Origin of the sequence: Chlorobium phaeovibrioides, from assembly GCF_003968655.1 — a bacterium.
GTDB classification, from domain to species: Bacteria; Bacteroidota; Chlorobiia; order Chlorobiales; family Chlorobiaceae; genus Chlorobium; species Chlorobium phaeovibrioides.
The window spans coordinates 1-57,671 of sequence record NZ_RXYK01000010.1; the positions used below are offsets into that span (position 1 = coordinate 1).

The following is a 57,671-nucleotide window of genomic DNA, read 5'->3' on the forward strand; positions in this document are numbered from 1 at the left end:
GGTACGGTGAGCAGTGGGTTTACCGAGATTGATGGTGTCGATACTGCGACAAATGCTGTTGCATTCGGAACTACCGGCACAGCGGAAATCGCCGATCTCGACCTTGCGAGTGACGGCATTGCCAACCTGACCATAACATTCGCCAACAGCACGATCAGGGATGGTGCTGCTGAACAGCTGCTCGTTGGGGGCTCGACAATAACGCTGAATACTACAGCTTCTGCGTCAAACCTGACGACAGCCATTTCCAGTATTACCTGGTCGGTGGCCGTAACGCAGACCGGGACGGCAGCTAACGATACTACGAGCGTTGTCTTCACGAATTCGGCTTCCGGCGGTGAGGCGACCACGGCCCAGGCCGAGGCGCTGCTGGATGCGATCAAATACAACAACACCTCCGACACGCCGACTGCTGGAGCCCGTACATTTCAGGTGACGGTTTCAGATGGTACGGCCACCTCGAGCGTTGCGACCAAGTCCATAACGGTCGTTCCCGAGAACGATACGCCGGTCATCGACCTGAACGGCGCTTCGACCGGTGTCGATGATTCGGTGGGTTACACGGAGATCAATGGCGCCGATACGACGGCCAACGACATCAAGCTCGGTGTTTCGGGTACGGCCGTCGTGACCGACCTGGACGGTGACTCGCTGGCCAACCTGACGGTGAGCTTCCTGAACAGCGACATCAAGGACGGCTCAAGCGAGGAGTTCGTGCTGGGTGGCCTGCATATAGGCCTCGTCAGCAACTATACGACCAACTACTTGCTTGGTGGGGTCTCCAAGTACACCATCACAACTACTGTCGGGGCCACGGAAACGACCGTGGTTTTCACCGATGCAGAGAGTGCTACACTGACGAAAGCAGAGGCAGAGGCACTGCTTGACCTTGTCCAGTACAACAACACGTCGGACGCTCCGACAGATGGTGGCCGCAATTTCAACATAACGGTCTCCGACGGCACGGACGTCTCCAGCGTTGCTACGAAGACCATCACGGTGGTTCACGAAAACGACACTCCGGTGGTAAGCCTCAGTGCTGCCACTGCGACCTATACCGAGATCAATGGCGCCGATACGACTTCGAATGATGTTTCGCTCGGAACAGCCGGCCAGACCGAAATCAGCGATCTGGACAGCGCGAACCTGAGCAGTTTGACGGTATCGTTTGCCAACAGCACGATTGAGGACGCTGCTGCCGAGCAGTTCCTGGTTGGTGGTTCGACGATTGCGCTCAACACTACTGGCACCACCACATTGGCCTCCACGGTTGGCGGGGTGTCCTATACCGTCTCGATTACAAGCGATGGCGCGAATACATCATTTGTCTTTACCAAAGACGGCACCAACACGGTGGTGACGAAGGCAGAGGCAGAGGCACTGCTGGACGCCATCAAGTACAACAACACGCTGGACAGCCCGACTGCAGGTGTGCGTGTCTTCAATGTGACGGTCTCTGACGGCACCGAGTCATCCACCGCCGTGACGAAAACGATCACGGTTGTTCCGACAAACGACACGCCGTCGGTAAGCCTGTATACTGCATCGGGGACATTTACCGAAACTGATGGAGCAGATGTTGCCGGCAATGATGTCGCCTTTGGTACGACGAACCAAACCGAAATCAGCGATCTGGATCTGGCCATCGACGGTATTGCCAACCTTACGGTAACATTCGCCAATACCACAATCAAGGATGGCGCAAGCGAGCAGTTTACGGTTGGCGGTTCGGTGATTGAGCTCAATGCGTCAGATACGCTGTCAAGTACCATTGATAGTGTCAGCTACGATGTTACGGTGACAAGGGGGGCGGCGACTACGACGGTCGTCTTTACCCAGGATGACGGTGGCGAGGTGACGACAGCCAATGCAGAGGCGCTGCTGGATGCGCTGAAGTACAATAATGCCTCTGACAGCCCGACGGAGGGCGACCGTCTGTTCAATGTGACGGTTTCAGACGGTTCGGCCGTCTCAGCCGTTTCAACCCAGACGGTCAGCGTCTCGGCGGTGAACGATACGCCTACCATTACCGTCAACTCAAGCACCAGCCCGGCATTTATTGAGGTGGAGGGTGCTGATACTGCAGCCAAAAAGGTCACGATCAGCCCTGGTGTGACGATTGCCGATCTTGATGATGCCATCATTTCTGCGTCAGTCAGGATCACCAATCCGTTCGACGGAGACATCCTCGGCTTTACCGATACGAGCTCAGGGAAGATAACCGGGACTTACAGCAGCACCACGGGGACTCTTTCGCTTGTTGCGGCGGCAGGCCAGACTCCCTCGACGGCTGATTTCCATGCGGCTTTGCAGTCGGTTTATTTCAACAACTCATCCGATACCCCGAATACGACGGCGAGGACGGTCGAGTGTACCATTACGGACGGTGACGCCTTCTCCCTGGTAGCAACTGAGACGGTGACGGTTACATCTACTAACGACATCCCTGTCGTTACCACTTCGGCCATCAATATCTGGTCAGGTACCACTACCCAGACCTCCACGCTTTCCTATTCCGATCTCGATCCGAGTGCTTCACAGACCTGGACGGTTGTCAGCGGGCCCGGTGCGGCGTTTGCAACTACGCCTGATGCGACGAACGGCAAGATCACCTTCACGGTGGCCAATGTGGTTGATGGTGGGAATATTACGGTCAAGGTGACCGACACTGGTTCGGAAGGTGCTGCAACCAGTGTCAACAAGCTGGTAGCGGTCAATGTTTACGATTATGCGCTGTTCGATACCGACGGCACAACCCAGCTTGCGGCCTATGCAACGTTTGCTGATGCTACTGCTGCAGGTACGGCAGGACAGGTCGTTAAAATAGCTACCGACAACACGGTTTCCACCTTCGTGCTTCCGGACAGTTCGGTTAGCCTGGATGTCGACGCTTCACTCGAGACTGCTGCAGTCAGCATTACCGGCAATGATGGCGATAATACCCTCACCGGCACTTCTCTGAACGATACACTGTCGGGCGGTGATGGTGACGACAGCCTGGTTGCCGGCAGTGGCAACGACACCCTGAGCGGTGGTGCCGGTGCCGATACGCTTGATGCCGGCCTCGGCAATGATGTGCTTGCCGGTGGGACTGGTGCGGACAGCCTGCTTGGTGGCGATGGAGATGATGTGTTCGCATACAGCGCATTCTCGGATGCAACTTCCAGCGCAATTGATGAGGTGACGGGTGACTCCATCAGCGGCGGAGATGGGTCCGATACAATTATGGTCAAGACGAGTGGCTCGTATGATTTCACCGACATAGCTTCAGCATCAGGCATCGAAAAACTCGTTATTGATGCGGGAACTGCCACGCCGACAGTCATCATCGACAACAAGCTTGTCGGTGCCGGTGAGGTGCTCAATGTCTCTTCTGCCAGCGCCGACGGTACGGAAAACATCATTCTCCACGCCACGAGCCTTACACAGGGGACAATCAACATCACGGGTTACGAGTTCGGGGACCATTCCGAGTTCAATGGCGGTACGGGCATTGATACAATCACATACTACGGCTCCGTTTCTGATTACTCGTTCTCTGGATCTCCGGACACCTATGTTAAAATCGTTTCCGACACCTATGGAGTAGATCATACGCTTCGTGGCATCGAAGTCATCAATTTTGTCACCGAGGCCGCTCCCTCGACGGTCACCATGTCGGCTCGTCTTATCGGTGCAGGCGGATACGCAGCGCTTAGTGATGCCATTGCGGTTGCATCGACGGGTGATCTCATCATGATGGCTGCTCCCGTTGCGGTCAACTACGCTGAATCGAAGGTCATTGCCGACAAGGACCTCTGGCTGAATGTGCCGATCACGACCCTTAAGGATACCGGGACAAACCTCAGCAGCGTTTCCACCATCAACGCCATAGGTACCTCGAATACCGCGGTGCTGGACATGACGGCATCCGGTTATACGGGTGACCAGTACGGCTACCCCAACTACACCACCATCGAAGTATCCGATAGCGGTACTGCTTACATGGACGCTTCGGTATTGGGCGGCCGGGCCTTTACGCTGACGGGCGATTTCCGGGTTACGGGCACCTACCTTGAAGTTCTCAATCTTGATCCGGCGACGGCCAGAAGCATTGATGTTCTCACCATTCAGGACAGTTCGGCTAATCTGGCCGCGCTCACGCCCACACAGATTGCCACACTGAAGAGTACCTATGGGGTTGACGCGTTTGTCGGTAATGGTGATATCTCACTGACCGCTGATCAGATTGCGGCATTCTCGACCAGTTCCAGCGTGACCCTGCTCAATCCAAACGGCGACGTCACCCAGATCGGGTCGAATTCGACTGCGTATGGTGATACTCTGGACGCGTTCAGTTCAACCGAGACGGGCTATGCGCTTGCAACGAATGTGGAGAAGAGCGTTACTCTCGCTGATGCTAATACTTCCAATTCGACTACCTACATCATCAGTGGCCAGATCATTGACGGCCTTGCAGGAAATGACAGGATTTCAGGTACCTCGGTTGCGACTTCGTCCGATGCCCTCGTTACCGATTATCTGATAGGCGGAGAGGGTCATGACTACCTGATCGGTGGCGGTACCGATCTCTTGCAGGGTGATGCAGGCGATGATATCTACATCGTTACCGGGGCAAACGATTTCGTCCTTGAGGATCCGGGCGAAGGCACTGACGAAGTTCGTACTTCACTCGGTACCTACAAGCTTACCGATGATGTCGACATACTCCGCTATACCGGAACGACGGTGGACGCCGGCTTTACGGGAACCGGCAACGACATCGGAAACCGCATTTATGGCGGGGCATATAACGATACCCTGACCGGTGGCGCAGGCGACGATGTGCTCTGGGGTGGAGCAGGAGCCGATACCCTCAGTGGTGGCGACGGCAACGATACAATCATCATCGGCACTGACAGGATAGCTGTTGCTTACTATAACGGTGCATATACGACAACCGCTTCGGCGAATACTGATCCGGTCGATGATTACGCCGGCGACAGTGTCGACGGTGGCGCAGGTATCGATACCCTGCAGTTCCAGGGGACGGCAAATAACCAGAACCTGATCATCAGCAGCACGACCACTGGTATCGAAGTCTTCAAGGTCGTCAATATTCCGGGATACACTTCCTATGCGCTTGATCTTGATGCGAGCGCACTGAGCGACGACAGTGATAATTTCGCTGTTACCCTTTCGCTTGATACTTCGGTAGTCAGTAGCGGCTGGGTCAGCGGTGTCTCCACTATTGCCGACAGCAGTGGCGATCTCGTGATTGACGGCGCTGAAGTCATCGGCAACGCTGCGGCCAATACCCTGAAAGGTTCCGCATACTCGGATGTCATTCTTGGCGGCGAGGGTGCCGACGGACTGTATGGACAGGGCGGCAACGACTACATCTTCGGTGAGGGCGGCAACGACCAGATCTTCGGCGGAGCTGGAGATGATGTGATCGTCGGTGGCACCGGAGACGACCGTGCGTTCGGCGACCTCGGCAGCGACATCTTCATCGGAGGGGCCGGGAATGATTATTTCTCGGGAAGCAAGGCGTCCGAGTATGTCGATAGTTCTGATGTTGATAACGGCGTCGACATGGCGGTGGTTGCGGCTGATGCCAAAATCTACCTCTCGGGTGACGCGCGTTTCGAGGCCACGGCTTCAGTCACGGTCACCAGCACTGCAGACGGTACCGACACCTATGAAGATGTCGAGGTTGTCAGCAAAGGCGGTGCCGTTACTGTCAGTTCCCGTGCGGTCATGGTTTCAGGTGGCACTGCTGTCGATTTGGCAATGGATTTCCGACTGATTGCCAGCACGGGAGAGCTGCTCAGCACATACAGCTCGTTCGATGCTGCTCTTGCTGCAGCTACTAACACCGGCCTGACCATTGCTGTTGCAGACGGCGCTACTGTGAAACTTGACGGCTCGGGCGAAGGTCTCGTCAGCGGCCTCACCATCATCGGCTCCGGAACGGACGATGCGGCGACCTTCACCGGTGCACTCACCATCGCCGAGGCCAACGTCACGCTCCAGGGCGTGCGGTTCGAGACGGCCGGCGCCGTGGCTGCGGTGACGGTCAGCGCAACCGGCGCAACAATCGCGGATGTGAGTTTCACCGGTACGGATGCGGCCGCCAGCTCGGTTGGTGTGGCTGTCGGTGCCGCAATTGGCGTCTCAATCACGGGCAGTGATTTCACCAACCTTGACACTGCCATTGCGCTTGCCGACGCCTATGGAGCGACTGCGGTGATTACCGGCAATACCATTGCATCGTCTACGGTTGGCATCGATATCAATGGTCTCGCTGCCGCGGCAGATGTCACGGTCACGAATAACAGTTTCGACAGCAACGATACCGCCCTCCTTCTCGATAAGGAGGGCGCCGATTACAATGCCGCTGCGTCACTGGCGGTAGAGTACAACCGTTTCGATGTTCCTGTCGATCATGTTGGTGTGGACGCCGACGGGGTGTCCTTCAGCGGTGCTCTCCAGACAGAACTTCTGGCCACCCTCCCCTTGAATACCTATGTTCTGGCTCAAACGGATACTGCTGGTCATACTGCTGGTCATACTGACGGCGAAGCCATCACCAATGACGGCAACGCTGCCATGGAGAGTGCCAGCAACTATGTTGTGGATGGCACTACAGCCACTGATGATACGGTTGTGTTCCAGCAGGACGATTACGGCCTGACTCTGGACATGACCAGCGGGTCCACCCTTGCCCTTGACCTTGACAGTGACGGCACCTTTACTACCTATGTTGTCGGAGAACTTGGTGAGGGGACCGTATACATTTCAACGGCAATCGAGAACATCACCGGTACAGCACAGGGGGACTCCATTACTGGAAGCGCAGATGCGAATGTACTCTCCGGTCTTGAAGGGATGGATGTCCTGAGCGGCGGAGCGGGCAACGATACCATCTACGGTGGCGCCGATGACGATCTCATCTATGGCGGTGACGGAAACGACATTCTCTATTCCGGTTCCGCCACCCTTAAGGACAGCGTACAGGGTGTTGGTGACGATGTTCTCTATGGCGGTGCAGGTGACGATACCTACAATGTCGGCGAGGTCGCCGACCAGAACTATTTTGTAGGCGGTGATGGGGAGGATACTGCGGTCTTCACCAGGACCATCGGTTCCTACTACATCAACCGCGCAGACCTGCGCTTCCTGACGGATGTCAACCTGACTTCGGGGACGGAAGATGCCATCTGGGGGGTACTCAACAACGACGAGAGTTCTCTTAGTGCTACTGGCAGTGAAACGGCGGTTGATGTCGATTTCGCTTCCGACCAGCCGATCTTCCAGGTTGAATATGTCGTCAACGGGGTGACGATCCAGACGGATTATGTGCAGGCCGAAAACCTTAAATTTACTGATGTTACCCTGATATGGGGGACGCTGGAGGAGCTTGAATCCGATCTGGCGATCTCCGGCCTTGCCGTTGCGGTCGATCCGGATGCGGACTTCCGTACCGAACTCTTCGTTACCTCCAGCGATCCTGATGTCGCATTCGTCTATAACGGCGGTGGTTCGCCCGATGAACTGAACACGCCGAACTATGTGCTTGGCAGCCTGAACGCCGATACGATCATCGGTGGTGATGGTGCCGATGTCGTCTTCGGCCTCTCCGGCAACGACGAGATCACGGGCGGTCTGGGTGTCGATACGCTTGATGGCGGCATCGGTGAGGACAACTACTACATCACACCGCAAATCTACAATGCGGAAACAGGGTATTGGATTGGTGACGAGTTCCAGGCTGGCGACATCATCGCCGATACGGGTGACGGTGATGCCGGCATAGACCAGCTCGACGAAGTCCATATCATCGATGGAGGTTATGTCCACTTCGACTATGGAACCCTCACAGGAGTCGACGAGGTCCTTTACGACAGCTACATCGCCACCGACAACGGGGTGACCTCCTCGGACAGCAACCAGGTGTATGTCACAAGCGAGCAGTTCGACGGTGTCGACTACTTCCGCTCGGGCTCGGCTGTGTACGATTACCTGGAGATCGAGTTCTCCCAAAACGACACCACCCTTACGGCTACGAATGTCGTCGGTGTTGAAGCGGTGGTTCTCGATACCTTGACCGACGGTTCAGCAGAAAACAGGATTGATGCGGCTGGCATCACCACTGATGCCATTGTCTATGTCCGCGGCGGCCAGTCCGATACCGATTCGGACTCCATCAGGGTCGACAATCTGGTTGCCGATATCCGTGCCGACGGTTACACTACCGTTACGGGACACTCTACAACCGGCATCTATTATGGTGACCTTGACATCAACCTGCGCTCCGGTGCTGGAGAGGTCAGGATCTGGACGGGTGCGGATGACACCACCGTCACAACCCGTACCGGCAGTTTAGCCTATGTCGATGCTGACAAGCTTACCCTTGGCGACCTCTATCTGGACGGAGTCGGCAATGTGACGGTCGTCAATGCCGGAAGCATAACGGTTGACGCTTCGAAGGATCTGGCGTTTGACGACCCTGACACCCTCAACCCGCTTACCGGTACGTTGAGTGTAACGACCAAAAATTACGCGGATATTGATATCCTGACCGGTACGAACACCACGACCGTAACCAGTTATTATGGCCATGTCGATGTCGATGCTACCGAGCTTCTCGATGACAAGGTTGCCGGCCAGTACAACCTTATCCTGAAGGGTTCGTCTTCGGTCACCGTGACCGAACTGCAGGGCGATGTGAATGCCTCGCTGAGTTCCGGGGCGATGGACATCACCACGGCAACCACCCTTGAGGCTGGCCATGACGGCAATGTCGATATCATCACGGGTACCCATGATACCAAAATCACGGGAACGACCGACGGCCTTTCGGTCACTGTCAATGCCGACCTGCTCTCAAGTGATGCAGTGCACTCCGATGTCCTGACCCTCGACGGGCAGGCCGACTTCGATGTCGATCATATCGCTTCGGGAGTTACCGTCGATGCTGACGGTGATGGATCGGGCGCAGCCCTGCAGGGCACGCTCGTCATCGACACCGATGCCGCTGCCAAGGATGTCCTGGTTCTTACCGGTGTGGCGGCTACGACGATCAACACGCAGTCGTCTCTCGGCGGGACTGTTACTGTCGAAGCCGACAAGCTGGCTGACGACATCACGCTTGCGCTCAACGGAGCTGCGGCAATTACGGTGAACGATCTGGTCGGTGATATCGATGCCGACGGCAACGGTACCACCACAGGCATGACCGCCGGTGACCTGATCGTCAAGACCGCCGACAACAGCGGCGGCTCGCTTGCCATTCATACCGGCGACACCTCGCTGTACCTCAATACGGCTGCCGACACGGATACAAAGGATGCGGTCACGGTCGACGCAGACATGATGGCCCGCGACACCGACATGTACATCGGCGGTGCTTCGAATGTCACCATTACAGGCCTTATTACCGATCTCTACGCCTCGAGCGCCGCGACGGACTATGCGACCCTGAGCGGGTCCCTCACCGTGACGACCGGTGCGTTGACCAATGGCGGCGGAACCGGCGGGGCAGTCCAGTTCGTGCTCGGTTCGGGTGTAACGACCGTCTTTGCCAATGAGTCCGGAACCGATGCTACGACGACGGACCTCGTTATCGATGCTACGGCGCTCACCGCCAACACTCTGACGCTGCGGGGTACCGCCGAGATTGAAGTCGATCATGTGAGCACCAATGTCGATGCAGGCGGCGATGCCGGGAGCTCACTGTCGCCGTTGAGCGGAATGCTGGATATCGATGCGGAGGCAGGATCGCATACATTCACGGTTACGACCGGTACCGGGCGTACCGCAGTCACGGCGGCAACCGGCAACACAATCACCATCGCTGCGGCGCTGCTTGATGATATCAATGCAGTGGTGTCCGGCGTAAAGGCCGATGCGGAGCTGGTCCTCGACGGTACCGGTACGGTGACGGTCGACGATCTCAACGGTGACCTGAATGCCGAAGATTTCAGCGGGGCTACGGGCACTTCCCTGACGGTCAATGTCTCCGACCTGTCTGGAACCGGAGACGGTGCGGACAGCCTTGCCGCCCTTGAAATCGTGACAGGCTCAACCGATACCAACATTACCGGTAACGACCTTTACGACGATGTCGATACGCTTGATATCCGGGTTGATGGTTCCGCTCTGGCCGGTCAAACCGGTGAACGCCTGAAACTCAGCGGTACGGCCGAGTATGTTGTTGAGAACAATACGGACAATCAGAAGCTGACCCTCGATGTATACGATCTTCTCGACAACAATGAAGTGACCCTCCAGGGTGTCGGTGACTTCGAACTCACAGGCACCAGCGCCGATGTGGATGCCAGCGATCTTACTGGCGACATTACCGTCCGGACGAAAAACACTGATCCTGATGCTGCCGACGACATCATTGTCACATCCGGATCGGGCATCACGACCGTGGACGCTGTGGAATCTGTCGACAAGATCACCCTGAACGCGGCACTGATTCATGACGACCATCTGGATGCGGAACGCACCATAGAGACAGAAAAAACCGAAGTCAATGTTCTTGGCGCAGGTACCGTCGTTGTCACTAACCTCAAGGCTGACCTTGATGCTTCAAGCTTTACGGGTACTCTGGATGTGACCCGTACTGCTGTCGGTGTTGATGCGTCGGACAACCCCTACATCGATGATGTCGACATCACGGTCGGCGTCAAGGGCGCTTCAATTGACGCGGGTGAAATCCGCAACAATACGACCTATGTCGATGCGCACCTGATGGCTGACACCGGCCTGCTTACGCTGGAAGGTGCAGACGCCACCTCGTTCCTTGTTGACCTTGTCAACGAAGGCGCAAAAATCGATGCCAGGGGCCTCGACGGTGCGCTTGATGTCTACACCCTCGACGGTGTTGGCAAGACTTCGGTTGTCGAGGTCCTGACCGGTACGGCTGAGACTACGATTACTTCGAATGCCGGCGAGGTCGATGTCGATGCGACTGCACTGGACGATGAGACCCTCTATCTCATCGGCAGTTCGGAATACGAGGTCACCCATCTGGGGTACAATCTCTTTGCAGAGAACTCCACGGGCGCCATTGCTGTGACGACGGATGCCATCAGCGGGTATTCTTTCACTTCACCCTTCCTGACGATCACGACCGGCACGGGCAACATGACGGTCAACGGCGATGACAGCGATGACAGCGATACTGGTATTCTGGACATCACCGTCAAAGCCGACAAGATTGCCGACGCGAGCACGACTGAAGTCGATCTCTATCTGACGGGAGATGCCGAATACCTCATCACCAGCAATACCACAACGGTTGACGGTTCATACAGCGAGGTCACCATCGATGCGAGTGATCTCGGCGATACCGGCGGCCTTACGCTTTCGGGTGAGGGCAACTTCCGTCTGGTCAATACGACCCAGGATGTGCTTGCGCCGACCCTCGAGGGCAAGCTGACGGTCGAGACTGAAGGCCCGGTTGATGGCACGGCAGTCGCCAATATCATCACCGTAACGGCAGGATCGGGTCAGCTTGGTGTCAAGGCCACTGATTCGATTGACAAGATCACGGTCGAGGCGGCGAACCTGGTTGATGATACGAACACATATTCTCCCGCTACATACAATCCCGGGACATGGGAGCTGACGGCTGAGGGGGCCGGTACGGTTGTTGTCAATGGCCTGGCTGCCGACCTTGATGCTCACACTCTGGGCGGTGAGCTGACCGTCAGTCTGGGCGATGTGACCCCGGCAGATGTTGATATCTGGCTGAATAATGGCGACTCAACCATCAATACCGACAGCTCGGGCGTCACCCTCAATGCCTCCCAGCTTGGTACGGACGATGTCGTTACCCTTACCGAGGCTGGTGCAGTCTACCTGTTCAATGCCGATGCTGGCATGAAGGTCGATGCCAAAACGGTTGTTTCCGGTCAGGAAACAAGCTACAGCGGCCTCCTGACCGTTGCTACGGCGGCACTCTCTACCGGGGAGAAGGTCTTTGTCGATACCGGTTCCAATGATACCAAGATCATCGGCAGCGGAGGTGGGGTCGATGTGGATGCAACGGTTCTGGCCGATAACAACGATCTCATCATCCAGGGTTCGTCCGTGGTGACGGTGACCGGTCTGCAGGCCGATGTCAAGGCCGGCGCTACGAGCGGCAGCATCAGCACCGGAGCCATCGACATCACGACCGTTTCAAACGCCAATCTCAGCGTGGAGAGCGGTACGGGAGATATCGCAATCACGAGCGCAAGCGGCGTGGTGACTGTTGATGCAGCCTCCATGAGCCGCAGCGTGAAAGACGCAGATGCGGACATCACCGTGGACGGAAGTGCCAAATTCACCCTCAGCAGCGTCGGGACGAATGTGCTTGTCGATGCTGCGCAGCTCAGCACCGCAAATCATAGCACCGACGACGGCAAACTGACTGTCACTACCAAAGACGGGGCGACCGGAGTTGTCATCACCACCGGCAATGCCCAGACGACGGTCAATACCGGAAGCTCTACTGCCGGCAGGGTTGAGGTTCAGGCGGACACAATGGATAACGATATTGTTCTTGACCTGAACGGTTCGTCGCAGGTGAATGTGTTCGATGTCATCGGAGACATTGACGCTTCCGGTCTGAGCAATACGCTCTATGTCAAGACAGCTGACAACGAGGACGCTGTCGGAAGCAGCAGCCTTGAGGATGTGAAAGTAACCCTCGGCAACGCGAGCGCGGGCATCGTTGGCGTTGGCAGTGACGACCGCATCGATGTTGTTGCAAATGCCATGACCACCGACGGCAGGGTATTGAGCCTGGCCGGTGCGTCGGATGTCTATGTGACAGGCCTGTTAGAGAATCTGGATGCCAACGGAAGCAGCGTCAACGGCTACAGCATGGCAGCCCTGACGGGAGATCTGTTCGTCACGACCGGAGAATTGACGAGCGACAGTCAGTTGACGATGTACACTGGTAGCGGCAACACCTTCATCAATGCAGACAAGGTCGATACCGACACCAATGACCTGGAGGACCTGACTGTAGATGCCGGCGCCATGAGTTCTGGTGTCGCTGAAGCGACGCTGACCCTGACCGGCGATGCCGATATCTATGTCTACGGCGCAAGCCGCGATATCCTGGCCACGACATACAGCGGAGACTCTTCGGTCGATACCCAGCTGACGGGTTCCCTGTGGGTACGTGCGAATAGTTCGAGCAACTTCGATATCGTGACGGGTACGCACAAAACGACCGTCACCATGGACTCCGCTTCCTCGACGGTGCATGTCGATGCCATGGCCCTTGTCGAGGACGCTACACTGTCAAGTTCCTATGAGGAACTGAACATCACGGGTTCGGCCACGAGCTCAACGGCCTATGTGACCAACCTCGTTGCCGATGTCAAGGCTGACCTGTTCTACGGCACGCTTGATGTGATTACAGCGGAAAATGCTTCGATTGCAGTGATTGCCGGTAACCGTAACAACTTTATCAGCGCCAACGGAGCTGATGCAGCCGTGATGGTCAATGCCGGGGCCATTGATGCCAACTACAACCTCTATGCCCGCGGGGCGGGAGACTTCTCTGTTACGAGTGTCGGAAACAGCGTCGTCATCGATGCCGACGGCTCAAGTACCTATGCCGATAAGCTGACCGGATCCCTGGATGTGACCACTGCCAGTGGTGCGACCAATGTTGCAGTATACACGGGTACTTATACGACAACGGTCGAGGGTAACCTGGGCAGCATTGCGGTCAATGCAAAGGAACTGCTTGATCGGGCAAGCACCTATGAGATGTTCCTCGAGGGCAGTTCCGCCATGACGGTTACCAACCTGATAGCTGACGTGAACGCCACTGCATCGTCAGGAACGGTGAGTATTACAACCGGTGACGCCGTTGACAACGGCATCAGCATCCTGACCGGTTCCGGGGCGATGAGCGTTACCGACAGTGCCGCCAGTGATACGGTGAGCATTGATGCAACAAAGCTGAATGATAATACCCTGCTTACCCTGTCCGGTGATGCCAAGTTTACGGTGTCTTCCCTCAAGGGCGATGCGGTGGTCAATAGCGGTACCGGCCTCTTTACGGCAACGCTGGCTGACGCCCTGGATGTCACCATCGATACTGACCGTACCACGACAGTGAATGCGGCAGCTCTTGCTGCCGGTCATACGCTGGAGCTGACCGGTTCGGGCAATGTGACCCTCAGCGGCCTGATTGCGAACCTTGATGCCAATGGCGTCAGCGACTGGAACAGCGGATCGGAGCTGACCGGCACCCTGGACATTACCACCTCGGTAAGGCCGACCGACGGAGCGGTGACCAGCGGCGGCGTGACCGGCGACGGTACGGATCCGGCACTGACCATCTGGACCGGCAGCAACTCGACGACGGTAACGGGCTATGATGCTACCGCCAACGAGTCCTCCATTCTTGACATTGTCGTTGATGCGACAAAACTTGCCGATACAAACACCAGCACGGTTCTTTATCTCGGCGGTGATGCGGAGTACAAACTGGTCAACTCTGATACGACCTACTCGACGAGCCATAAGGAAGTGCAGGTCAACCTCGCCAATGCTGCTGGTTCCGGCAAGGTCATCCTTACCGGCACCGGTGCCTACAACCTGATTGAGACCTCGACCGATATTGATGCGGGTTTTGCCGAGGGACCGCTGACAGTCACCACCAGAGTTGCGAGCGTTGACGACATCATCGTCACGGCCGGCACCAACATCCTCACCGTTGATGCGGTGAACGCCGGCGATACGGTGGCAATCGTGGCTGCGAACCTCACCGACGACATGGATGACAATGATCGCACTGGAGAGGTTAGCACGGATCTGGATAGTGACAGCGTTGATACATTCGAGCTGACCACAAAGGGTGCGGGTGATATTACCGTCAGCGACCTGTCTGCCGATCTTGATGCGTCGCTTCTTTCCGGTGACCTCTATGTTTCGCTGAAGACGTTCTCGAGCTTTGATACTGTTGACGATGTCGACATCAAGCTCAACTCCGGTGATGCAACCATCAACACCCGAAGGCTCCAGTCGCGTGATGTTACCCTTGATGCGGATGCTATGGCTGAGGGTGATACCATCACCCTTGCAGGTGGCGGCAATATTGTTGCATACAAAGTTGATGCAGGCGTCACGGTCGATGCGAAAACCGGCGTCGTGGTCGGTGTGACGCAGGTTAACTCTACGGGTATCCTTGAAATCTATACCGATGTTCTGTCAACCGGTGAACAGGTCCAGGTGCTGACGGGTGAAGGTCCCACGACCATCGTGAGCACAGGTTCTGCGGCAGATTCGAAGATCACCGTCGATGCTGATTTCCTCAAGCAGGCAACGACTGGCGATTACCTGGAAAAAGACCTTATCCTGAACGGTTCGACTGCATTCTGGGTGACGGCCCTCGGCGCCAGTGTGTACGCGACTGCAGCTTCGGCTTTGGTCAACATTACGATGGAGGAGACCGATTCGGTTGCCGATACCCTCTGGGTGACGACCGGTACGGCCAACACCGTCATTACGGGCCTCGATGCCCTCGACACCATCCAGGTCGATGCCGCGGCGTCGGGTTCGGGCGACATCATCACCGTCGACGGATCCTCGGATGTCATCATATCCAATGTTTCTTCTTCAATGGATATCGATGCCAACGGCGATGCAAGCGATGCCGGCAGCACCGCGCTCACTGGTGAGTTGACTGTGTCGCTTACCTCAACCGCTGATTCCGTCGATATCTGGACCGGCACGAAGAACACCACCGTCCATACCGACACTTTGAATGCGGGCCATGGTGTATCTATTGTCGCTGCCGCTCTCGAAGACAACCAGCAGTTGACTCTGGACGGTGCCGCCAATGTGGTGGTGACGGGCCTGGACGGCAACATCACAGCAACCAGCCTGACCGGCAGCCTGACGGTGACGACAGCCGGTGCGGCAGATGGCCAGATCTCTATCGCTTTGGGTTCCGGGACGACCACGGTGACTGCCGATGCCCTCGATACGGTGACGATCGATGCGACCCAGCAGGACGGCAATGCTGCAGCCAGCACCGACGGAGCAGACATTATTACACTCAACGGCAACGGGGCCTTTGTGGTCAACAACCTGAAAGCCGACATCGATGCTGCGGCTGACGGGGATGCAACTGCGGGAGAAGTGTCGTTGACGGTCGATCTCCTCACTCCGGAGGACAACGCCATCACAATCGATACCGACAGGACAACGCTCGTCAAGGCCGGGGCTCTGGATGGAACCAATGATGTCCTGACCCTGAAGGGTGATGGCGACATCACTGTGGGTATCTACAACGAGTCGACCGGCGCTACGACTGAAGGACTTGGAGTGATTACACTCAATGCTGCGGAGACCACTGGATCCATCGAAGTCTACACTTCAGCGATTGCCGGTGCAACTTCGGGGACTACTCAGCACCTGACGGCAACAACCGGTTCAGGTGACTTCCTCATCTACGGTGATGACAGTACGAATGTAACATATGTGAGTGGTACAGTTGAAACCCGCGACATTCAGATTGATTCGTCTCTGATGACATCGGAAGACCGTCTGACTCTCGGCGGAGATGCCGAGTTCTACCTGACGGGTGTCGCCGCAATCGTCCAGGCATCTGAGGACGGCATCTGGACAGGGCACACCGACGACGGGTCTGTTGATGTGGCCAACATGCCGCTTGATTCGGCATCTATTTCTCCCGATACAGCTGATGGACTTGGGCTGAATGGTATCGATGCCAACCTCACATCACTTGCAACAGGCGACATCTACATCACAGGTACCGATGCCGCCAATACATTCCTGCTTGGTGGTGGCGATGACACCATCTATGGCTACGGTGGAGATGACTACCTCCGCGGTGGCGATGGTGATGATATCATTTACGCCGGTATGGGTGACGACTCCATCTATGGCGGTGACGGCGATGACTTCCTCGTCGGCGGTTCCGGAAGGGACGGCAGCGACTTCATCAGCGGTGGCGACGGTGTCGATACGGCCTGCTTCTATTATTCAACCTATGACACAGCCGCAGCTCGCTATGTTCTCTATCTGGACAGTGACGGCAACATGCTGTCGAGCAATCTGGATATCATCGGTCAGGACGGGTTGGATACCAGTAATGATGCATCAGAAATAGCAGAGACATTCTACTACTCGTTCGACCGTACGACCAGCGGCACCCTGAATCAGGTTGAGGTCATCGTCAACCTCGAGTCTGCGACTGAGACCATCACCGACAGGGTGCTGAGCGACGTCGAAAACCTGCGGTTCTGCAACATTTCAACCGGAAGCAGCGCGGACCTCGATCCGGACGACTTTGTAGGTAAGGTCATCAACGTCAACACCGGTGAGAAGTTCTCTACCATTCAGGCAGCAATCGATGATTCCGACACCCTCGATAATGATGTGATCCTCGCCAAGAGCGCTGTTTACAACGAGGAGGCATTCGTCAGCAAGAACCTGACATTCTTCCTGCAGGATGGTGCCAGCGGTGTGACATTGACCCTTGCCAACGATTATCTCGATCATACCGAGTATGAACTGGCCATAAAGGTCATGAGTGAAGAGGATATCACAATCAACGGCAACGGTGGCGACAACACAATCACCATTCTTGATTACAGTGATCTGGCCAGCTGGACGCAATCAGATGAAGGAACCAACAGTGTGCTGCACATGATCGATACCAGTGAGGATGGATCCGCTGATACCGAGGCCTTCGAGCTGATTGGCGGGTGGTCAACCGCCGTCACCTCGGTTCGTGGCGATGGGGAGGAGATCTTCGGTTACCTTAGCGAATTCGATAACGCCAGCTATACCATCAACGGTCTTGACGGCGATGATGTCATCCGCATCAGTGAAACCTCCACCAAGATTCACTATCTCTATGGCGGATCGGGAGACGACTTCCTCTCTGCCGGCCAGGGTACCGAGTGGCTTGACGGTGGATCGGGCAATGATATCCTTGTTTCGCTCGGCGGTGATGACCGCATGCTCGGAGGCAGCGGTGATGACCTGATTGTGCTGGCGACCTACAACGATGGTGTTACAGGCAGCGTACTTGATCCAAGTGGCGATGGCCGAACCCTTATCCTCCTTGGTGGCGGCGATGACCAGATTGTTGCGGCCGTTCTGGACCCCGATTACGGTATCGACATCGATGCATGGGTTCTTGACTTTGCCCGTGGCGATGATCGGATCAACCTTGAGAACCTGGTCGACAGCAAGGGTGGAACAGTCGATCTCTATGACATCATCAAAGATATCTCTGGATCTGAAATCGGCCTTGATAACTATACGGCCACATACGACGACGGGGATGCAGTGCATACCGATGATGTGAATGTCAATGTGGAGGGTTCCATCTATCTGCTCGGCATCAATACTGCGCGCCTTACTTCTACAGATTTCGTCTACGATAGTGACGCTGCGTGGCTTGATCAGTTCCATGACCTCATCGGTCTGCAGGCGGTTTCGTAGTCCAGTGCTGCGGAGGCAGGCGCATCGGCCGCCTGCCTTTCTTAAATCCGGGTTAGCAGCTCCCGGAAGTGACTCAAGAATCGGTATGACCTGCGTGTTGCGGGTTTCGCCACTCAATCAATCCATAAGCCTTTACGATCCGAGGGATCCGGGATGGCAGTATGGGGCTCGGGTTTTTATGATGCGTATTGATAAGCTTGTGGATACATGCGGCTGAAGCAGTGGGCCCGCCGGGCAGGCAAGCGCATAGCCCGGACCGTGAGTTCATGGCCATCCAATCTTGGCGTCGGCATCGGCCTCTATGTTTCCCATCTCTTTTATGAAAAGTGGGCGGCCTCGCATCTGGAGTTGCCGCAGGCGGAAGAGCCGGACGACGGGCTTACGCTGGATGTGAACGCCGCCCTTGGCGCCGCCATCCCCGATTCTCTTGACGAAACCTCCTCCGAACGGGAGGTGTTCACTGTCGCCGACCCGCTTCCTGAAAAACCCCCTGCCGATCCAGAAGAAGTTGTCGCACCTCCCGATTCCGATGGCAGCTCCGGGATTATGGAGTTTGACGGCGGTGAGGACATCCTCAGCTATCTGGTTCCTTCTTCCGATACCGGCTATGCGCTCGTCGCCGACTACCAGGTCTATACCCTTGAGTACATCGAGCCGCAGGAGCCGATGTACTCTGTTCAGGAAGAGGACGATGACGACGACAAAGGGCTCTTCTGGCTGGATCCGGCAGCGGTGCTTGCCGTTGGCCTGGGTTTCTTTGCCGGGACGCAGTCCTTGTATGATTTCGATGAACTCCTTGCTGCTGACAACACGGCGCCTGTTGCCGCCGATGATGACGATGCTGTCGATGAGGGGGATACGCTGACAGTAGGCGCTTCGGCTGGCGTGCTCTCCAACGACACCGACGGTGATGGCGATGTCCTGAGCGTGACGGCGCTGCGGACGGGTACGGAGTCGGGGTACGGCTCCATCGGTACGGTAGGGGAGGCGCTTACGGGCACCTACGGCACGCTGACGCTCGAGAGCGACGGCAGCTACACCTACTTGGCCGACCAGGCGGCGGCCGACGCACTGGGAGAGGGCGAGACGGCAACGGACAGCTTCACCTACCTGATCTCCGACGGCCATGGCGGCACAGACTTAGCCCAGCTGGATATCACAGTGAGCGGTGTCAACGACGCTCCGACTTCGAGCGACGACAGTGTCGTGTCGAACGAAGGAACGACGATTGTGCTTTCTCTCGACGATTTCGGCACATACACCGATGTCGACGGCGATTCCGTCGCGGGGGTGAAGATCAGCTCGCTGCCCTCCGCCGGCAGCCTCGAGTACAGCGCAGACGGTTCGACATGGACGGCGGTCAGTGCCGGTCAGGAGATCAGCACGGAGTCGATCGACGGCGGACGGCTGCGTTTCGTGCCGGAGGCCGGGGCATCGGGCGATGATTATGCCTCGATCGGCTTCGAGGTTTATGACGGTGCGGCCTACAGTGAGGGTGGTTATGTCCTCAGTGTGGACATCAACACCCTGCCGGATTCCACCGACGACGAAGTGACGACGGACGAGGACGTTGCTTATGCCTTTACCCTTGAGGATTTCGGGACATTTTCAGATACCGACGGCGACATACTGGCCGCGGTGAAGATCTCGACGCTCCCGACCGGAGGAACGCTCGAGTACAGCAGCGACGGGGTTGCCTGGGAGACGGTCCCGCTCGATCAGGAGATCAGCGCCTCGGATATCGACGCCGGGCGGCTGCGCTACACGCCGCCGGCCGATATGAACGGTACCCCGTACACCACGATCGGGTTCCAGGTGTCGGACGGAAGCTCATACAGCAGTTCGGAGTATACGCTCACAGTGAATGTCACATCGGTCAACGATGTGCCGACTTCGACTGATGACAGCGTAACGACTGAAGAGGATGTGGCTGTGCTGTTGGCTGTATCCGACTTCGGCAGCTTTACAGATGTAGACGGTGACTTGCTTGCTGGCGTTCGGATCACGACGCTTCCTGTGGCTGGCTCGCTCGAATACAGCAGTGATGGAACGACATGGACAGCCGTAAGCGATTCACAGGAGATCAGCACGTCGGATATCGAAGCAGGACGCCTGCGTTACACGCCGGTTGCTGATGCGTATGGGGTCCCATACGCATCGCTCGGCTTCGAGGTATATGATGGTGTAGCCTATAGTAGCTCGGAGTACACCTTGACACTGAATGTCTCATCGGTCAATGACGCTCCGAGTGCTGCAGACGACACCGTGACGATGGATGAGGATACCTTCGTGGTGCTGCTTGCCGACGATTTCGGCACCTTCAACGATGTCGACGGCGACTCGTTTGCCGGTGTTCGGATCACGGCGCTCGAGAGCGCCGGCGACCTCGAGTACTACGACGGTTCCCAGTGGGTCGATGTTGTTGCTGACCAGCTTATCAGCGCCTCGGACATCGATGCCTGGAATCTCCGCTACACGCCTGCCGACGATGCATACGGGACCCCCTACGCCACGATCGGCTTCGAGGTGTACGACGGCACCGACTACAGTGCCTCAGAGTACACGCTAAGCGTAAACGTTTCGGCGGTGAACGACATGCCGGCGGTTGATCTCAAGCCCTCAGACGCTACGGGCATTGACAACACCGCCACGTTCGTCGAGGTCGCCGGAACGGATGATGGTTCGGCGGTTGTCGCATTTGCTGCTGATGGGCTCAATCTTTCGGATATTGACAGTACGGATCTCGCCACCCTTAAGGTCTCGATTGACCCCTCGACGGTGGAGTCCGGAGACCGGCTGGTGCTCGGAAGCACAGTGATTGATCTGTCGGATACCTCGGACAATGTCGGTGAGGTGAGTTACGATGGCACAGCGTTCAGTTACAGCGTGACCGATGCGGGTGAAGATCGGACGGTCGTCTTCACGAGCCTCGTAGAGTCTGGAGGAGAAGGAGCCCCTGCGGTGATCTCCAGCTATGAGTTACTGCTCGACGCGCTTAAATTCAACAATACCGCCGACGATGTCACCCGCGGTGAGACGCGCAGCTTCAGCGTCGTGGCTTCCGACGGGACGGATTCGAGCGCTGCGGCAGTGTTTACGGTCACGCTGCAGGGGACCGACGATCCTTCCGACCTCATTTTCGACATGTCGGCCGGACCGTTTATCGACGACGGAACGGTGGTCGTCAATGCGTATACCAGCGCGGGAGAGCTGCTCTTTTCGATTGAGAAGATCGATGGGGCGTACGAGATCGTCGGTGCAGATGCCGGGGATGTGCAGTTCATCGGGGAGGGGGCCATCATCGACACGAAGATCATTTCCGGCACGGAGGTGGATGTGGTCGAGGAGTTCCAGGTGAGGCTGTTCCATTACTTCGGCGATGTGTTCCTCAGCCTCGAAAGCGGCAGCTATGTCGACGAGGCGACCGGTACGACGACGGCGCTCGATGTTGCGCTGCGCGCAGTGGTCGATGTACCCGAAAACAGCGTCAGCGAGGTCAGCGTCACCCCCTACACCGAGAGCGCCGTCCGGCTGATTGAACTGGCCGCAGGTGTCGAAGAGCTCTCGTTTGACGTGGTAGCGGATGCCGAACTGATTTCGACCTACTACGCCGCGGCCGCATCGGGAATCTCGGAGCTGGTCGGTATCGACATTGTCAGCACCAGGGCAACTCCTGTCAATGATGAGTCGGATTTTCTTGCCGCTCTGGGGGAGGATGCCACTGATGAGGATATCGAGAGCAACCAGTACGGCCTCAAGCTGGCAGCACTTTCCGAGCTGGTCTTCTCTGACGACCAGCTCGCCTCCAAGGTCGATTACGGGGTGTCGAGCATCGTTGGCGATCTTGAGGTGACTTTCAATGACGCCGGAGGGCTGGACTTCGACCTGATTTCCTTCACCACGACGCAGGTCGAGCTTACCGACTCGTTTACCGACTACAATTCAACATTCACCTATACTACGACTGATAACGAGGGCAATCCAGTGAAAAATCCGCTGGTCCCCCTCGACGACAGCGGCAATCCCGTTGCCGGCAGTACCCTGGTGCGTGACGCGGTGGCTCCTGAGACGGCCTCGATCCGCCTCATCAATCCCGAGTCGGGTGCGTTCTTCATGCGCGGATATGTCGACCTTGTCGACACCCTGAATGCCGCTGAGGAGTCTGAGTACCTGGAGTTCAAGCTGATCTTCGACAGTGTCCAGTATACGGCGACCTACAACGAAGAGCTCGGCCTGTGGCAGAGTTCTTCGTATGATGCGGATACCAATGAGAAGAATCCTTCGGATTCCGCCTTCACCATCACCTCCTTCGATGCCTCGACCGGCGAGGCCTCCTGGCAGTTCCTGCTCCCGGAGGTCGTCACCACCGGTACCTACGAGACGATTCTTGTCCTGACTGACCGAGCCGAGAACGCGAGCCTCGTCGTCAAGTCGTTCACGATAACCGACGGCCCGCCCGAACTCTTTATCACCATTGCCGATCCGGTGCTGTACGAGGGCGGGACGACTACGGTCACCTTCGACTTCAGCGAGGAGGTGATCGATTTCGACCTCTCCGACGTGTTCTGTTTCGACACCGTTTCAGGTCTTCAGCCGGACGCCCTCGATCCCACGCTGTGGACGGCCACGCTGGAGGTGAGCAGCTCGCAGGGCCTGGCGATGCCGATGGTGGTGAGCGTCGGTGACGGCGCCGTCCTTGACCGGACCGGCAACGAAAACACGACGGGGGCGTCAGCCGTCTACACCGTCATGCCGTCGTCCCCGATTGTCGGCGACATCACCATGATTGACGATACGCTGTGGGGCACGGCATCGGCGGATGATGTGATTGACGGCCTGACGGGTGACGACATCCTCTACGGAGAGGACGGTGACGACCTGCTGCTGGGTCATGAGCAGGACGATGTGCTCATGGGCGGATATGGCGACGATACTTTCCTTGCAGGAGACGGCGACGACATCGTGAGTGGCGGATATGGCGACGACATCTACTACGCCGACGCGTTCGGCGATTTCACCTATACGCAGAACTATGTGGTCGGCGGTGATGGTAAGGATACAGTCTATTTCCACTACGGTATGTCGGAGTACAAGATTGCGTTCGTCTCCGCTTCCCAGTTCGACTTCCTCAATACGCTGCTCGGAGACGAGGCGGGCTTCCGCGGCATCACCGAGTATGATCTCTCGTTCGAAGAGGATCTTCCTGTGCTCAGGATCGAGCGTGTCGACAATTTCTGGGAAGACCTGTCGGGACAGGTTGACTACGCGCAGGTTGAAGAATATGTTTTTGCGGATGCAACACTGCAGTTCACGGCAGTCACTGGCGATCTGGTTTTCGGCACCGGCTGGGTGCTGAATGTCGCTTCCGCCGACGGGGCGCTCCTCATGGACGGCGCCTACGATCCGCTGCAGACGACCATCGGTATCAAGGTCGAGGGAAGCGGGTACGGTGACCGGCTGATCGGCGGGCTCGGCGACGATGTGCTTGCCGGAGGCGGGGGTGACGATGTGCTCATCTCGCTCGGCGGCGACGATCATCTGTATGGCGGTACGGGAGACGATGTGCTTATCGCCACCACGGCATGGACCGGTGCGGATCCCGGCGAGGTCGTCCTCAACGGCGGCGAGGGCGCCGACACCTTCGTGTTCCTGCCTGAAGATCCTGCTCAGAGGGTGGCGGTAACCATCGAGGACTTTTCCGTCGACGAGGGCGATCTCATCGACCTTTCGGGGATCTATCACGAGGCGGCCTCTGGCGACCTCCAGGCGCTTACTGCCGCCGATCTCGTCAATACAGATTTCATGTACGATTATTCCTCCTACCTGAACCTTGACGACGGTGCGGGTTATTATGCATCGCTGCACCTCGAAGGGTTCGTCGACGCCGACGGGGAGGCGCTCGCGTATGTGGATGTCCGCATCGATTTCGATTCTGCGAATGTGCCCGACACCGTCTCTTCGGACTGGTTCGCCGAATCTGATACCGGTGTCCTCAGCGAGCACTGGTGGGACCAGCTCTATTCATCGCTCGCCAATTAAACATTTACGGAGTGATTTCACTATATTCTTGCCATGACCCCCTATACTGACGAAGCTGATGTAGAAATCCTTGAGCCGAAACCGGTCAAGCTGGCCTCGAATTTCGAGAAGATCATTCTCGATTTCGCCCGCCAGTCCGGCAAGTCGCTGAGCCTGGATCTCATCCGCAGCGCCCTTCCCCAGGGTAAGGCGCAGGCGGAGATCGAGGACATACAGGATGTGGCCCGTGTCTGCGGTCTGCGGATATATGAGCTGCCGAAGGATGTGACGCGCCTTGAGGATGAGGATGTTCCGGCGCTTGTGCAGCATAACATCGACAAGTTCGTCGTCATCACCCGGCTTGCCGAGGGGGGACAGGCCGATGTGCTCGAGCCGGAGGGTTCGAAGGAGGGGCTGAAACTCCAGGAACAGGCTTACTCCCGTAACATTGAGCGCGTCTACCGGATCGGCTTTGATTCGGCGAGCCTCTTCAGCCGCTGGAGCTGGCTGCTCCGTCCTCTTGAGGAGAGCAAGTGGGCTTACGGGCAGGTCTTCATTGCCGCCGTCATGACGAACCTGCTTGCCATGACCACCTCGATCTTCTCCATGGTGGTCTATAACCGTGTTCTGCCGAACAACGCGACCGAGTCGCTCGTCGCCCTCACCATCGGCGTCTTCATCGCCCTGCTCTTCGATGCGCTCATCAAGATGCTCCGCTCCTGGTTCCTCGACGGGGCGGGATCCCGGGCTGATGTACGCATCGGCGAGAAGCTCTTCGAACAGCTGGTTTCGATCGACATGTCGGCCAAGCGCGATTCGGTCGGCGGGCTCAGCAGCGTCATGCGCGAGTTTGAAACCCTGCGCGACTTTCTCACCTCCGCCACCCTTGTCGCACTCATCGATCTTCCGTTCGTCGTCGTTTTCCTGATCGCCATATATGTTATCGGCGGCCCGGTGGTTATCGTTCCGGCGGTGCTGGTTATTGTGGTTGTCGCTTCCGGCGTCATCGCCCAGCCGTTCCTCAGCAAGCTGGCCCAGGAGTCGCTTGAAGAGGGAAAGTCGAAGCAGTCGATCCTTGTCGAGACCATCAGCGGGCTCGAGGTGATGAAGACCTCCATGGCGACGCGAGAAATGCGCAAGCGCTGGCGCGAGAGCCTGCTCGCCCAGTCGGGTTCAGCCGTCAAGTCCCGCCTCGTCTCCCAGATAGTCGTCAATTTCAGTGCGTTCGCCCAGCAGATCGCCCAGGTCATGATCATTGTGGTCGGAGCCTACGAGGCGGCGGTGGGCAACATGACGATGGGTGCCCTCATCGCAGCAGTCATCCTTGCCGGTCGCGGCATGGCACCGCTCGGCCAGATTGCCGGCCTGCTCACGAGGCTCGTGCATGCGAAGGCTTCATTCCTTGCTCTCGACCGCTTCATGGCGCTGCCGCTCGACCGGCCCCCCTCGACCCGGTTCCTGAACAAGGAGAAAATGCTCGGCAAGCTGGAGTTCCGTCAGGTCAATTTCGCATACCCCGACCAGCAGCAGAACGCCCTGCAGGACTTGTCGTTCACGATCCAGCCGGGTGAGCGGGTCGCTCTTCTCGGCAAGATCGGTTCCGGCAAGAGCACGGCCGCACGGCTCATGCTCGGACTCTATGGGCCCTCTTCCGGTTCGGTGCTGATCGATGATACCGATGTCCGCCAGATCGACCCTTTCGACATCCGCCGGCATGTTTCCTTCATTATGCAGGATAGCTGGCTCTTTTCGGGTTCGGTGCGCGACAACATCGCTTCGGGTGCCCTCGCCGTTTCCGACGAGGAGCTTCTTCGGGCGGCCGAGATTGCCGGTGTCCACGATTTTCTCGGCGACCACCCGAACGGCTACGACCTCATGCTCCGCGAGCGGGGTGAGGGGCTCTCAGGTGGCCAGAAACAGGCGATTTCGCTTGCCAGGGGTCTGGTCGGGAACCGCTCCGTCTTTATCATGGACGAGCCGACGAGCATGATGGATATGGGCTCGGAAACGAAGTTCGTCGAGCGGCTCTCACAGGTGATCATCGGCAAGACGCTTGTCGTCATCACCCACCGCAGCGCCATGCTGAAGCTTGTTGACCGTGTCATCATCTTCGACAAGGGGCGCATTATCGCCGACGGCCCCAAATCGATCCTCGACCGGAAAAACCCGGCTCCGGGAGCTCCCCCCACTGCCATGGCGGTGAAAGGATGAGCCGGCGGCGGTGCCGACAATGCACTTGTCGCTATGCAATGGAAAACCTATTTTAATTGATTTTATTTACTGCAGTACCAATCCCCAGAAACCCTCAACAGGAGAACACTTATGGACCAGTTCATTGACGATATCGGCCTCATCCGCATCGGCGGCGGCCTTGTGCGCATTCAGACCCTCCGCAGGATGCAGGACGAAAAAGGCGAGCAGCGTGCACAGGAGAGAGGCGACCTCGTGCTGCCTATCGCTTCATTTCTCCGGATGCATACCGGCATCAATCGCGCCATCGAGGAGATGCTCGAGAAAGGTATACTGAAACGCCGTGAGGACGAGAAGATCGAAGGCGAAGGTGATGCTTCCGATGTCATCGACACACAGGTCAAGGAGTAAGCTCCCCGTCTGTTGTCTCTGTGGTTTACAGTCAGGAACGAAGGCCCCCTCTGGGGGGCCATTCCTGCTTTTGAGTCTTTCATTTTCACTAATCAGGAGGGATCGGCTTCTTGAAGTTTCCGTTTCTAAAGGGCAGGTCTGCCGAAGAGATCCTTGCAGGGTTCCTCTCGCCGCACTCTGAGGGTGAGGAGGAGTCGCGTTTTGCCCGGTTCGTCTCTTCCAGCCTCGAGCGCATCGACCGCTTGAACCGTCTCTGGGGCGGGAAGCAGTCGACGCCGACTTTCCTTCTGCTCTCGATTACGGTGTTTCTGGCGGTCATGCTCATATGGGCGTCGTTTGCAGAGCTGGACCATGTCGTTACCGGGCAGGGCAAGGTGGTTACGCCGAAACAGACCCAGCTCATCCAGAGCCTCGAGGGGGGCATCATCGAGCACATCTATGCGCGTGAGGGTGATGTTGCAGAGGAGGGGAGTGTGCTGGTGAGTCTCGATCCCACCCAGGCAAAGAGTCTTTACGGCCAGGCGCAGAAAGAGGAGCGGGCGATTGCGGTGCGCGTCGAGCGCCTTCTTGCTGAAAAAGAGGAGCGGGATCCGGTTTTTCCTTTTGAGGTGATGCAGGAGGAGCCTGAGCTCATAGCCGCCGAACAGGCTCAGTACCGGGAACGGAAGGCCGTGCTCGACACGGAGTTCCAGCTGCTTGACGCGCAGGTAAGCCAGCGCAGGGAAGAGCGGATGCAGGCTGAAGTCGAGCTGCACCGGGCCACAAGGGAGCTTGAGCTCGCCAGGGCTGAATACGGGCTTATCAAGGATCTTGTGGACCGCAGGCTCGAGGCGCGTCTTTCGCTGATCAATGTAGACCGGGAACGCAATGAGGCCCTGTCGCAGCTCAATAAGGCGAAAGTATCCCTCAAACGGGCCGATGCGGCTCTTGCCGAAGGGCGTTTTCGTCTGGCCCAGTCGCGTATGAATTTCATGAGTCAGGTCGGAAACGAGTATGCAGAGGGTGTGGGGCGTCTTGCCGAGGTTCGACAGAAACTGCAGGGTCTGAGTGATCGCCTGAACCGTACCCAGCTCGTTGCTCCGGTGAACGCAATCGTCAACAAGATCCACATTCGCACCGAAGGCGGCGTGGTCCAGCCGGGTCAGCCGATTCTTGAGCTGACGCCGATCGATGGTAAAATCGAAATTGAAGCTGCCATCCAGCAGAAGGATATCGCTTTCGTCCATATCGGACAGACCGTCTCCGTAAAGCTTACGGCCTATGACTTCTCACGCTTCGGCGACATCAAGGGCAAAGTTACCGTCATCAGCCCTGATGCGCAGCAGCTCGAGGACGGCCGGGAGTTCTTCCAGGTCCGCGTTGAGCTCGATCAGTCCTATCTCGAGAACAAGGGCAGGCACTACCCCGTCACTCCCGGTATGGCGGCCAATGTCGATATGGTGATTGCCAAGAGGACGGTGATGGAGTATCTGATGGAGCCTGTATTCAAACTCCAGGACCGGGCCTTCAGGGAGTGATGCCGCATGCTGAAACGACTGCTTCTTCTCATAACCCTTTCGGCATCTGTTCTCTCGCCATTTGCTGATGCGGCGCCGCCTGCGCCGCAGTCCGTAAAGCGCGCCCTTACCCTCACCCCTGAAACCTCCGTTGCAACCGCGTTTCTTATCGCTCCGGGCTACCTCCTCACCGCCAACCACGCAGTCAGGGGCAAGCAGCGGCTCTATGTCGCCAAGGAGCGCGATCGGGTCTTCACGGCGGCAAAGGTCGTCGGATACAGCGACGAGCTCGACATCGCCATCATTGCTGCTTCCGTTCAGGGCCGACCGCTCGAGTTCGGTCAGTGGCAGACTTTTCCGAGGGGAGCGGAGACCTTTGTGCTCGGTTTTCCCAAAATCGGCAATTATGTTTCCGAAAAGCGTATCACTGCAGGCATCTTCAACGGCGACCAGAAATTCCGGGGCCGTGAGGACTGGTTCCAGCTGAGCGCTGAAATCCAGCGCGGCAATTCAGGCAGCCCGGTGATTGGTCCGGACGGCAGGGTATACGGCCTCATCAGTCATAAGCTGGACGCGCAGAAGGCGCTGCAGAAATACGGGGACTTCCCGCAGAATGTCAATTTCGCCCTGAAAAGCTCCCTCATCCTGAATTTCCTGGAGGGGTATCAAATCAAGGTGCGCAGCGCCGTTTTCGATCCCGTGAAGGAGCTTCGCCCTTATCAGGTCTTTGCCGGCAATCAGGACAGCATCTTCCTGCTTCTGGGGACCAGCAAGGCTGATTGAGCCGGATGTGGCTACAATCAGCTATAGCGGTCCGTGGCATTTCTTATCGCAGGAGCTCCTTCTGCACGGTATTTTTCCTCATGATGCTGAACATGTGCGACCCTTTTTCTGAATATTCTATATTGGTAGCAAAGAGAGCTCTCATGAAGGAGGCGATAGACCTATGGCACAGGTACGAGTACGCAGCGGTTACCAGATAACCATTTCAGGGCGCTTTGCCGAAGAGGCCAACCTCCAAACGGATGAAATGCTTGATAAAGGCCTGGCGGGAACGGTGGCATTATGGTTTCTGTTTCTTCTTGAGACTGCGTATCTTCCCTAATTCAAGCCCCGACCGGCGGGGTTTCCTTGTTTTTATTATCCACTTTCAGACCATATAATCTCATGGCGAACATCAATTTCGGTTTTGAGCATCACGCCTCAAAGCTCTATTCAGGAGCTATAGAAGAGGGTATCCAGAACTCTCTGGTGCCGATGGTCATTGAGACCTCCGGCCGCGGTGAGCGGGCTTTTGACATCTTTTCCCGTCTGCTTCGCGAGCGCATCATCTTCCTCGGCAGCGGCATTGACGAGCATGTTGCGGGCCTGATCATGGCGCAGCTTATTTTCCTTGAGTCCGAGGACCCTGATCGCGACATCTTTATTTATGTGAACTCTCCGGGCGGAAGCGTTTCGGCGGGTCTGGGTATTTATGATACCATGCAGTACATCCGTCCTGATGTGTCGACGGTGTGCGTGGGCATGGCTGCCAGCATGGGTGCGTTCCTGCTTGCAAGCGGCGCAAAGGGCAAGCGGGCTTCGCTCCCTCATTCGCGCATCATGATTCACCAGCCCTCAGGTGGTGCGCAGGGTCAGGAGAGCGACATCATCATCCAGGCGCGCGAGATCGAGAAAATCCGCAGGCTGCTTGAAGAGATTATGGCAAAGCACACCGGCAAGGATGTGCAGCAGGTGCGTGAGGATTCAGAGCGCGACCGGTGGATGGATGCCGGAGAGGCCCTTGAGTATGGAATTATTGATCAGGTGTTCGAGAAGCGCCCGGCACCTGAGAAGAAAGACTGAGTTTCAGTAGATACAACCGATTTACCGCCTTGACATGAGTGAAGAGCTGACCCCGTTTAATCTCGAGAAGACTTATAACCACAGCGAAGTAGAAGAGCGATGGAGGAGCGCCCACTGGGAGGCGCTTGGCTCGTTTCATGCTGAACATTCGCAGGTACTGGAGGAGGGGAGAGCACCGTATTCGGTGCTGATGCCGCCTCCCAATGTTACCGGCAGCCTGACGCTTGGCCATGTGCTGAACCATACCCTGCAGGATATCTTCATTCGTTACGCACGCATGACGGGAAAGGAGGCGCTCTGGCTTCCGGGTACCGACCATGCAGGCATTGCCACTCAGACGGTGGTGGAGCGGAAGCTCCGCAAGGAGGGAGTGAGCCGTCACGATTTGGGGCGGAAGGATTTTCTTGGTCATGTGTGGCAGTGGAGGGATGAGTATGGCGGGCTGATTGTCAGACAGCTGAAGCGGCTCGGCATTTCCTGTGACTGGCGGCGGAACCTGTTCACCATGGATGAACGGGCTTCAGAGGCGGTCATCAATTCGTTTGTTGCGCTTTATCGTGATGGACTGATATACCGTGGCAAACGGATAATCAACTGGTGCCCGGTATCGCAGACTGCGCTGTCGGATGAAGAGGTTATCATGAAGTCGCGCCGCGACCAGCTGGTTTATGTGCGCTACGCTCTTGCCAAAGATCCATCACGCTTCATCTCAATTGCAACGGTGCGTCCCGAGACCATTCTTGCTGATGCTGCCATTGCGGTGAACCCTGCTGATGAGCGGTTCCGTGACCTTGTGGGTCAGATGGCCGTGGTTCCTATTGCAGGCCGGCATATTCCCATCATAGCTGATGACTATGTCGACATTGAGTTTGGTACGGGTGCCCTTAAAATCACCCCTGCCCACGACCCCAATGACTATGCGGTGGCCGGACGGCACAATCTGCCGGTGATTTCGGTCGTGGGCAGGGACGGTCGGATGACGGACGAGTATGGCTATGGCGGTATGGACCGGTTCGACGCACGGAAGAAGATTGTTGCCGACCTTGAGGAGCTTGGCAATCTTGAGCGGGTTGAGGAGTACGAGCATAATGTGGGGTATTCCGAACGGGCGGATGTGGTTGTTGAACCCTACCTTTCGGAGCAGTGGTTCGTTTCAATGAAGCCGCTTGCAGAAAAAGCGCTTGATGTGGTCAACGATGGAGAGATCCGGTTCCATCCACCGCATTGGATCAATACCTATCGCCACTGGATGGGCGGTATCCGTGACTGGTGTATTTCACGCCAGCTCTGGTGGGGGCACCGCATTCCCGCATGGTATGATCCTGAAGGGCAGGTATGGGTTGCTGCCTCATATGAGGAGGCGTGCCATCTTGCCGGGACGGACAAGCTGGTGCAGGATGAGGATGTGCTCGACACCTGGTTCTCTTCATGGCTCTGGCCGCTGACCACGCTTGGCTGGACGGGCCCGGGAAGTGACAATGAAGATTTGAGGGCCTTCTATCCCACCAATACCCTTGTGACGGGGCCCGACATCATCTTTTTCTGGGTTGCCCGCATGATTATGGCGGGGCTGTATTTCAAGGGGGATGTCCCTTTCCGTGATGTCTATTTCACAAGCATCATCCGCGACATGAAGGGTCGTAAGCTTTCCAAGTCGCTCGGTAATTCGCCCGATCCCCTGAAGGTGATTGACACCTACGGGACCGATGCCCTTCGTTTCACCATCATCTACATTGCTCCGCTCGGTCAGGATGTGCTGTTCGGTGAGGAGAAATGCGAGTTGGGACGGAATTTCGCGACGAAAATCTGGAACGCGTCGCGCCTCGTTTTCATGCAGCGCGAAAAGTATTTTGAGGGACCGGAGGATTTTGCCGCCTACTACGAAGGGTTCAACCCTGCAGATGAATCGTTCGATCTTGCGGGCGGATGGATATGGTCAGCCTATAACGGCATGCTGGAACACTACCATGCAGCGTTCGGGCAGTTCAGGATGAACGATATCGTTAAAACGGTATACGACTTCTTCTGGGGCGACTACTGCGATTGGTACCTTGAGTCGCTGAAGGTGAGTCTTGCGGAAGGGTGTTCGGAGGCGGATGCCCGTAAAGCGGTTGCGCTTGCAGTTTCTGTGCTGGAAGGGACGCTGAAGGCGCTGCATCCTGTTATGCCGTTCATTACAGACGAGATATGGCATTTTGTGCTGCCGCATTCTTCACATGAGAGCATTGCCTCTTCTGACATGCCTGTTGCCGTTTCGCCTGCTTCTCTGGATGACGATGGATTCGGTCTGGTGCAGAAGCTTGTGACTGAGGTGAGAAGCCTTAAGGCGCTGTTCGGTGTTCCGCCGGGTCTTCGCGCCGAGGTGCAGCTGAAGGCGGTTGACGCTGAGGCCCTGAAGGTGATGGAGAGGGGGCTTCCGTTCATTGCTGCGCTTGCCCAATGTGTACCCTCGCTCATCAGCGACGGGGTTCGTCCACCGCATGCCGCCGGTTCAGTGGTGGAGGGAAATGAACTCTTTGTGCTCCTGGAGGGGTTGATATCATTTGACAAAGAACGGGCCCGACTGCAGAAAGAGATACAGAATGTATCGGGTTATGTGGCACAGCTTGAGAAAAAACTTTCCAATTCCGGTTTTGCTGACAACGCCCCCCCGGAGGTGGTGGAGAAGGAGCGTGAAAAACTCGCTGAGGCTCGCCGGAACCTGCTGAAGCTTGAGGGGAACCTTGCTGTGCTCAGCAATTGAGTGCTGGGGAAGCGGGTGGGTGAAAAAATCCCTTTTTTGGCATTATCACGAATGAACATATATTATAATTTTGCCGGTTTGTTCTGCAGACCGGCAGTGCGGTGTAGAACCAGCTGAAGTCCCCAAGGAGAATACTGAATGAGGCAATTGAAAATAAGCAAGCAGATAACCAATCGTGAGAGCCTTTCGCTCGATCGCTATCTGCAGGAAATTGGTAAATATGATCTGCTGACTGCTGACGACGAAGTCCGGTTGACGAAGGCGATCAAGGAGGGGTTTGATATGCCCCTTGACACCACGGAGTACAAACGGGCAAAACGGGCTCTGGACAAACTGATCAAGGGAAACCTGCGGTTTGTGGTATCAGTGGCCAAGCAGTACCAGAACCAGGGTTTGACGCTCGGTGACCTCATCAACGAGGGTAATCTCGGCCTCATCAAGGCAGCAAAGCGCTTTGATGAAACCAGAGGGTTCAAGTTCATTTCCTACGCTGTGTGGTGGATTCGCCAGTCTATTCTGCAGGCGCTTGCCGAGCAGTCGAGGATTGTGCGTCTGCCGCTGAACCGTGTGGGTACCCTGAACAAAATCAGCAAGGCATACAGCCAGCTTGAGCAGGAGTATGAGCGCGATCCGAACACCAAGGAGCTGGCAAATCTGCTTGATATGGATTCTCAGGATGTTGCCGATACCCTTAAAATTGCCGGACGACATGTGTCGGTCGATGCGCCGTTTGCGCAGGGAGACGACAACCGTCTTCTCGATGTGCTGCAGAACGACGGTCACCTGCCGGACCACGGGCTGAACCGTGATTCGCTGACGCTTGAGGTTGAGCGGTCGCTCTCAGTGCTTGCTCCCCGCGAAGCGGATGTGATCAAATCATACTTCGGCATTGGTATGGATAATCCACTGACGCTTGAGGAAATAGGCGAGAAGTTCAAGCTTACCCGTGAGCGCGTTCGCCAGATCAAGGAGAAAGCCATACGCCGCCTGCGCCAGTCGGCTTACAGCAAGGTGCTGAAGGAGTATATAGGAAGTTGAGCCCGCTCTTTCTTCTCTTTTGAAGTACTGTACAGCCGCCCTCTCCCGGGGCGGCTTTTTTTTTCTGTCTCGCGGTTTATAGCTGAGGTGGCCTCTGTTGTTGCCTTCTGGAGGGTTACCGGGGTAGGCCGGAGGGGCTCAGTCGGGGGAGTAACGGTAGATGCCGTAGCCTATGGCGAGGAAGAGCAGGTTCGGGAGCCAGGCGGCCAGCATGGGGTTGACTACGCCGTTGTAGCCGAAGGTGGCTATGGTTTTCTGGAGTCCGAGGAAGAGGAACCCGGCAAAGAGGCTGATGCCGATTTCGGTGGCCAGTCCGCCCCGTTTTTTCTTTGCCGAGAGGGGGACGCCTATCAGGATGATGATGAGTGAGGCGAAGGGTACGGCAATTTTGGTGTGCAGTTTGACCATTGTTCGTTCAAGTCCGGCGAACCCTGCATGCTTTTTTTCAGCCAGGTATTGCCAGTGCTGGATGAACTGCATTTCGTCGGGACGAAGGTTGAGTTCGGCCAGGGATTTCAGGGTAAGGGAGAGCGGGAGGCTGAGGGCGGGACGGGCCTGATACTCCTCCCCGCCTGGGGTGAATCGTCGTTGGGCTGCGTTCTGCAGTGTCCACTCTTTGTTCCCTGTGTCGTAGCGCATGCTTTCGGCATCAATTCTTCCTCTCAGGCCCGTTCCGCTGAATTCTTCAATGGAGACCTCTTTGGCGCCGGTGAAGCTTGTGTTGAGTCTTCCAATGGTAACGACGCGGCTCCCGGGTTCAATAATGTGAAGGTTGCTTCCCTCGGCGGCACCATTTCTCCTGCTTTTGCCAAGATGGTCGCGTTCAAATGCGTGGTTGTGTACCGCGGCAATCGGGGCAAGCCAGAAGGAGTTGAGGATGTTGAGGGTGGAGATGATGATTCCTCCAAGAAGAAAGGGGTAGAGGAGCTGGCGCATGCTGACTCCGGCGGAACGGATGGCGGGGAGTTCGCTGGAACCTGCAAGTCGTCCGGCAACGAGGATTGATGCAAGAAGGGAGCTGACTGGAGATGTGATGAGGATTGTTTCGGGTATGGCCCTCAGGTAGTAGAGGACGATGTCCGTGAAGAGCAGTTTCCTGTCCATGAAGTCCCCAAGGTTCTCGACCATGTTGATGAGGATGAACAGGGAGACGAAGGTAATGGTCGTGAAGACGAATGTCTTGACGAACTGCTGAAAAATATATCGGTCGAGTATTTTCATTGACTGCCCTCAGTATCCGAAAATGGTTTCCAGCGAGAGCTCTTTGATCGGTCCGTATTTCTGGAGGGTCTCAAGGTCGAGCTGTTCCTTTTTTCCAAGCACCAGCATGACGAAGTTCCGGTTCCTGAAGTGGCTCTTGTGGAAGGCTTTGACATCGTCCAATGTCATGGTTCTGGCTCCTTTGAAAACATCCTGTCGTATGTCATGATCAATGCCGAGCCTTTTTGCTTCTTCGTAGTTGAAAAGCACCTCGCTTCTGGTCAGTCGCTCCGTCGCGATTTTCTGCAGAATGCCGTTTTTCGCCGAGAGAAAGAGCTCGGGTGATTCAGGTAACCGATCCATAAGTTCACTGATGCCTTCAAGGGCTTCCGGCAATTTGTCTGCCTGTGTTCCGATGTAGCTGAAAATATAGTTGTGCTTATCCTTCTGTTTCGGGGTGCGGTAGACTGACAGGACCGAATAGGCCAGCGCTTTGGCTTCCCGAAGCTCCTGGAAAACCACGGATGACATTCCTCCGCCGTAATATTCATTGAAGAGGGCAATGAGCGGCACCTGTTCGGGGTTGTAGATGTCGTCGCGGGTCAGCATGATCACTTCCGCCTGCGTCATGTCATAATCAACAAGATAGATGGTGTTCCCGTCCTGTTCCAGCTCAATAAACGGGTCTGCTGCCGGCGGATTCAGGGGGTTTTGGGGGTAGTGGCGCACCCTTTTCAGATTCGCACTCAGTTCTGTGGCCGTTGCCGGGCCATAGTAGAGTACACGGTGGCGGTACTGCATGAGGTTTTTGACTTCATCAATCAGCTCGTCGGGTGTGATTTCTTTGAGCTCGCTGTCTTCAAGCACATTGGTAAAGGGTGAGGCGGGGCCGTACTTTCCGTAGCTGGTCATGGCTTCGAAGAGAATTTTCCGTTTGGAGAGCTTGTCGTCTGTTCTCTCCTTGAGAATGCCGGCTTTGAGTTTGTCGAGGGCTTCGCTGTCTGCTTTGGTGTCGGAGAGCAGTGTTTCAAGCAGCTGAAGGGCTTCGGGGAATCGTTCGTGGAGTCCTGAAAGCTTCAGGTAGACGAAGTTTTCGGAGGTGAATGCTGAGAATGTGGCTCCTATTTTATAGAGTTCACAGCTGAACTCTTTCGGGCTCAGTTGTGATGAACCGAGGTAGGAGAGGTAGTCGAGTGCGAGCTCTATCTTTTTAGACTGGTTTTTCCCGATGTCGAATACATAGTAGAGGGAGTAGAGGTCGTTTTCCCGGTTCTGCAGATAGTGGAGCGGGGTGTTTGGGTTGATGCTGTGAAACGCGATATCCTTCCGGTAATCAACAAAGTGTGGTGCAGTGTCCTTTGAGGGCATTGCCAGAAGCTCTCCGGCAAACACCGAAAGAGTGTCACGGTTGACTTTGAGGGGAGTGATGGGGGGCTTTACTATGCCGCCTTCGCTTTTCTCCTTTCCGTGTTCTTTGTAGACGGCTGTGAAATTGGAGCCGTAGTGCTTTTTTGCAAAGTCGGTGAGCTGTTCTTTTGTGATGCTTCGGAGCCGATTGATCTGGTTGCTGTAATGTTCCCAGTCCATTCCCCAGATAAAGGAGTCGACGAAGGCCTCAACCCGTCCGCGGTTGTGTTCATAGAGTTTCAGCTGTTCGATTTTCAAATCGTTGATGGCGGCCTCAAGCAGCCAGTCCGGGAATTCGCCCTTTTTGAGCAGTTCAAGCTGTTCGAGCAGCAGCGCCGATACCTCTTCAAGGCTCTGCCCTTCACGGGGCTTGGCGCTGAGGATATGGGCGGAGTAGTCTTTCATGAGTACCAGCATGGAACCTGCATCAAGAACCCGCTGCTGCTGGTTCAAATTGAGGTCAATGAGTCCCGCTGTATGATTGAAGAGCACCTTGTCAATAAGGGTCAGGCAGTCGGCATCATGGGAGTCGGCGCCTGCAAACCGGAACCCTATGACCAGTTCTTCTGATTCCGGACCTTTCACCCTGACCACTGTCGGCGAGCTGATGGGTTCTTCAACCGGGGGGGTGAAGTGGGGAACCTCTTTGGGCTGCAGTACGGAGAATTTTTCATCAATCATCCGTATGGTGGTATCGGGGTCAAAATCGCCGGCCATGCAGAGTGCCATGTTGTTGGGCACATAGTACGACCGGTAGTAGTTCATGACATTGCGGATGGAGGGGTTTTTGAGGTGCTCCGCTTTGCCTATGGTGGTTTGGGTCCCGTATGTGTGTTTTTTGAACAGTCCGGCGAACAGGTTGTCCCAGATTTTTCTGCTGTCGCTGTCCATGGTCATGTTCTTTTCTTCATAGACCGTTTCAAGTTCGGTATGGAAGAGGCGCATGACCGGGTTGCGGAACCGTTCGGCTTCAATGGTGAGCCACTGTTCCAGTTTGTTTGAGGGGATGTCGTTGAGGTAGACGGTCTGTTCTACCCAGGTATAGGCATTTGTGCCCTGGGCTCCTATGGAGTTGAGGATTTTGTCGTACTCGTTGGGGACGGCGAATTGTGCGGCTGCGTTGGAAATGCTGTCTATATCGCGGTATATGGCTGCCCGTTGTTCGGGGTCTTCGGTTGAACGGTACTCTTCATAGAGGGTGATGATTTTTTCGATTTCGGTATGTTCCCTCGTGTAGTCAAGCGAGCCGACCTTGTCGGTCCCCTTGAAGAGCATGTGTTCGAGGTAGTGGGCCAGGCCTGTGGTTTCAGCGGGGTCGTTCTTGCTTCCCGCCCTGACGGCGATGGATGTGTAGATTCTTGGTTCGTCCGCATCGGGGCTCAGGTAGACTGTCAATCCGTTTTTCAGCGTGTAGATCCTTGTGTGGAGAGCGTCGCCGGGGATAGTGGTATAGGGGTAAGCGGTTACTTCTTTGATCATAGGTGTACAGGCGGTTAAATGCAGTAAAAATGCCACTGCCGTGAAAAACGGGATGAGCAGAATCAAAAGGTAATAATCGGATTTATTGGCCATAATTGCAACCGGGTTCCATAAGTGCAGGGAGCGTTAGTCATGATATCGCATATTTTTAAGAAGAACTAACTATTGTCCGTATTAGTTCTTTTATTGAACATTGCCTATAGCGGTGCATATACCGCGAAGTGGCGTCCAAAATATTAGAGAAGGAGTACACGGGTGGCTGGAGTTGATGGTGAAGAGAGGCATGATGTTTTCCGGCTGGTAAGCCCGTACGCTCCTGCCGGGGATCAGCCTGCGGCAATAGTTGCATTGACTGAAGGGTTGAAATCGGGCAGCGATTACCAGACGCTCCTCGGGGTGACCGGTTCGGGTAAAACCTATACCATGAGCAATGTGATTGCCAATGCGGGGAAGCCTGTGCTGGTGATGAGTCACAACAAGACTCTTGCTGCGCAGCTCTATGGGGAGCTTCGCCAGTTTTTCCCGGACAATGCGGTCGAGTATTTCATCAGCTATTACGATTTCTACCAGCCGGAAGCATATCTGCCCACTATTGACAAGTATATAGCCAAGGACCTGCGCATCAATGACGAGATTGAGCGGTTGCGGCTGAAGGCGACGAGCGCACTGCTCAGCGGTAGAAAGGATGTGATTGTGGTGAGTTCGGTCAGCTGCATTTATGGACTTGGTTCGCCGGAAGACTGGAAAAGCCAGATTATCGAGCTGCGGACCGGAATGGAGAAGGAGAGGGACGAGTTCCTGCAGGAACTGATAGCGCTCCATTTTGTGCGGGACGATGTCAATCCGGGGCCCGGGAAATTTCGGGTGCGCGGCGACTGCATCGACCTTGTGCCGGCCTATGACCAGATTGCTTTGAGGGTTGAGTTTTTCGGTTCTGAAATTGAGAGTCTGCAGTCGTTCGATATGGAGAGCGGGGAGATTCTGGGGAGCGATGCCTATGCCTTCATCTATCCTGCGCGCCAGTTCGTTGCCGAGGAGGAGAAGCTGAAAACGGCGATGCTTGCCATTGAGGATGAGCTTGCCGGAAGGCTCAACGAGCTGCGTGCCGACAACCGGTTTGTTGAGGCGGGCCGGCTTGAGGAGAGGACACGGTATGATCTGGAGATGATGAAGGAGCTTGGCTACTGCTCCGGAATTGAGAACTATTCGCGGCATATTTCCCAAAGGGGACCGGGTGAGAGGCCCTACTGCCTCCTTGATTATTTTCCGGAGGATTATCTGGTTGTTGTGGATGAGTCGCATGCGACTCTGCCGCAGATACGGGGGATGTATGGTGGTGACAGGTCGCGCAAAACCATTCTGGTGGAGCACGGGTTCCGGCTTCCTTCGGCTCTTGACAACCGGCCGCTGCGCTTTGACGAGTTTGAGGAGATGGCGCCGCAGGTGGTGTGCATCAGTGCTACTCCCGGTGACCATGAACTTCTGCGTTCAGGAGGAGTGGTGGTGGAGCAGGTGGTCCGCCCGACGGGGCTGCTTGATCCTCCCGTTGAGGTTCGGCCGGTGAAAGGACAGATTGACAATCTGCTTGCGGAAATCCGCCGGCATGTTGCAGGAGGGCACAAGGCCCTGGTGATGACGCTGACAAAGCGGATGAGCGAGGATCTTCATGACTTTTTCCGGAAGTCCGGCATACGCTCTCGCTATCTCCATTCTGAAATTAAAAGTCTGGAACGGATGCAGATTCTCCGTGAGTTACGGACGGGAGAGATTGATGTGCTGGTGGGAGTCAACCTGCTTCGTGAGGGTCTGGATCTTCCTGAGGTCTCCCTGGTGGCAATTCTTGATGCCGATAAGGAGGGGTTCCTTCGCAACACCCGTTCGCTGATGCAGATAGCTGGTCGGGCTGCCAGAAATGCGGAAGGATTTGTTGTGCTCTATGCCGACACCATCACCCGCTCAATTCGCGAGGTGCTTGATGAAACTGCTCGGCGGCGCACCATTCAGCAGGCCTATAATGATGAGCATGGCATTGTGCCCCGGTCTATTGTGAAGTCGGTCGACCAGATTCTTGACACCACGGGAGTGGCTGATGCTGAAGAGCGATACCGGAGGCGGCGTTTTGGTCTTGTGCCAAAGCCTGAACGGCTCTTGGCGGGCGCTCTGGAGTCGCTGACAGCGGATGAGGGATTGGCGATGGTTGCGGAGCTTCGCGTGGAAATGCAGGAAGCCGCGGTGAAGATGGAGTATGAAAAGGCGGCATATCTTCGCGATGAAATCACGAAGCTGGAGCAGGGTATCGGTGCACTTCCAGAAAAGAAGGGGTGAATTTTTTCTTCGCGGTTTGTTTTGTTATCGGGAAATTAAGTTTTAGAGTAAAAGATAGACCCCTTTTTGCCGTTCAATCTTTTGAGACAGGGATTACCAATACACCATGCTGGCACAGATAGACAAAGAGCATTACAGGAAACTTCATGACATTCTCGGGCTTGCCCGCAAGAATCTCAAGAATGTGGACGAGTCGCTGATTCAGCGGGCCTTTTTTATGTGCTATCGGGCGCATGAGGGAGAAAAACGCGCATCGGGCGAGCCGTATTTCTACCATCCCGTTGAGGTTGCCACCATTCTGCTTAATGAGCTGCCGCTTGATGGTGTTTCGGTAGCCGCCGCCCTGCTTCATGATGTGATTGAGGACAGCGGGTATACTTTTGAGGATATTTCTGCGGAGCTTGGCGTTGAGGTTGCTGAAATTGTTGAGGGTCTGACGAAGATTTCAGGCATCATGATCAACCGGGAAACAACACAGGCGGAAGGGTTCCGCAAGATGCTGCTCTCCATGGTGAAGGACATACGGGTTATCCTCATCAAGTTCTGCGACCGACTGCACAACATGCGGACCCTGGAGTCGCTTCCCGAGCACCGGCGGCTGAAGATAGCTCTTGAGACGCGCGACATCTACGCCCCTCTTGCCCACCGGTTTGGTCTTGGGAAGATGAAGATGGAGTTCGAGAATCTGGCCCTTCGATACATTGACCCTGAAATGTTTGCGATCCTGCAGAAGAAGGTGCAGCTGACGAGGGTTGAGCGGGAAAATTATCTGAGCCGGATGATAGCCCCAATCAGTGACGATCTGCAGAAGCAGGGGTTCAGTGTGGAGGTGCAGGGGCGTGCGAAGCATCTTTTTTCCATCTACAACAAGATGCGCAGCAAGAACAAGACCTATGAAGATATCCACGATCTCTACGGCCTGCGGGTGATTATTGATACTGAGAGGATTGCAGACTGTTTTGCCGTCTATGGCTTCATTACCCAGAAGTACCCCCCTGTACCGCAGCATTTCAAGGATTACATATCAATACCCAAGCACAATGGATACCAGTCGCTGCATTCGGCAATCATAGGACCGCGGGGCACCATGGTGGAGCTGCAGATCCGGACCAAGCGGATGCATGAGTTTGCTGAGCTTGGTGTGGCGGCCCATTGGCGCTACAAGGAAAAAATAAGCAGGGATGATGCAAGCATCGACTCTTTCCTCCGCTGGGCGAGGGAGCTGATCAAGGATGCCGATTCAGCTGCGGCATTCATGGAGGGGTTCAAGTTGAACCTGTATCATGACGAGATTTATGTGTTTACCCCGAAGGGCGACATGAAGACCATGCCGTCCGGAGCTACCCCGATTGATTTTGCGTACGGGATCCATACCGAAATAGGCAATCAGTGCATCGGTGCAAAGGTGAACGGCCGGATTGTGCGGCTGAATGCGGAGCTGAAATCCGGTGACCGGGTTGAAATCATCACATCGAAAAACCAGAGTCCCAAACAGGATTGGCTGAAGATGGTGGTGACCCATCGGGCAAGGCTTAAAATCCGCTCGTCCATCAATGAGGAACGGCGCCTGCAGATTGAAAAGGGGCGGGGCATGTGGGAAAAAATGGTGTCGGGAACAAAAAAACTTTTTTCCGACAACGATATTGTCCGTTATGCGCGCCGCTACGGTGTGAAGACTCCTGCTGATTTTTTCAGCGCTCTGGCCAGCCAGCAGATCAATGGCGCAGAGGTCATGGAGCGGGTTGCCGGCACCCATAAGGATACGGCTGAGCAGCAGCATGCATTGAGGGAGGAGCCGGCAAGGGTTGATGAGTATCTGAAGACGGCCAGAAAAGACCATAATCCGGAGGCGGCTGTCAGCCGGAAAGATGAGGTGGTTATTGCTGGTATGAGCAACATCGCCTATGCTTACGCCAAGTGCTGCCAGCCTGTTCCTGGCGATGATGTGCTTGGTTTTGTGACTGCTGAGGGTGTGGTGAAGATTCACCGGAAAAACTGTGTGAATGTAAGCAATGAAAATCTGCAGAAAAGTGAACGGGTGGTGTCTGTGTCGTGGAACCGGAAGATTGATGCCGAGTTCCTTGCCGGCATCAGGATTGTGGGGGAGGACCGGATCGGCATCACCAACCAGATCACGCTGGTCATTTCAAAGTTCGATACCAATATCCGGAGCATTTCGCTTCATGCCCGTGACGGCATGTTTGTCGGAACCCTGATGGTCTATGTTCGCAATGCTGAAAAGCTTACATTTCTTATGGATAAGCTGAAGAAAGTTGCGGGTATCTTTACGGTGGAGCGCCTCATCAGTTAATGGCTGATTTTTTTTGACTTTAATCATACAACAATCATAAAACAGAATCCCCTATGCATATGCGAGCGATAAAGATGTTTGTGTTCCTGCTGTTTTTCAGCGCCATGACGGGCTGCGGTTACAACAGCATCCAGCAGAATGATGAGGCCGTCAACCGCGCCTGGGGCGACCTTGAGTCGCAGCTTCAACGCCGGAGCGATCTTGTGCCGAATCTTGTGGCGACGGTGAAGGGTGCCGCGAATTTTGAAAAAGAGACGCTGACGGCGGTTGTTGAAGCCCGGGCGAAAGCATCGTCGGTGAAACTCACTCCAGAGATGCTCAGCGATCCGGCTGCAATGCAGAAATTCGCCGGTGCGCAGGGCGCACTCTCTTCAAGCCTTTCCCGGCTGCTGGTAACAGTGGAGAGATATCCTGAACTGAAGGCAAACCAGAACTTCAGGGATCTGCAGAACCAGCTGGAGGGTACGGAGAACCGTATCAGTGTTGCCCGTCAGCGTTATAACGGAGCGGTCGAGTCCCTGAATTTCTCGATCCGGCAGTTTCCCAATTCGTTGACCAACTCCATGCTTCTCAAGCTGAAGCCCAGAGAGTATTTCAAGGCCGATGAAGAGGCCAGGGCTCTGCCGGAGGTGAAATTCTGAGGAAGGCTGTCGTTTACATTTTTCTGCTCTGCCTGATTTTCCTCTCCGGGTCTGATACCCTGAAGGCTCTTGATGTGCCCGCCCTTTCCGGACGGGTGAATGATTACGCGGGAATGATTTCTCCCGCTGCCCGGCGGAGCATCGGGGCGGAACTTGAGCGATTTGAGGCAAAAGAGTCAACGCAGATTGTCATCCTTACCGTCCCTTCGCTTGACGGGGACTCGATGGAGGATTTTTCAATCCGTGTGGCGGAGCGTTGGAAGATAGGCCGGAAAGGATCCGACAATGGAGTGCTGCTGATAGCTGCAAGGGACGAGAGGAAGCTTCGTATCGAGGTCGGATACGGGCTTGAGGGGAGCCTGACGGATCTTACTGCAGGGCGTATTGTTGATAACGAAATGGTTCCGGCTTTCCGCGCCGGACAGATGGACGAAGGATTTGCGCGGGGTGTTGCCTCCATCATCAAGGCGGTGCATGGGGAGTACAAGGCCGGGCCGGCCGGTAAAAAGCCCCGTGGCGGGATATCGGGGCCGCTCTTCCTGCTGATTGTCTTTTTCTTCTACTTCACCAGCTTTTTCAACCGGGGTCGTGGAGGCGGTGGGCCGTTCATCTATGGCGGCGGTGGCGGTTTTTACGGCGGCGGCGGTGGCAGCTTTGGAGGCGGCGGCGGCTTTGGTGGAGGCGGTGGTGGCTTTGGTGGCGGTGGCGCTTCGGGAAACTGGTGAGGGTGGTCAATGAAAAAAAGAGAGAATGAATGAAACACTCAGCAGCTGATTTTCTTTCAGAGGACGGCAGGCGACGGATTGAAGAACGCATCAAGGCGGCAGAGCTTCGCACTGCAGGAGAAATCGTGGTCATGGTTGCCGGTTCAAGCGCCGCGTATCCTCAGGCGGCACTCTCCGGCTCTCTTCTGCTGTCGCTGGTTCTCGCTGTTCCCGTGACGGCGCTGTACGGTACTCACGACATGTGGTTTTTCCTGGGCGTCTTTCTTCCTCTTCTCATTCTTTTCAACGAGATATTGACAAGGGTACCCTCTCTCTGCAGGCTTTTTGCTGCCAAGGAGGCTATGAGGGATGCTGTTGAACGGGCTTCGCTGGCTGCTTTTTACGCCAGAGGCATTACCCGTACGGATGGCCATACAGGTATTCTTCTCTATGTTTCAGTGCTTGAACACCGTGTCCGTGTGGTTGCCGACAAGGGCATCAACAGGAAGGTTGCTCCCGATACCTGGGATGAGTTGGTGGGAGGGATTGTGGGCGGTATACGAACCGGTGATCCCGCTGGAGCCATAGCTTCGGCAGTTGACCGTTGCGGCGGTCTGCTTGAACAGCATTTCCCCATACAGCCCGGTGACAGAAACGAGCTTGAGAACCGTGTCATTATCGGCTGAGCCCTCCCGTCCCCTGAACTATTTCGTATGACTCTCTTCTGCAGGAATGGAGTATTCGTATATTGGCGTTCATCAGGTGGCATTCTAACTTTTAACGGCAGTTCCGAACAGCTATGAAAAAAACTTCACTCTCTTCCTGGCATGAAAAGGCGGGTGCGAAAATAATTGATTTCGGTGGTTGGCTGATGCCGGTGCAGTATTCGGGAATCATGGCGGAGCATAAAGCTGTGCGCAGTGCGGCGGGCTTGTTTGATGTGTCGCACATGGGTAATTTTTATGTGAAGGGACGGCGTGCGCTTGAGTTTCTTCAGTCGGTGACCACCAATGATCTCAGCCGTACTGTTGACGGACAGGCGCAGTATACCATCATGCTGTATGAGAACGGAGGTATTGTTGATGACCTCATCATATACAGGATAGATTCCGTGACCTTTTTTCTGATTGTCAATGCGGGTAACTGTGACAAGGATTTTGCATGGCTTGAGGAGCATGCGGGTGCTTTTGAGGGGGTGCAGCTGTCAAATCATTCGGACCAGCTGTCGCTGATAGCGCTTCAGGGTCCGAAGGCTTTCAGTATCCTGTCCCGGGTGATTCCCGAGATTGATGCTGACAGACTCCCTTCATTCCATTTTCGTCAACTGCCTTTCATGGGTGCTGAGCTGATGGTTGCCCGGACGGGATATACCGGTGAAGCCGGTGTTGAGATATGCCTGCCAAACGCTCTGGCGCAGCCTCTCTGGGAGGCACTGCTTGATGCGGGCCGTGAGGATGGCCTGGTGCCTGTGGGTCTTGGTGCGCGCGATACGCTTCGTCTTGAAATGGGGTACTCTCTCTATGGACATGAAATTGATCAGGATACCAATCCGCTTGAAGCCCGGCTGAAGTGGGTTGTGAGCATGGAGAAGGGGCCTTTCATCGGGCGTGAGGCATGCAGGCAGGTTGAGCTGAATCCCCGCTTCGGTGTTGCCGGGTTCTCTCTTGAGGGGAGGGCTCTTGCGCGCCAGGGCTGCAGGGTGTTCAATGCCGACCGTCAGGAGATCGGGAAGGTGTGCAGCGGCACAATTTCTCCGACCCTTCAGGAGCCGATAGGTACTGCCAGCCTTGTCAGGGAATATCTCAAACCGGGAACTCCGGTGTTTGTTGAAATTCGCGGGTCACTGCAGCCGGGGCAGATCAGGCGGCTGCCGTTTGTCAAACCAGCGCTCCTTTGAGGGCGCCTTGCTTTTGAATTGAAAGGAGTGAATGCGTGTTGAAGAACAGTAAAAAGGAGAAGAGAGCCCCGCAGACGAAAAAAAAGGGGGGCGGAAAAATGAAACGGGAGCTGGGGGGGATTGCCCTGATGCTCATGTCGCTGTTTCTTGCGGGTGCCATACTGTCGTTTGATGCTGCTGATGCGGCGGTTTTCACCCGTCTCGACTGGTACGATATTCTGGGCAACGGCGCCCGGGATGCGGTTGACTCAATCCATTCGCCTTTCGGCCTTCTGGGTGCACGACTCTCTTCGTTTTTTGTCCGTTCCTTTCTGGGTTATCCCACCCTGCTGCTGCTGTCGGCCATATTTTTCTGGGGGCTGGAACTGTTCCGATCCAGAAGCCTGAAGCAGGCTCTCCTTTTTTTTCTCTACACTGCGCTCCTCTCTTTTGATCTGGCTGCTATGGCGGGGATGACTTCAACCCCCTACAGTGACTATTGGTCCGGCTCTATCGGACGGATGACTGCTGAGCTTGTGAAGAATGTTCTGGGTCCTCTGGGGGGGTGGGTGCTTCTTGTTGTGATTGCCGCAGTTCCATCGTTCTATCTTGGAAGAAGGCTGTTTGTGCGGTGGAAGTCCCGTCCGGATGAAGGGGAGGGCGCCGGTATTGCGGCGGCAACAGGAAACTGGCTGTCGAGGGTCCGTAAAAAAAAAGATGACGGTACCGGAGAACCGGTGAATGACGACCGGCCGTTCCGCTCCTCTTCGTCCTCATTGGCTGAGAGTACGGACCAGCCATTTGCCCCTGTTTCCGAATCGTTGGTTTCCAGCCTTCCCGATTCAGTTCCTCCTGATGCCGAGGCTCATGATGAGGGCGGTGTAAAGGTTACGGGGGGTGAGCTTGAGACCCTCATACGGCCCACTGTGAAGGAGAAAGAGGCGAACCTTGATGAACGGACCATGAAGGTGGCGACACGGGATCATGTGCCCTACCGTTTTCCCTCAATTGATCTACTGGAGAAAGGGGAGGCGGACGACGGGCAGATTGACCGGGCTTATCTTGAGGCAAGCCGCGACAGGCTGCTTGAGAAACTTGCCATCTACAAGATTGCCGTGGTACGGATTTCGATGACTGTCGGGCCCCGTGTTACTCTGTTCGAGATGGAGCTTGCCCCCGATGTGAAGGTGAGCCGGGTGCTGGCGTTGGAAAATGACCTTGCCATGGCGCTGGCCGCTCAGGGTATCCGCATTATTGCTCCCATTCCCGGTAAAAATGCCGTTGGAGTTGAAATTCCCAACAGCAAGCCAAAGACGGTCTGGCTTCGTTCTGTATTGCAGGTGGAGAAGTTCAAGAATACACGGATGACTCTCCCTATTGTGCTGGGAAGAACCATTGCCAATGAGGTCTATATTGATGACCTCGCCTCGCTGCCTCATCTTCTGATTGCCGGGGCAACCGGTTCGGGCAAGTCGGTCGGAATCAATGTGATCATTACCAGCCTGCTCTACTCCTGCAGTCCCGACAAGGTCAAGTTTCTCCTTATTGATCCGAAGCGGGTGGAGCTGTTCAATTATACGCACCTGAAAAGCCATTTTCTGGTGAAGTTCCCTGATATTGATGAACAGATCATCACCGATCCCCAGAAGGCGATCTATGCGCTGAAGTGCGTGGAGAAGGAGATGGATATGCGCTACATCACCCTGCAGGAGGCCGGGATGCGCAATATCGGGGATTATAACAAGGCTCTTCCCAAGGAGGCATTGCCATACCTGGTGGTGGTGATTGATGAGTTGGCCGACCTGATGATTACCGCCGGCAGGGAGGTTGAGGAGCCCATTACACGGCTGGCTCAGCTGGCCAGAGCAGTTGGCATCCATCTCATTCTTGCGACCCAGCGTCCCTCGGTTGATGTCATTACCGGCATCATCAAGGCGAACTTTCCTTCACGCATTGCGTTTCAGGTATCCAGCAGAATTGATTCCCGTACCATTCTTGACGGTTCGGGAGCTGAAAAACTTCTTCGAGACGGTGACATGCTCTACCATCCGGCAACGCTCCCCAAGCCGATACGGATCCAGGGCCCCTATGTCTCTTCCAAAGAGGTTGAGGCTGTCACTTCGTTCATTGGTGCACAGCATGCTCTGAAGAACATCTACATGCTCCCATCTGCGGATATGACGAGGGTGAACGGAGGCTCGTCTGCTGGTGGCAGTGTGGATACAGGGGGGCGCGATCAGCTCTTTGAGGATGCTGCCCGGCTTGTTGTGATGCATCAGCAGGGAAGTGTGTCGCTGCTGCAACGGAGGCTTCGTGTTGGATTTGGTCGGGCGGGGAGAATCATGGATCAGCTCTGCGACAATCGTATAGTCGGTCCTGCTGATGGAAGCAGGGCAAGGGAAGTCCTCATTGGCAGCGAGGAGTCCCTTGAACTGCTGCTCAACAATCTTGATCCGGAGTGAGAGGTACGGCTCAGACTGATTCCACGCGCACGATTTCAGGAATGGCTTTTTTGATTGCCTGCTCCACACCGGCTCGAAGCGTCAGGGTGCTCATGGGGCAGCTGCCGCATGCTCCAAGCAGTTTCACATCCACAACCATATCCTTGCTGATGCCCACAAGCTGGCAGTCGCCGCCATCAACCTGAAGGTAGGGGCGAACGGTTTCCAGAGCGGCAATCACCCTGTCGTAAAGTGCATCGCTGTTTGGCAGATAGTCCTTGCTGGTACTCATAGCGTCAATCCCTTATGAAATAATAGTTAGAAAAAATCGATGGACATCCTTTTGGGGAGTCAGGTAATATCCTACCTGATCCCCAAAAAAACAACCTCTCTCCTGCAGTTCGTTCCCGGGAGCTGTTTTAAGAGCAGCAGCAGGAAGACGATGGTGAGGCATTGGCAATTGAGATCTGCCGGGCTACCTCTTTTGAGGCGCTTTTGAATGCTTCGGCTGCTGATGAATCAGGTGTTCCGATGACTGCAGGGGTTCCGCTGTCACCACCCTCACCTACACTTCTGTTGATCGGGACGGAGCCGAGGAATGCCAGCCCGCGGGCTTTGGCGAAGCGTTCGCCCCCTTTCTGTCCGAACAGATAGTCCCTGCTGCCATCGGGCAGTTCGTACCAGCTCATGTTTTCAATCACGCCGAGGATTGGAACATTCACCTTCGCGAACATGTTGACCGCCTTGGATACATCGGCAAGTGCCACATCCTGCGGAGTGGTGACAATGACGGCTCCGGTAAGGGGGATGGTCTGTGCAAGAGTGAGCTGGATGTCGCCGGTTCCGGGAGGAAGATCAAAAATCAGGTAGTCGAGTTCGCCCCAGGCAACTTCCGTAATGAACTGCTTTATGGCACTTGAGGCCATAGGGCCGCGCCAGATGAGTGCCGTGTCGGTTTCAACAAGGAACCCGATGGACATGAGTTTTACACCGTATTTCTCAAGGGGCTGAAGCATCTTTTCAACCACCTTCGGTTGCTCGGAGTGGAGTCCGAACATTGTGGGAATGCTGGGGCCGTAAAGGTCCGCGTCAACAAGGCCGACTGATGCGCCGGTTGCGGCAAGGCTGACAGCAAGGTTGACGGCAACGGTCGATTTGCCGACTCCGCCTTTTCCTGAAGCGACAGCAATGATGTTTTTGACCTCTTTCAGGGGTCGTTCCTCTTGTCCTCCGCACTGGCCTCCGCTGCACTGGTGTCCGTCTTCATGGTGATGGTCATCGTGACCATGGCTGCAGCTGCTGGTGACTTCGGCCGTCATCTCAACATCAATCCGTTCTGCAGCGGGCAGTTCCGCCCTGATTGCGTCAATGCAGGACTGGCGTATTTCGTCTTTCAGCGGGCAGGCGGGAGTGGTCAGCACTACCTGGAAAGAGATGTCTCCGCCTTCTGTTACGGAGATGCCGCGGATCATTCCGAGGCTTACCAGATCTTTTTTGAGGTCGGGATCAAGAACGGTTGAGAGGGCTTTGAGAATCTGATGCTCATCTATTGTTGCCATGGTGCTGTGCTGGGTAAAAATGTTGCGGAAAGTTCCGGTCTGGTTATTTCTGGAGGAAGCGGAGCGAAATGGTTACCCCTTTGAGGTCGAATTTTTCACGAAGCCTGTTTTCCAGAAACTTCCGGAAATTAGTCTGGACAAGCTCCGGATTATTACAGAAAAATGCAAATACCGGCCAGGCGGCCTGAATCTGTGTCATGTATTTTATTTTCAGCTCCGTTCCGCCTTTAGATGAGGGAGGGTTTGCGGCAAGCGCCTCTTCAAGGAAACGGTTGAGCGCGCTGGTGCTGATTTTTCTGGCCCTGTTGTCGCGGATTTCACGGGCGGTGTCAATGGCCCGGTAGAGGTTCTTTTTTGTCAGGGCCGAGATGAAGAGTACCGGAACATAGGCGAGGTTGCCCATGTGCGAGCGGAGTGTGTCTTCGTACTGCTTGCTGGTTTTGGAGTCTTTTTCAATCAGGTCCCATTTGTTGACGAGGAGAAGCACGGCCCTTTTTCTCTCGGTGGCCATGTTGATGATCTTCAGATCCTGCTTCTCTATGCCGGGCCCGGCATCAATCATCACCATGACGACCTCGCATCGTTCTATGGCTTTCTCGCTGCGCAGGGAGCTGTAGTATTCTATGCCGGCGCTGATTTTGGTGCGTTTTCTCAGCCCCGCCGTATCAATAAGGAGGAAATCCTGCTGCTTTCGTGTGAATCGGGTATCAATTGCGTCACGGGTGGTTCCCGGAATGTCGGAAACTATCTGGCGATTGTTGCCGAGAAGGGCATTGACAAAACTTGATTTCCCGACATTCGGCCGACCGACAACCGCAAGGCGGATAGCTCCGTCCTCTTCCTGGTCTGCGTCTGACTCGGGCAGTTCAAGAAGAATGGCATCGAGCAGATCGGCAACGCCGCTGCCGTCTTTTGCCGATATGCACCAGGGCTCGGTATAGCCGGTGCTGACAAAGGATGCGGCCTCATAGGTAAGCTGCGGGGATTCAACCTTGTTGACAGCAAAGAAGACTGGTTTGTGGCTGAAGCGCTGCCGCAGCACTTTTGCAAGTTCCAGATCGTCATAGGAAAGGCCGGCGCGGGCGTCGGCAACAAAGACAACAATGTCGGCATCGTTGATGGCCGTCATTGTCTGTTCGAGCATGGCGTTGCTGATGACGCCGTCTTCAGGGGCATATCCTCCGGTATCCATCAGACGGAAGGCCCGGCCCTGCCAGAACCCTTCGGAAATATGGCGGTCGCGGGTGACACCGGGAGTGCTGTCGACAATGGCTGCACGCTCCCTGAGTATGCGGTTGAAAAGGGTTGATTTTCCTACATTCGGACGGCCAACCAGGGCAATGAGAGGTTTCATGGAAAGAGGTGTGAAGATGGAGATTCTCGCTCCCGGGAAATTCCTCAGGACGGAATGGTATAATTTGTAGAATTAAGTGAATTAATTTACATTGATAAACTTTATTTTTCGGAAAAGTCCAGTTAATCCATTGTTACAACACGAGCATGAGCAAGACGCTAAGTTTTAAAACATATTCGGCAAAGCCAGGTGATGTCGAACGGAAGTGGTATGTCGTAGATGCCGAAGGCCAGATTTTGGGCAGAATGGCTGCTGAAATCGCAAAGGTCCTCAGGGGCAAGCACAAGCCTGAATTCACTCCCCACATCGATACCGGCGACTTCATTGTGGTGACCAATGCGGAAAAAGTTGCGCTCTCAGGCAAGAAGCTTGATGCCAAGGCTTATTTTTCGCACTCCCAGTATCCTGGCGGCGTGAAGTTCAACCATGTCAAGGATCTGCTCCGCAAAAAGCCGGAAAAAGTCATTGAGCATGCTGTATGGGGAATGCTTCCTCACAACAATCTCGGCCGTCAGCTTTTCAAGAAGCTGAAGGTGTATCCTGGCGCGACGCATCCGCATGAATCGCAGTCGCCTATTGAAATGAAGGTAAATTAAAATCATATAACGCAAGAGGGAATGAAAGAGGTTATCGATACCGTAGGACGCCGTAAGACCTCGGTGGCAAGAGTGTTCATGACGCCGGGAAAAGGGCGTGTCATCATCAACAAGCTGCCGGCTGAAGAGTATTTCAAAGACGAGGTCAAGTGCCGTGTGGCTCTTCGTCCGCTGGTTCTTGCAGAAAAGACCGAGGACTTTGATATTAAAGTGAATGTGCATGGTGGCGGTATCAGCGGCCAGTCGGGCGCTGTCAGTCTTGCTATTGCTCGGGCTCTTGCGGAGACCGATGATTCGGTTCGTGCCGTTTTCAAGCCGGAACGCCTGCTTACCCGTGATCCGCGGATGGTTGAGCGCAAGAAGTTCGGCCGCAAGAAGGCCCGCAAGTCGTTCCAGTTCTCCAAACGCTGATATTTGCGTTTCATCGCTTTTTCAGGACAACATCACTCATATCGTGCTGTTCCGGGGCGGTTCCCCCAAGAGAGTTTTCCGGCAGTGTCCGGCGCCCTGCGCCGGATTCCGGGAGGCAGGCATGATAGAAGAATCAACTAAACAGAAGGAAAATCACTATGTCGTACTTTCAGCTTGAAGACATGCTCCGCGCCGGAGTCCATTTCGGACACCTTGCCCGCCGCTGGAGCCCGAAAATGAAGCCTTACATTTTCATGGAGAAGAACGGTGTCCACATCATCGATCTCCAGAAAACCCTTGTTCTTGCAGACAATGCGCTCAACGCACTTGATGCCATAGCCCAGACCGGGCGGGAAATCATGTTTGTCGGCACCAAGAAACAGGCCAAAAATATTATTGCAGCAGAGGCCGAACGGGCCGGAATGCCTTATGTCTGCGAGCGCTGGCTCGGGGGCATGCTGACCAACTTCTCCACCATCCGCCAGAGCATTCGCCGCATGAATGCCATTGACCGTATGGAGACGGATGGTACCTATGACATGATCACCAAGAAAGAGCGTCTCATGCTCGGCCGTGAGCGCGAAAAGCTCATGAGGATTCTGGGCGGCATTGCCACCATGACCAGGATTCCCGCTGCCCTGTTCATTGTCGATATCAAAAAAGAGCATATTGCCATCAAGGAGGCCCGCTCGCTGGGTATTCCCATCTTCGCTATGGTTGATACCAACTGCGATCCCGATCTGGTGGATTATGTCATTCCTGCAAACGATGACGCCATCCGCTCCATACAGCTTATGGTCAAGGCTGTCGCCGACACTATTGTCAATGCCCGCGCATTGAAGGTGGAGCAGGAGGTTCTGGCAAAGATGGACGAGGCAGACGGCAGCGAGGCTGAGCCTGAGGCCCCTGCAGCGCCCGAATCCGCCGAGTAACTGTAACCAAATTAAAACTGAAGCGAAAGAAAAAGCAATGAGTCAGATTTCAGCAAAGGATGTAAAAGATCTCCGCGATACGACGGGCGTTGGGATGATGGACTGCAAAAAGGCCCTTGAGGAAACAGGGGGCGATATGCAGAAAGCCGTTGAGTATCTACGAAAAAAAGGCGCTGCGCTTGCCGCAAAAAGAGCGGAGAAAGATGCCAGTGAGGGAATGATATGTATCAAGGTGGCGGAAGACCGCAAGGCCGGAGTTATTCTTGAGCTGAACTGTGAGACTGATTTTGTTGCACGGGGCGAGGTGTTTACCGGGTTTGCCGGTGCTCTCGGCCAGTTGGCTCTTGAGGGTTCGGCAGCTTCTGCCGGGGCTCTTCTCGGAATGACACTTTCCGCCGAATTCGGTGGAGAGAAGGTTGAGGATGCAATCAAAACCATGACCGGAAAACTTGGCGAGAAGATTGAGCTGAAGCGTCTTGTTTTTTGTGACGCCGCTGATGGTCTCGTTGAGGCTTATGTTCATCCGGGAGCGCAGCTTGGCGCCATCATCCATATAGCTTCTGCCCAGCCGGACAGTGCAAGGGAGCTTGCCCGCGATCTTGCCATGCAGGTGGCTGCGGCTGCACCGATTGTTGTTGACCGTTCAGCAGTTCCGGAGGAACTGATTGCAAAAGAGTCCGACATCTATCGCCAGCAGGCACTGGGCCAGGGCAAGAAGGAAGAGTTTGTTGACAGGATTGTCCAGGGCCGTATTGAAAAGTACTACCAGGAGGTGGTGCTTACTGAGCAGGCTTTCATAAAAGTCAATAATATGAAGGTTTCGGATGTTCTCGGCGAGTTCCGCAAGCAGCATGAGGCTGCGGTGGAGATCAGGGAATTTGTCCGCTATCAGTTGGGAGAGTAAAGAAAAAAAGCCCCGTGTATCGGGGCTTTTTTTTCGTTCAATAATATTTTCTCACGGAGGATACGACTATGCTGCAATACAAGCGCGTCTTGCTGAAACTCAGTGGCGAGGCTCTGGCGGGAGAGGACGGGTATGGCATCAACAGCCAGATGCTTGAGCGATATGCCGAGGAGGTCAAGGAGGCCCGTGCTATGGGTGCTGAAATAGCCCTCGTGATTGGTGGTGGAAATATCTTTCGCGGCGTTTCCGATGCGGCACGCAATATGGACAGGGTTCAGGCTGATTACATGGGAATGCTTGCAACTGTGATCAATTCCATTGCTTTTCAGGATGCCCTTGAACGGCAGGGCGTGTATACCCGGCTGCAGACCGCAATCAAAATGGAGGAGATGGCCGAGCCGTTCATTCGGAGACGGGCTATCCGGCATCTGGAAAAGGGGAGGGTTGTCATTTTCGGTGCAGGAACCGGTAACCCCTATTTCACTACCGATACGGCGGCTTCACTGCGGGCCATTGAAATTGAGGCTGATGTCATTGTGAAAGGGACCCGGGTTGATGGTATCTATGACTCCGACCCTGAGGAAAATCCGGGTGCAGAGTTTTTTTCCCAGATCTCCTACATTGATGTGATACGCAAGAACCTTCGCGTCATGGACATGACGGCCATTACGCTCTGCCGGGAGAATATTCTGCCAATCGTAGTCATGAACATGAATGAGCGGGGAAATCTGACCAGGCTGATCAGCGGCGAGAAGGTCGGTTCACTGGTTCATCCGTAATCCGCTTCATCGTCTGGCGGAGGTTCCTCTTCAGTCATCTCTTCACCCAGGCGCAATGTTGCCTGCTGAATCTCCTGCCAGCCAAACCCCCGGTTGCGCAGGAAGATTTCAAGTTTCTTTTTGCGCACTGTAGGCGTGAAGCGCAAAAGGGCAGTCATTTTCTTTTCTGCTGCAAGCACCGCCCCCTGCATGCCGTCATAGCTTTTGATCACCTCATCAATGATATCGTCAGCAACGCCTTTTTTACGGAGTTCGGCCTTCAGTTTCATGCTCCCTGCCGGTCTGCGTTTCAGCCGTCCTCTGATGAACTCTTCACTGAATGCACGGTCGTCAAGCACCCCTCTTTCCTTCAGTTTTTCCAGTACCTCCGCTGTGCCATTTTCCGGGCAGTTTTTTGAGAGGAGCTTCCTTTCAAGTTCGGCAATGCTGTGGTTGCGCAGACCAAGCAGTTTGAGTGCCAGCATCATTGTTTCGCCGGGTGTCGGCGGCTGTTTTACGGCTGTTTTCTCTGATTTCATTATGCTTTGAACAGTCTGGAGGTACATGGGTGTTGGTCGGCAACGCCTATGGGTAATGTAGAAGAATTATGGAATTTCGTATATTGAAAGCTGTAACTCTTTTTGCTGTCGTCGTTCACTAGGGCACGGTCGGATTCTTTAAAGTAGCGCTTGAAAGAAGAGCGTCATAATGACATTGCACAATGCGGAATTTATGGAATGAGAGGGATTTTGAAGCAGCACTTGCAGGACAGCAAACAGACGGGAAGACTCCCCGTGAGCTTCTGGAAGTGGTGTATGCATCGAGACTTCTTGGTCGTGAGCATTCCCTTGTAATGCATGGTGGCGGCAACACTTCAGTGAAGTGCGAGCTTGGTGATATTATCGGCAACAGGGTGAATGTGATTTTCATCAAGGCGAGCGGAGTTGACCTTGCCGGCGTCGATTCACACGATTTCACCCCCGTACGAATTGACCCCATGCAGAGACTTCAGCATCTCTACGCAACTGAAGAACGGCGCAGTATTGAGGATGTGCGGCGGTTTTCCACCCGGGAGTTCAAGAACTTTCTCTATCTGAATCTCTTTGATCTTACCGATCACATGGTGAGCCAGGCTCTGAGCCCGTCGATTGAGACACTTCTTCATGCGTTTCTTCCCCATCGGTTCATTCTCCATACTCATTCAATGGCGTTGCTTACCCTTTCCAATCAGCCTGATGGAGAGGAGCTCTGCAGCAGTGCCCTGGGCGGGAATTTCGGTTCTGTGCCATACGCCAAACCGGGTCTTGAGCTTGCCAATTCAGCAGCAGCAGCCTATCAGCATGACCCTTCAATTGCCGGGCTGGTGCTTCATAAACATGGGCTTGTTACTTTCGGGGAGAGTGCGCGGGAGGCTTACGACCGTATGATTGATGCGGTGACGGCTCTTGAGTCGCGTATTGCTGCAGCGCCCGAGAAGACAATGGAGTCTGTGCGGCTTCCATCAGAACTTCTTTCTATGGAGGATGCTGCTCCCATTATCAGGGGTGCCTGCGTGCTTGAACGCACTCCCGGTTCGAAGGACTATGATCAGTTCATTCTGGATTTCCGGACATCACCCGAAATTCTCACTTATGTCAACTGCGCCAACCTTGTGGAACTTTCCCGCAGGGGCGCCATGACGCCGGATTTCATTGTTCGCTCCAAGCATTGGCCGCTGGTGGTTCCCGCTCCGGACGCCGCTGATTCTGCAGGATTCAAGGCTTCAGTTCATAAGGCTGTAGAAGCCTATGCCACTGAGTATGCAGACTATTTTGCCGCCGGGAAAGCGGCTGTCGGCACAGATGTTTCCATGCTCGACCCTGTTCCGCGAGTGGTTCTGGTTCCCGGACTGGGTCTTTTTGGGGTCGGCAGGACGGCCCGTTCCGCTGCTGTGAATGCTGATATTGCGGCTGCCAGTGCAAGCGCCATTCTTGATGCTGAGTCTGTTGGTTCATTTGAGTCCATCACGGACGGGGAGGCGTTTGCCATTGAGTACTGGGAGATGGAGCAGGCGAAGATGCAGAAAGTCCGCCATGGTGAATTTGCCGGAAAGGTTGTACTGGTGAGCGGAGGTGCCGGCGGTATCGGGCTTGCCACTGCCAGGGCATTCCGGGAGAGAGGGGCTGAAATTGTGCTGCTCGATCTCCATCAGGATGCGCTTGATGGTGCTGCGGAGGAACTTGGCGGCGGGGTTCTCGCAATGACCTGCGATGTCACCCGGCGCAGTGATGTGCGTGCAGCCTTTGAGGGGGCCTGCCGTCGTTTTGGCGGGGTGGATATCATTGTTTCCAATGTGGGTGCTGCATTGCAGGGGCGTATCGGTGAGGTTTCCGATGAGGTGCTCCGTAAAAGTTTTGAGCTGAATTTCTTTTCGCACCAGTCTATGGCGCAGGAGGCGGTCAGGGTCATGAAGCTTCAGGGATCCGGAGGGGTGTTGCTGTTCAATGTTTCCAAACAGGCAGTAAACCCCGGGCCCGATTTCGGACCCTATGGTCTGCCGAAAGCGGCAA

At 55.4% G+C, this 57,671-nt stretch carries 29 protein-coding genes (1 of these 29 running past the window's edge); 23 read left to right on the forward strand and 6 right to left on the reverse strand.

Features of this window, described 5'->3' with window-relative positions; genetic code table 11:
- The first annotated feature begins 6 nt into the window (after positions 1-6).
- From EKD02_RS07040 to EKD02_RS07080, 10 genes are all read left to right on the forward strand, one after another.
- Complete coding sequence (locus EKD02_RS07040) at positions 7-18,483, forward strand: hypothetical protein (RefSeq protein ID WP_280525324.1); 18,477 nt, start codon at positions 7-9, stop codon at positions 18,481-18,483.
- Between the two features lie 207 nt (positions 18,484-18,690).
- Positions 18,691-24,522, forward strand: coding sequence for a cadherin-like domain-containing protein (locus EKD02_RS07045; protein ID WP_126384709.1), 5,832 nt, complete (start codon positions 18,691-18,693; stop codon positions 24,520-24,522).
- Between the two features lie 33 nt (positions 24,523-24,555).
- Entirely contained in the window at positions 24,556-26,712 is a 2,157-nt protein-coding gene (locus EKD02_RS07050) for a type I secretion system permease/ATPase (protein ID WP_126384711.1), read from the forward strand.
- Between the two features lie 111 nt (positions 26,713-26,823).
- Positions 26,824-27,102: a hypothetical protein gene (locus EKD02_RS07055; protein WP_011357145.1), complete on the forward strand. Its 279-nt coding sequence runs from the start codon at positions 26,824-26,826 to the stop codon at positions 27,100-27,102.
- A gap of 110 nt (positions 27,103-27,212) precedes the next feature.
- Positions 27,213-28,619 (forward strand): HlyD family type I secretion periplasmic adaptor subunit, encoded by a 1,407-nt coding sequence (locus EKD02_RS07060; RefSeq protein ID WP_126384713.1) that lies wholly within the window; start codon positions 27,213-27,215, stop codon positions 28,617-28,619.
- Positions 28,620-28,625: 6 nt separating this feature from the next.
- A complete protein-coding gene (locus tag EKD02_RS07065; RefSeq protein ID WP_126384715.1) occupies positions 28,626-29,381 on the forward strand; it encodes a S1 family peptidase in 756 nt (251 codons plus the stop codon).
- Between the two features lie 163 nt (positions 29,382-29,544).
- Positions 29,545-29,703: a hypothetical protein gene (locus tag EKD02_RS10020; protein ID WP_155811643.1), complete on the forward strand. Its 159-nt coding sequence runs from the start codon at positions 29,545-29,547 to the stop codon at positions 29,701-29,703.
- Positions 29,704-29,765: 62 nt separating this feature from the next.
- A complete protein-coding gene (clpP, locus tag EKD02_RS07070) occupies positions 29,766-30,443 on the forward strand; it encodes an ATP-dependent Clp endopeptidase proteolytic subunit ClpP (RefSeq protein WP_011889691.1) in 678 nt (225 codons plus the stop codon).
- 34 nt (positions 30,444-30,477) lie between these two features.
- Entirely contained in the window at positions 30,478-33,186 is a 2,709-nt protein-coding gene (locus EKD02_RS07075) for a valine--tRNA ligase (RefSeq protein WP_126384717.1), read from the forward strand.
- 138 nt (positions 33,187-33,324) lie between these two features.
- Positions 33,325-34,224, forward strand: a complete 900-nt coding sequence (locus tag EKD02_RS07080) for a sigma-70 family RNA polymerase sigma factor (protein WP_011889693.1) — start codon at positions 33,325-33,327, stop codon at positions 34,222-34,224.
- 138 nt (positions 34,225-34,362) lie between these two features.
- Here EKD02_RS07080 and lptG read toward each other — a convergent pair whose 3' ends face one another.
- Together lptG and EKD02_RS07090 are read right to left on the reverse strand one after the other, a co-directional pair.
- Positions 34,363-35,445: an LPS export ABC transporter permease LptG gene (gene lptG, locus EKD02_RS07085; RefSeq protein ID WP_126384719.1), complete on the reverse strand. Its 1,083-nt coding sequence runs from the start codon at positions 35,443-35,445 to the stop codon at positions 34,363-34,365.
- A gap of 9 nt (positions 35,446-35,454) precedes the next feature.
- Positions 35,455-38,310 carry a M16 family metallopeptidase gene (locus EKD02_RS07090; protein WP_225739433.1) on the reverse strand — a complete coding sequence of 952 codons (2,856 nt, stop codon included), beginning with the start codon at positions 38,308-38,310 and terminating at the stop codon, positions 35,455-35,457.
- Between the two features lie 255 nt (positions 38,311-38,565).
- Between EKD02_RS07090 and uvrB the strand changes: the two genes are divergently transcribed.
- From uvrB to EKD02_RS07125, 7 genes are all read left to right on the forward strand, one after another.
- Positions 38,566-40,635, forward strand: coding sequence for an excinuclease ABC subunit UvrB (gene uvrB, locus EKD02_RS07095; protein ID WP_126342724.1), 2,070 nt, complete (start codon positions 38,566-38,568; stop codon positions 40,633-40,635).
- 106 nt (positions 40,636-40,741) lie between these two features.
- Positions 40,742-42,946 (forward strand): RelA/SpoT family protein, encoded by a 2,205-nt coding sequence (locus tag EKD02_RS07100; protein ID WP_126342728.1) that lies wholly within the window; start codon positions 40,742-40,744, stop codon positions 42,944-42,946.
- Positions 42,947-42,999: 53 nt separating this feature from the next.
- Positions 43,000-43,587, forward strand: coding sequence for a LemA family protein (locus tag EKD02_RS07105; RefSeq protein WP_011889698.1), 588 nt, complete (start codon positions 43,000-43,002; stop codon positions 43,585-43,587).
- A 59-nt stretch (positions 43,588-43,646) separates the two neighbouring features.
- A complete protein-coding gene (locus EKD02_RS07110) occupies positions 43,647-44,312 on the forward strand; it encodes a TPM domain-containing protein (RefSeq protein ID WP_126384723.1) in 666 nt (221 codons plus the stop codon).
- Positions 44,313-44,341: 29 nt separating this feature from the next.
- On the forward strand, positions 44,342-44,977 hold the full coding sequence (locus EKD02_RS07115) for a TPM domain-containing protein (protein WP_126384725.1): 636 nt from the start codon (positions 44,342-44,344) through the stop codon (positions 44,975-44,977).
- 113 nt (positions 44,978-45,090) lie between these two features.
- Positions 45,091-46,188, forward strand: coding sequence for a glycine cleavage system aminomethyltransferase GcvT (gene gcvT / locus EKD02_RS07120; RefSeq protein ID WP_126342733.1), 1,098 nt, complete (start codon positions 45,091-45,093; stop codon positions 46,186-46,188).
- Positions 46,189-46,286: 98 nt separating this feature from the next.
- A complete protein-coding gene (locus EKD02_RS07125) occupies positions 46,287-48,629 on the forward strand; it encodes a DNA translocase FtsK (RefSeq protein ID WP_126342736.1) in 2,343 nt (780 codons plus the stop codon).
- A 10-nt stretch (positions 48,630-48,639) separates the two neighbouring features.
- On the opposite strand, the gene EKD02_RS07130 is transcribed toward EKD02_RS07125, so the two are convergent.
- The 3 genes from EKD02_RS07130 to der all read right to left on the reverse strand — a co-directional run bounded on the left by EKD02_RS07130 (position 48,640) and on the right by der (position 51,521).
- On the reverse strand, positions 48,640-48,900 hold the full coding sequence (locus EKD02_RS07130; RefSeq protein WP_011889703.1) for a NifU family protein: 261 nt from the start codon (positions 48,898-48,900) through the stop codon (positions 48,640-48,642).
- Positions 48,901-49,027: 127 nt separating this feature from the next.
- On the reverse strand, positions 49,028-50,167 hold the full coding sequence (locus EKD02_RS07135; protein WP_126384727.1) for an Mrp/NBP35 family ATP-binding protein: 1,140 nt from the start codon (positions 50,165-50,167) through the stop codon (positions 49,028-49,030).
- A gap of 43 nt (positions 50,168-50,210) precedes the next feature.
- Entirely contained in the window at positions 50,211-51,521 is a 1,311-nt protein-coding gene (gene der / locus EKD02_RS07140) for a ribosome biogenesis GTPase Der (protein WP_126384729.1), read from the reverse strand.
- Positions 51,522-51,667: 146 nt separating this feature from the next.
- On the opposite strand from der, the gene rplM reads away from it, so the two are divergent.
- The 5 genes from rplM (at position 51,668) to pyrH (ending at position 55,143) form a co-directional block, all read left to right on the forward strand.
- Positions 51,668-52,117 carry a 50S ribosomal protein L13 gene (rplM, locus tag EKD02_RS07145; protein WP_011889706.1) on the forward strand — a complete coding sequence of 150 codons (450 nt, stop codon included), beginning with the start codon at positions 51,668-51,670 and terminating at the stop codon, positions 52,115-52,117.
- Between the two features lie 21 nt (positions 52,118-52,138).
- Positions 52,139-52,528 (forward strand): 30S ribosomal protein S9, encoded by a 390-nt coding sequence (gene rpsI / locus EKD02_RS07150; RefSeq protein WP_011889707.1) that lies wholly within the window; start codon positions 52,139-52,141, stop codon positions 52,526-52,528.
- Positions 52,529-52,686: 158 nt separating this feature from the next.
- Positions 52,687-53,460: a 30S ribosomal protein S2 gene (gene rpsB, locus EKD02_RS07155; protein ID WP_126384731.1), complete on the forward strand. Its 774-nt coding sequence runs from the start codon at positions 52,687-52,689 to the stop codon at positions 53,458-53,460.
- A gap of 37 nt (positions 53,461-53,497) precedes the next feature.
- Positions 53,498-54,364: a translation elongation factor Ts gene (gene tsf, locus EKD02_RS07160; RefSeq protein WP_011889709.1), complete on the forward strand. Its 867-nt coding sequence runs from the start codon at positions 53,498-53,500 to the stop codon at positions 54,362-54,364.
- Positions 54,365-54,432: 68 nt separating this feature from the next.
- Entirely contained in the window at positions 54,433-55,143 is a 711-nt protein-coding gene (pyrH, locus tag EKD02_RS07165; RefSeq protein WP_011889710.1) for a UMP kinase, read from the forward strand.
- On the opposite strand, the gene recX is transcribed toward pyrH, so the two are convergent.
- Positions 55,134-55,661, reverse strand: coding sequence for a recombination regulator RecX (gene recX, locus EKD02_RS07170; protein WP_011889711.1), 528 nt, complete (start codon positions 55,659-55,661; stop codon positions 55,134-55,136). The two genes, pyrH and recX, sit on opposite strands and share 10 nt — an antisense overlap.
- Before the next feature lie 182 nt (positions 55,662-55,843).
- On the opposite strand from recX, the gene EKD02_RS07175 reads away from it, so the two are divergent.
- Positions 55,844-57,671 carry the 5' portion of a bifunctional aldolase/short-chain dehydrogenase gene (locus EKD02_RS07175; protein WP_126384733.1) on the forward strand. The gene runs 290 nt beyond the window's last position, so 1,828 of the gene's 2,118 nt are visible here — the first part of the coding sequence; its start codon is at positions 55,844-55,846; its stop codon lies off the right edge, out of view.

Bases quoted from the DNA above. Each gene is read 5' to 3' on its own strand.
- EKD02_RS07100 (WP_126342728.1), top strand. From the start codon at position 40,742: ATGCTGGCACAGATAGACAAAGAGCATTACAGGAAACTTCATGACATT.
- EKD02_RS07135 (WP_126384727.1), bottom strand. From the start codon at position 50,167: ATGGCAACAATAGATGAGCATCAGATTCTCAAAGCCCTCTCAACCGTT.
- EKD02_RS07125 (WP_126342736.1), top strand. From the start codon at position 46,287: ATGAAACGGGAGCTGGGGGGGATTGCCCTGATGCTCATGTCGCTGTTT.
- EKD02_RS07105 (WP_011889698.1), top strand. From the start codon at position 43,000: ATGCATATGCGAGCGATAAAGATGTTTGTGTTCCTGCTGTTTTTCAGC.
- EKD02_RS10020 (WP_155811643.1), top strand. From the start codon at position 29,545: ATGGCACAGGTACGAGTACGCAGCGGTTACCAGATAACCATTTCAGGG.
- EKD02_RS07065 (WP_126384715.1), top strand. From the start codon at position 28,626: ATGCTGAAACGACTGCTTCTTCTCATAACCCTTTCGGCATCTGTTCTC.
- der (WP_126384729.1), bottom strand. From the start codon at position 51,521: ATGAAACCTCTCATTGCCCTGGTTGGCCGTCCGAATGTAGGAAAATCA.
- EKD02_RS07115 (WP_126384725.1), top strand. From the start codon at position 44,342: ATGAAACACTCAGCAGCTGATTTTCTTTCAGAGGACGGCAGGCGACGG.
- recX (WP_011889711.1), bottom strand. From the start codon at position 55,661: ATGAAATCAGAGAAAACAGCCGTAAAACAGCCGCCGACACCCGGCGAA.
- EKD02_RS07075 (WP_126384717.1), top strand. From the start codon at position 30,478: ATGAGTGAAGAGCTGACCCCGTTTAATCTCGAGAAGACTTATAACCAC.
- clpP (WP_011889691.1), top strand. From the start codon at position 29,766: ATGGCGAACATCAATTTCGGTTTTGAGCATCACGCCTCAAAGCTCTAT.
- EKD02_RS07090 (WP_225739433.1), bottom strand. From the start codon at position 38,310: ATGATCAAAGAAGTAACCGCTTACCCCTATACCACTATCCCCGGCGAC.
- EKD02_RS07045 (WP_126384709.1), top strand. From the start codon at position 18,691: ATGCGGCTGAAGCAGTGGGCCCGCCGGGCAGGCAAGCGCATAGCCCGG.
- EKD02_RS07130 (WP_011889703.1), bottom strand. From the start codon at position 48,900: ATGAGTACCAGCAAGGACTATCTGCCAAACAGCGATGCACTTTACGAC.
- EKD02_RS07055 (WP_011357145.1), top strand. From the start codon at position 26,824: ATGGACCAGTTCATTGACGATATCGGCCTCATCCGCATCGGCGGCGGC.
- tsf (WP_011889709.1), top strand. From the start codon at position 53,498: ATGAGTCAGATTTCAGCAAAGGATGTAAAAGATCTCCGCGATACGACG.
- rplM (WP_011889706.1), top strand. From the start codon at position 51,668: ATGAGCAAGACGCTAAGTTTTAAAACATATTCGGCAAAGCCAGGTGAT.
- EKD02_RS07050 (WP_126384711.1), top strand. From the start codon at position 24,556: ATGACCCCCTATACTGACGAAGCTGATGTAGAAATCCTTGAGCCGAAA.
- EKD02_RS07080 (WP_011889693.1), top strand. From the start codon at position 33,325: ATGAGGCAATTGAAAATAAGCAAGCAGATAACCAATCGTGAGAGCCTT.
- pyrH (WP_011889710.1), top strand. From the start codon at position 54,433: ATGCTGCAATACAAGCGCGTCTTGCTGAAACTCAGTGGCGAGGCTCTG.
- gcvT (WP_126342733.1), top strand. From the start codon at position 45,091: ATGAAAAAAACTTCACTCTCTTCCTGGCATGAAAAGGCGGGTGCGAAA.
- lptG (WP_126384719.1), bottom strand. From the start codon at position 35,445: ATGAAAATACTCGACCGATATATTTTTCAGCAGTTCGTCAAGACATTC.
- rpsI (WP_011889707.1), top strand. From the start codon at position 52,139: ATGAAAGAGGTTATCGATACCGTAGGACGCCGTAAGACCTCGGTGGCA.
- rpsB (WP_126384731.1), top strand. From the start codon at position 52,687: ATGTCGTACTTTCAGCTTGAAGACATGCTCCGCGCCGGAGTCCATTTC.